The organism is Agrobacterium sp. CNPSo 2736, assembly GCF_004005385.1.
In the GTDB taxonomy this organism is placed as follows: Bacteria; Pseudomonadota; Alphaproteobacteria; order Rhizobiales; family Rhizobiaceae; genus Agrobacterium; species Agrobacterium leguminum.
On record NZ_RZTX01000012.1, the window covers coordinates 1 to 57,671 of the forward strand.

49 protein-coding genes, 1 tRNA gene, 1 pseudogene and 1 other annotated feature are annotated in these 57,671 nt (G+C 60.3%); of the genes and pseudogenes, 14 read left to right on the top strand and 37 right to left on the bottom strand.

Translation table 11 applies throughout. The features are described 5' to 3' along the window. Window positions 1-186 (top strand): annotated as a pseudogene (locus EM858_RS18420) (IS110 family transposase); the annotation flags it as partial. A 194-nt stretch (window positions 187-380) separates the two neighbouring features. Here EM858_RS18420 and EM858_RS18425 read toward each other — a convergent pair. From EM858_RS18425 to EM858_RS18500, 16 genes are all read right to left on the bottom strand, one after another. After that, window positions 381-1,874: an ABC transporter substrate-binding protein gene (locus EM858_RS18425; RefSeq protein ID WP_127757558.1), complete on the bottom strand. Its 1,494-nt coding sequence runs from the start codon at window positions 1,872-1,874 to the stop codon at window positions 381-383. A gap of 230 nt (window positions 1,875-2,104) precedes the next feature. Beyond that, a complete protein-coding gene (locus tag EM858_RS18430; protein ID WP_127757559.1) occupies window positions 2,105-3,115 on the bottom strand; it encodes an ABC transporter ATP-binding protein in 1,011 nt (336 codons plus the stop codon). A 12-nt stretch (window positions 3,116-3,127) separates the two neighbouring features. Further along, window positions 3,128-4,210, bottom strand: a complete 1,083-nt coding sequence (locus EM858_RS18435) for an ABC transporter ATP-binding protein (RefSeq protein ID WP_127757560.1) — start codon at window positions 4,208-4,210, stop codon at window positions 3,128-3,130. A gap of 139 nt (window positions 4,211-4,349) precedes the next feature. Next, window positions 4,350-5,255, bottom strand: coding sequence for an ABC transporter permease (locus EM858_RS18440; RefSeq protein WP_003520821.1), 906 nt, complete (start codon window positions 5,253-5,255; stop codon window positions 4,350-4,352). Continuing rightward, a complete protein-coding gene (locus EM858_RS18445; protein ID WP_020810438.1) occupies window positions 5,245-6,189 on the bottom strand; it encodes an ABC transporter permease in 945 nt (314 codons plus the stop codon). Before EM858_RS18445 ends, EM858_RS18440 begins: the two co-directional genes overlap by 11 nt. A gap of 73 nt (window positions 6,190-6,262) precedes the next feature. Continuing rightward, window positions 6,263-6,751 (bottom strand): Cu(I)-responsive transcriptional regulator, encoded by a 489-nt coding sequence (gene cueR / locus EM858_RS18450; RefSeq protein WP_003520818.1) that lies wholly within the window; start codon window positions 6,749-6,751, stop codon window positions 6,263-6,265. Between the two features lie 11 nt (window positions 6,752-6,762). Further along, window positions 6,763-7,773 carry a 2Fe-2S iron-sulfur cluster-binding protein gene (locus EM858_RS18455; protein WP_127757642.1) on the bottom strand — a complete coding sequence of 337 codons (1,011 nt, stop codon included), beginning with the start codon at window positions 7,771-7,773 and terminating at the stop codon, window positions 6,763-6,765. Between the two features lie 12 nt (window positions 7,774-7,785). After that, a complete protein-coding gene (locus EM858_RS18460; RefSeq protein WP_164865477.1) occupies window positions 7,786-10,290 on the bottom strand; it encodes a heavy metal translocating P-type ATPase in 2,505 nt (834 codons plus the stop codon). Window positions 10,291-10,456: 166 nt separating this feature from the next. Next, a tRNA-Leu gene (locus EM858_RS18465) sits at window positions 10,457-10,542 on the bottom strand. 183 nt (window positions 10,543-10,725) lie between these two features. After that, window positions 10,726-11,454 carry a thermonuclease family protein gene (locus EM858_RS18470; RefSeq protein ID WP_080817233.1) on the bottom strand — a complete coding sequence of 243 codons (729 nt, stop codon included), beginning with the start codon at window positions 11,452-11,454 and terminating at the stop codon, window positions 10,726-10,728. Between the two features lie 163 nt (window positions 11,455-11,617). After that, window positions 11,618-12,151, bottom strand: a complete 534-nt coding sequence (locus EM858_RS18475; RefSeq protein ID WP_003520813.1) for a MerR family transcriptional regulator — start codon at window positions 12,149-12,151, stop codon at window positions 11,618-11,620. Window positions 12,152-12,425: 274 nt separating this feature from the next. Beyond that, window positions 12,426-12,764, bottom strand: coding sequence for an integration host factor subunit alpha (locus tag EM858_RS18480; RefSeq protein WP_003502236.1), 339 nt, complete (start codon window positions 12,762-12,764; stop codon window positions 12,426-12,428). A 244-nt stretch (window positions 12,765-13,008) separates the two neighbouring features. Next, window positions 13,009-13,980: a beta-ketoacyl-ACP synthase III gene (locus EM858_RS18485; protein ID WP_127757562.1), complete on the bottom strand. Its 972-nt coding sequence runs from the start codon at window positions 13,978-13,980 to the stop codon at window positions 13,009-13,011. 4 nt (window positions 13,981-13,984) lie between these two features. Then, window positions 13,985-15,046 carry a phosphate acyltransferase PlsX gene (gene plsX, locus EM858_RS18490; protein ID WP_127757563.1) on the bottom strand — a complete coding sequence of 354 codons (1,062 nt, stop codon included), beginning with the start codon at window positions 15,044-15,046 and terminating at the stop codon, window positions 13,985-13,987. A gap of 102 nt (window positions 15,047-15,148) precedes the next feature. After that, complete coding sequence (locus EM858_RS18495) at window positions 15,149-15,712, bottom strand: DUF177 domain-containing protein (protein WP_080818748.1); 564 nt, start codon at window positions 15,710-15,712, stop codon at window positions 15,149-15,151. An 8-nt stretch (window positions 15,713-15,720) separates the two neighbouring features. After that, entirely contained in the window at window positions 15,721-16,260 is a 540-nt protein-coding gene (locus EM858_RS18500; protein ID WP_127757564.1) for a ubiquinol-cytochrome C chaperone family protein, read from the bottom strand. Window positions 16,261-16,531: 271 nt separating this feature from the next. On the opposite strand from EM858_RS18500, the gene EM858_RS18505 reads away from it, so the two are divergent. Next, window positions 16,532-17,062: an outer membrane protein assembly factor BamE gene (locus EM858_RS18505; RefSeq protein ID WP_003520808.1), complete on the top strand. Its 531-nt coding sequence runs from the start codon at window positions 16,532-16,534 to the stop codon at window positions 17,060-17,062. A gap of 76 nt (window positions 17,063-17,138) precedes the next feature. Here EM858_RS18505 and EM858_RS18510 read toward each other — a convergent pair whose 3' ends face one another. The 12 genes from EM858_RS18510 to EM858_RS18570 all read right to left on the bottom strand — a co-directional run bounded on the left by EM858_RS18510 (window position 17,139) and on the right by EM858_RS18570 (window position 29,484). After that, window positions 17,139-19,277, bottom strand: coding sequence for a sodium-translocating pyrophosphatase (locus EM858_RS18510; RefSeq protein WP_127757565.1), 2,139 nt, complete (start codon window positions 19,275-19,277; stop codon window positions 17,139-17,141). Window positions 19,278-19,495: 218 nt separating this feature from the next. Next, window positions 19,496-20,719 carry an MFS transporter gene (locus EM858_RS18515; RefSeq protein WP_080817238.1) on the bottom strand — a complete coding sequence of 408 codons (1,224 nt, stop codon included), beginning with the start codon at window positions 20,717-20,719 and terminating at the stop codon, window positions 19,496-19,498. A gap of 20 nt (window positions 20,720-20,739) precedes the next feature. Continuing rightward, window positions 20,740-21,237: a transcription antitermination factor NusB gene (nusB, locus tag EM858_RS18520; protein ID WP_004441180.1), complete on the bottom strand. Its 498-nt coding sequence runs from the start codon at window positions 21,235-21,237 to the stop codon at window positions 20,740-20,742. A gap of 4 nt (window positions 21,238-21,241) precedes the next feature. Further along, complete coding sequence (locus EM858_RS18525; protein ID WP_020809943.1) at window positions 21,242-21,688, bottom strand: 6,7-dimethyl-8-ribityllumazine synthase; 447 nt, start codon at window positions 21,686-21,688, stop codon at window positions 21,242-21,244. 164 nt (window positions 21,689-21,852) lie between these two features. Then, window positions 21,853-22,485, bottom strand: a complete 633-nt coding sequence (locus EM858_RS18530; protein WP_127757566.1) for a LysE family translocator — start codon at window positions 22,483-22,485, stop codon at window positions 21,853-21,855. Window positions 22,486-22,769: 284 nt separating this feature from the next. Continuing rightward, on the bottom strand, window positions 22,770-23,381 hold the full coding sequence (locus EM858_RS18535; protein ID WP_127757567.1) for a riboflavin synthase: 612 nt from the start codon (window positions 23,379-23,381) through the stop codon (window positions 22,770-22,772). Further along, window positions 23,381-24,625 (bottom strand): bifunctional diaminohydroxyphosphoribosylaminopyrimidine deaminase/5-amino-6-(5-phosphoribosylamino)uracil reductase RibD, encoded by a 1,245-nt coding sequence (ribD, locus tag EM858_RS18540; RefSeq protein ID WP_127757568.1) that lies wholly within the window; start codon window positions 24,623-24,625, stop codon window positions 23,381-23,383. Before ribD ends, EM858_RS18535 begins: the two co-directional genes overlap by 1 nt. A gap of 2 nt (window positions 24,626-24,627) precedes the next feature. Next, the gene (nrdR, locus tag EM858_RS18545; protein WP_003496675.1) at window positions 24,628-25,107 is read right to left on the bottom strand and encodes a transcriptional regulator NrdR; all 480 of its coding nucleotides are present in this window, start codon (window positions 25,105-25,107) and stop codon (window positions 24,628-24,630) included. Between the two features lie 14 nt (window positions 25,108-25,121). Continuing rightward, entirely contained in the window at window positions 25,122-26,411 is a 1,290-nt protein-coding gene (glyA, locus tag EM858_RS18550; protein WP_127757569.1) for a serine hydroxymethyltransferase, read from the bottom strand. A 193-nt stretch (window positions 26,412-26,604) separates the two neighbouring features. Beyond that, window positions 26,605-27,936, bottom strand: a complete 1,332-nt coding sequence (locus EM858_RS18560; protein ID WP_003520799.1) for a murein L,D-transpeptidase — start codon at window positions 27,934-27,936, stop codon at window positions 26,605-26,607. Window positions 27,937-28,302: 366 nt separating this feature from the next. Then, on the bottom strand, window positions 28,303-28,812 hold the full coding sequence (locus EM858_RS18565; RefSeq protein ID WP_026363448.1) for a MarR family winged helix-turn-helix transcriptional regulator: 510 nt from the start codon (window positions 28,810-28,812) through the stop codon (window positions 28,303-28,305). Window positions 28,813-29,046: 234 nt separating this feature from the next. Then, on the bottom strand, window positions 29,047-29,484 hold the full coding sequence (locus EM858_RS18570) for a DUF6163 family protein (protein ID WP_003496683.1): 438 nt from the start codon (window positions 29,482-29,484) through the stop codon (window positions 29,047-29,049). 174 nt (window positions 29,485-29,658) lie between these two features. Between EM858_RS18570 and hemB the strand changes: the two genes are divergently transcribed. The 3 genes from hemB to EM858_RS18590 all read left to right on the top strand — a co-directional run bounded on the left by hemB (window position 29,659) and on the right by EM858_RS18590 (window position 32,165). Next, complete coding sequence (gene hemB, locus EM858_RS18575) at window positions 29,659-30,672, top strand: porphobilinogen synthase (protein WP_127757571.1); 1,014 nt, start codon at window positions 29,659-29,661, stop codon at window positions 30,670-30,672. Between the two features lie 97 nt (window positions 30,673-30,769). After that, window positions 30,770-31,228 (top strand): RDD family protein, encoded by a 459-nt coding sequence (locus EM858_RS18580; RefSeq protein ID WP_035217820.1) that lies wholly within the window; start codon window positions 30,770-30,772, stop codon window positions 31,226-31,228. Between the two features lie 178 nt (window positions 31,229-31,406). Continuing rightward, entirely contained in the window at window positions 31,407-32,165 is a 759-nt protein-coding gene (locus EM858_RS18590; protein ID WP_127757572.1) for an arginyltransferase, read from the top strand. Between the two features lie 377 nt (window positions 32,166-32,542). Here EM858_RS18590 and parC read toward each other — a convergent pair whose 3' ends face one another. Further along, a complete protein-coding gene (gene parC / locus EM858_RS18600) occupies window positions 32,543-34,795 on the bottom strand; it encodes a DNA topoisomerase IV subunit A (RefSeq protein ID WP_127757573.1) in 2,253 nt (750 codons plus the stop codon). 229 nt (window positions 34,796-35,024) lie between these two features. Here parC and EM858_RS18605 point away from each other — a divergent pair, with 229 nt between their 5' ends. Beyond that, window positions 35,025-36,215 carry a hypothetical protein gene (locus tag EM858_RS18605; RefSeq protein ID WP_127757574.1) on the top strand — a complete coding sequence of 397 codons (1,191 nt, stop codon included), beginning with the start codon at window positions 35,025-35,027 and terminating at the stop codon, window positions 36,213-36,215. A 42-nt stretch (window positions 36,216-36,257) separates the two neighbouring features. On the opposite strand, the gene EM858_RS18610 is transcribed toward EM858_RS18605, so the two are convergent. The 4 genes from EM858_RS18610 to aspS form a co-directional block, all read right to left on the bottom strand. Further along, window positions 36,258-37,739 (bottom strand): SulP family inorganic anion transporter, encoded by a 1,482-nt coding sequence (locus EM858_RS18610; RefSeq protein WP_127757575.1) that lies wholly within the window; start codon window positions 37,737-37,739, stop codon window positions 36,258-36,260. A 74-nt stretch (window positions 37,740-37,813) separates the two neighbouring features. Next, window positions 37,814-37,869: a sequence feature (sul1 is cis-regulatory element that is thought to sense ions involved in sulfur or methionine metabolism; They are found in Alphaproteobacteria), on the bottom strand. A gap of 78 nt (window positions 37,870-37,947) precedes the next feature. Then, window positions 37,948-40,053: a HAMP domain-containing methyl-accepting chemotaxis protein gene (locus tag EM858_RS18615; RefSeq protein ID WP_127757576.1), complete on the bottom strand. Its 2,106-nt coding sequence runs from the start codon at window positions 40,051-40,053 to the stop codon at window positions 37,948-37,950. 315 nt (window positions 40,054-40,368) lie between these two features. After that, window positions 40,369-41,814, bottom strand: coding sequence for a cell envelope integrity protein CreD (gene creD, locus EM858_RS18620; RefSeq protein WP_127757577.1), 1,446 nt, complete (start codon window positions 41,812-41,814; stop codon window positions 40,369-40,371). A gap of 255 nt (window positions 41,815-42,069) precedes the next feature. Then, the gene (gene aspS, locus EM858_RS18625; protein ID WP_127757578.1) at window positions 42,070-43,857 is read right to left on the bottom strand and encodes an aspartate--tRNA ligase; all 1,788 of its coding nucleotides are present in this window, start codon (window positions 43,855-43,857) and stop codon (window positions 42,070-42,072) included. Window positions 43,858-44,048: 191 nt separating this feature from the next. Here aspS and EM858_RS18630 point away from each other — a divergent pair, with 191 nt between their 5' ends. From EM858_RS18630 to EM858_RS18665, 8 genes are all read left to right on the top strand, one after another. After that, window positions 44,049-45,320 (top strand): MFS transporter, encoded by a 1,272-nt coding sequence (locus EM858_RS18630; RefSeq protein ID WP_127757579.1) that lies wholly within the window; start codon window positions 44,049-44,051, stop codon window positions 45,318-45,320. Between the two features lie 82 nt (window positions 45,321-45,402). Beyond that, entirely contained in the window at window positions 45,403-46,563 is a 1,161-nt protein-coding gene (rnd, locus tag EM858_RS18635; RefSeq protein ID WP_065654050.1) for a ribonuclease D, read from the top strand. Window positions 46,564-46,645: 82 nt separating this feature from the next. Beyond that, a complete protein-coding gene (locus EM858_RS18640) occupies window positions 46,646-47,251 on the top strand; it encodes a hypothetical protein (RefSeq protein ID WP_164865478.1) in 606 nt (201 codons plus the stop codon). Window positions 47,252-47,458: 207 nt separating this feature from the next. Next, complete coding sequence (locus EM858_RS18645; protein WP_080817252.1) at window positions 47,459-48,487, top strand: adenylate/guanylate cyclase domain-containing protein; 1,029 nt, start codon at window positions 47,459-47,461, stop codon at window positions 48,485-48,487. A gap of 153 nt (window positions 48,488-48,640) precedes the next feature. After that, entirely contained in the window at window positions 48,641-49,999 is a 1,359-nt protein-coding gene (locus EM858_RS18650) for an esterase-like activity of phytase family protein (protein ID WP_127757580.1), read from the top strand. Window positions 50,000-50,239: 240 nt separating this feature from the next. After that, a complete protein-coding gene (locus tag EM858_RS18655) occupies window positions 50,240-50,587 on the top strand; it encodes a hypothetical protein (RefSeq protein ID WP_065654053.1) in 348 nt (115 codons plus the stop codon). Window positions 50,588-50,760: 173 nt separating this feature from the next. After that, window positions 50,761-51,108, top strand: coding sequence for a hypothetical protein (locus EM858_RS18660; protein ID WP_127757581.1), 348 nt, complete (start codon window positions 50,761-50,763; stop codon window positions 51,106-51,108). Window positions 51,109-51,263: 155 nt separating this feature from the next. After that, window positions 51,264-51,896 (top strand): DapH/DapD/GlmU-related protein, encoded by a 633-nt coding sequence (locus tag EM858_RS18665; protein WP_127757582.1) that lies wholly within the window; start codon window positions 51,264-51,266, stop codon window positions 51,894-51,896. A gap of 46 nt (window positions 51,897-51,942) precedes the next feature. On the opposite strand, the gene ppx is transcribed toward EM858_RS18665, so the two are convergent. From ppx to EM858_RS18685, 4 genes are read right to left on the bottom strand one after another with little or no spacing between them, the layout of a single operon-like run. Beyond that, a complete protein-coding gene (gene ppx, locus EM858_RS18670) occupies window positions 51,943-53,466 on the bottom strand; it encodes an exopolyphosphatase (protein WP_127757583.1) in 1,524 nt (507 codons plus the stop codon). Further along, window positions 53,463-55,709: an RNA degradosome polyphosphate kinase gene (locus EM858_RS18675; protein WP_236776268.1), complete on the bottom strand. Its 2,247-nt coding sequence runs from the start codon at window positions 55,707-55,709 to the stop codon at window positions 53,463-53,465. Before EM858_RS18675 ends, ppx begins: the two co-directional genes overlap by 4 nt. 53 nt (window positions 55,710-55,762) lie before the next feature. Further along, window positions 55,763-56,491, bottom strand: coding sequence for a DnaA regulatory inactivator HdaA (gene hdaA / locus EM858_RS18680; protein ID WP_127757584.1), 729 nt, complete (start codon window positions 56,489-56,491; stop codon window positions 55,763-55,765). A gap of 8 nt (window positions 56,492-56,499) precedes the next feature. Then, window positions 56,500-57,651 (bottom strand): AI-2E family transporter, encoded by a 1,152-nt coding sequence (locus tag EM858_RS18685; protein ID WP_127757585.1) that lies wholly within the window; start codon window positions 57,649-57,651, stop codon window positions 56,500-56,502. Window positions 57,652-57,671: the final 20 nt, after the last annotated feature.

Genomic DNA, 57,671 nt, shown 5'->3' on the forward strand with positions numbered 1-57,671 from the left:
GTGCGCGATGCCCTCTATATGGCGGCGCTGGTGGCCTACCGGCTAAAGTCGCCCTTCGCCCGCATGGTTCAAGCCATGCAGGCCAAAGGCAAACCGTTCAAGGTCATGATCATCGCCATCGCCCGCAAACTGCTCGTCATTGCAAATGCCATTCTCAGGGATAAAACCACATTCGAAGCAGCTTAAAACAACATGCATTAATACAGTTGCCAGCCGACGCGCGTCTGCGCGGCGAGACGACTCTTTTCAGCCCAAGGACTTGGGCTGGCTGGATACCGGCTCGAGGCCGGTATGACGGGGGAGAGGTTCAAGGGCCTCATCACAAAAAAGACCCGGCTCCTGCGAGCCGGGTCCCTCTCAATCAGTACCATCGCACCAACTTACTTTGTCGCCAGATCCTTGGTCATGACAAAATAGTTCAGCGGATGCGGCTTGTAGTTTTCGAGCTTGGCCGAATAGGCATCGAACACGGTTTCGTGGATGAGGAAGACGGAGACGGCTTCGTCATAGATCTTCTTCGCCGCTTCGCCGTAAATGGCGTAACGCTTGGTGGGTTCGCCCGCCGCATAGGCGGATTTGATCAGCTTGTCCGTCTCCGCATTGCAATAATGCGAGATATTGTAGCTGCCGCCGCAGGTGTAGTCGGCATTCAGGAAACCGGCCGGTTCGGCGACATCGGTGGCGTAACCGCGAGACAGCAGCGCCATGTCGAAGTTGCCGGCCAGCATATCGGGCTCGATGGCGCTGTAATCGGCAACGCGGACATCGACCTTGATGCCGATTTCCTGCAACTGCGCCTGGATGATCGCCGCCACGTCCTTGAGTTCGGTCTTTGCGGTATAGGCAAGGAGCGTCACCTTCAGGCTGCCGGGTGCAACGCCCGCCTCTTTCAGCAGATCCTTGGCTTTTTCCACGTCATAGGCGGGTTTGGTTTCCTTTGCAGCCCATGGCTCGCCGGCAGCAAAAGGCATGGTCGCGCCCTTGACGACGCCTTCATAGATACTCTCGGCGATACCACCCGTATCGATGGCGGCCTGGATCGCCTGGCGCACCTTGATATTGTTGAAAGGCGGCTTTGAATTGTTCAGCAGCAACTCGGTGATACGCGGCGACGGGATCGGCGCGACCTTGACGCCATCGGTGGATTCGATGGTCTTGACCGTCCATGGCGGCACGAGCCGCGAAACCTGCGCTTCCCCGGTTCGAACCTGGGTGGCGCGTGTGTCGGCATCGGGTACGAAATTGACACGGCCGCCGGAGAGTTTCGGCATGCCGCCCCAATAGTCGTGATTGGCCGTCAGAACCATATGCTGGCTGGGATCGACTTCGGTGATCTTGAAAGGTCCCGTGCAGGTTCCGACCGGATCGACCTTACCGTCCTTATAGGCGGATGGAGCGAGGATGGAGGTGGCGGGGCTTGCCATCTGCGCCGGCAGCAGCACGGAGGGTTCGATCGTCGTGATCTTCACCACGTCATCGCCGCCAGCTTCGACGGCGGCAATCAGCTTTGGAGAGAAGGCACGGGCGGGCACCGGTGCTTTTAAGAGATTGCTGAGTGCATTGACCGCGGCCTTGGCATCGAGCGGTTCGCCGTTCTGGAACTTGACGCCCTTGCGCAGCTTGAATTCCCACACCTTGGGATCAGACTGCTTCCAGGACTCGGCGAGGCTTGGCTCCAGCTTCATGTCATAACCGACACGCACCAGGCTTTCGAAACAACCCGCACGCGAGCCGAGATAGGCATCGTCGGAAGCCATCTGCCAGCCGGTCTTCACACCGAAATTATCGTCGTAGGTAATCGTGGCGGCCTCTGCCGCATGCGTTCCAAACGAAACCACAATGGCGCATGACGCCAAAAGTGCGTGCTTCATCATAGAAGATTCCCCTTTTATTTTTGATGACAACGCTCACAATTTGTATATTTTCACGAAATTTCACTCAATCATTACAAAGGCAACAAGAACACCCTATGGATATCTCTCGATAATCCATTCGAATATTATTTATTTTACGTTTTGTACTCGGAATTTTATTCCGATATTAATCCGCAAACACACAATTCATCTGTTTTTACGGCAACAGAAAACTGTAACTGCGTTGTCCGTCAGCCCCATTCCCGCCAGCGATGGCAGCGCGCGAAATGCTCGCCGGACACGCCTTCCAGAGCGGGTTCCACCTCGCCGCATATCCCGGTCGCATATTTGCAGCGGGTGTGGAATTTGCAGCCGTTGGGAGGATTGAGAGGGCTCGGCAGATCGCCGTCCAGAAGCATCTCCGGTGCATATAACCCCGTCTCGTCCAGCATCGACGATGCTATGAGAGCCTTGGTATAGGGGTGCTTCGGCGCCCGGAAAAGCTCCTCCCGGTCAGCGATTTCAACGACACGTCCGAGATACATCACCGCGATGCGATCGCAGAGATAACGCACCACGCGCAGATCGTGGGAAATCATCAGAACCGTCAAACCGTGACGGCGCTTCATGTCCATCAGAAGGTTCAGTATCTGCGTGCGCATCGAGGCGTCGAGCGCCGATGTCGGCTCGTCGCAGACAAGGAAGCTCGGATTGAGAAGCAGCGCGCGGCCGATGACGACGCGCTGCAACTGGCCGCCGGAACACTGGCTCGGATACCGATCGTAAAACGAGCCGTCGAGGCCGACCTCTTCCAGCATCCGGAAAACCCGGGCCGTGCGCTCCTCGCGCGTGCCGATGCCATGCTGGGCAAGCGGCGCTTCCATGCTCTGGCCGATACGCATGCGCGGATCGAGTGCGGAATAAGGGTCCTGAAACACCAGTTGCACGACCCGGCGCATACGCCGGAGCGCCTCGCCCTGCATGTGCAGCATATCGTTCTGCCCGATGCTGACCTCGCCTTTCGTTGCGTGGGTCAGCCGCGTAATCAGCCCGGCAACCGTGCTTTTGCCGCATCCGGATTCACCGACGAGACCAAGCACTTCCCCCTCGCCGATCGTCAGGGAAACATCGTCGACGGATTTCACCACCCGGTGACCGAAGCCCGATATGGGATAATATTTGCAAAGGTTCTTCGCGACCACGAAGGGCCGCTTGCTGTTTTCCGCCGATGGCGGGGTCTGTGTCGTCGCTGTCGCTAGCATCGTCGCCCTCCCTCAGCAGACCGTGTGGCTGGCATGATCGTGACCGGTATGATCGTGGTTGGCATGGTCGTGACCGACCGCCCAGCACCGCGCCTTGCGCCCTTCGGGCAAGGCATTCAGATCCGGTTCCGAGGCCATGCAGCGGCCGTTCATGCCAGCCGAATTGGCAAGCGCGCAGCGCGGATGAAACCGGCAGCCACAGGACATGTCATGGGCCTGCGCACTGGAGCCGGGGATCGTCAGCAACTGCCCCTCGCTGTCGGTGGTCAAAAGCGAACAGCTGATGAGCGCCTTGGTATAGGGATGCTGCGGCGCCTTGAGGATCGCCTGGGTCGGCCCCTCCTCCACGATGCGGCCGGCATACATGACCGCGATCCGGTCGGCGAAGGCGGCGACGACCGAAAGATCATGGGTGATGAGCAGCGTGGCAAGCCGGCGCTTGCGGCGTTCGTCATCGAGCAGGCGCAGGATTTGTGCCTGGACGGTGACATCAAGCGCCGTCGTCGGTTCGTCGGCGATCAGAAGCTGCGGATTGCCGGAGAGTGCGGCCGCAATCATCACACGTTGCGCCATGCCGCCGGAAAGCTCATGCGCGAAGCATTGCGCCCGCGCCGACGGATCGGGAATGCCGACATCCGACAGGAGACCGACGACCCGGTTAAGTGCGGCGTGCCGGCTCATTTTACGGTGAATCCAGAGCGGCTCCGCCACCTGCGTCCTCACGCGGCTGGTCGGGTCGAGCATGGCCTGCGGCTGCTGGAACAGCATGCTGATATCGGCGCCGCGCAGCGCATCGAGTTCGGACGATGAAAGAGCGAGAATGTCGCGCCCGGCAAAGGAAATGCGGCCGGAATTGATTTCAGCACCCTGCGGCAAAAGCCGCATCAGCGACAGCGCCGTCATGCTCTTGCCCGACCCGGATTCGCCGACGAGAGCGACGACTTCTCCGGCGTTGACGGAAAGCGTCAGGCCCGAAATAACAAACTTGCGGCCATTTTGCGCCGGCACGGAAACGTACAGGTCCTCTATCTCCAGAAGCGGTGCGCATTCAGGGGACATGGCCGTATTGGCAAGCGTTTGTCCTTCGATATTCATAAGAGTTCCCCTTATTTTTATTGAATCGGAGGCATTGCGTATTCTTCATGCGGCTTCAGACGATATTACTCTCCTTCCGGTTCCGTTGCGTCATCCATGTTTGACAATCGTCAAATCGACCATTGCCCGTTTCCAGGCGTCAATGACCGTTGGTTTTCTTCGTTTCCAGGTTCAGGCCATGGCCGATCCACGTCACGCTCAGCGCCGCCAGGAAAATCGCCAGACCCGGTGCGATGACGAGAACGGGCATCCGCTCCGCGTAAGCCTGCGCATCGGCCAGCATCAGCGCCCAGTCGGCGGCTGGCGGCTGTACGCCGAGGCCCAGAAACGACAATCCGCCCACCGTGATCAACTTGTGGCCAAAGCGCAGGAACGCCACGGCCGCAATGGGCCAGATCGTGTTGGGAATGATGTGCCGGAAGATGATGAAGCGTCGTGTGCAGCCGAGCACCTCTGCCGCGCGGATATATTCGCGGGAATTGATCGACAGCGTCAGTCCCCGCGCCAGGCGCGCAAAAGGTGTCCAGCCAACGATGGTCAGCGACGCGATCAACGTGCCGTATCCCGGACCGAAAATGGCGACGAGGAAAATCGCGATCACCACGTCCGGTATGGCGATGAGCAGGTCCACAATGCGCATCAGCACTTCGTCGAGGATGCCGCGGCTGCGGCCGCTGATGATGCCGATGAAGGTTCCGATCACGACCGACAGAATGACGGTGATGGCGGCAATCGTGACCGTGAAGCGGCCGCCGATCAACAGCCGGCTCAAGACATCGCGCCCGAGATGGTCCGTCCCAAGCCAATAGGCGGCGCTCGGCGCATTCAGCCTGAGCCGAAGGCTCTGCTTTGCCGGATCATAGGGCGAAATCCACGGCGCGATCACCAGCAACAGGATGATGACGAGAAAAATCGCCGATCCCGCATAGAAGGTCCAGTGCCGGCGGCGGATGAAATCCGTGAACCGGGCGAGGTTCGAAGGGCGCTTGGGCGTGGTCATCGGCATGGCGGCGGCAGGCGCGCTCGGGAAGTGGCTAATGGTCATGGTGAGCTCGCATTGCTGGATTGATCAGGACATAAAAGCTGTCGGCCAGGGTATTGATCAGGATGGAGAGCGCCACGATGCAGATGAAACCGCCCTGCAGCATCGGAATATCGCGATTGACCACGGCGTCGTAGAGAAGTCGGCCCATGCCGGGAATGGCGAAGATCACTTCCACGACCACCGATCCGCCAAGCAGGCCGGCAAGCCACAGGGCGAAGAAGGTGACCACCGGCAGCGAACCGTTGCGGATGCCGTGGCGCATGACCGTGCCATGCATGCCGAGACCGCGGCTGCGGGCCGCCGTGATATAGGGCGCGCGCAGGACCTCGGCCATTGCCGCGCGCGTCACCTGGGTGAAATAGGCGAGCGGCCGCAGCGTCAGGGTAAGCGCGGGAAGCACCAGCGAACGCCAGCTATCCCATCCGGCTGACGGCAACCAGCCGAGATAGAGCGCGAAGACCAGCGCCGACATGGGCGCAAACCAGTATTCGGGCGTTGCAACGAAGGTCTGGATCATCAGCGTCGCGAAATTGTCCAGCCGCCCGCCCGGACGCATGGCGGCCAGAGTGCCGAGCGGCAGGGCGACGGCCACCGCGACCGCCAGCGCCGTCAGCGCCAGCGTCACCGACACCCAGAGCGACCGCAAAAGCTCGGCGGCTACCGGCTGGCTGCTGGTGAAGGAAAATCCGAGATCGCCCCGCAGCGCGCCCGACAACCATGCGAAATATTGCACATAGAGCGGGCGGTCCAGTCCGAGGCTGACCCTGAGCGCCTCGACCGCATGCGGATCGAGCGCCGTATCGCGCATGCGCGACATGAGAATGGTGCGGGCCGGATCGCCGCCCGCCATATAGGGCAAAAGAAACGCGATGACGGACACGATCGCCAGCATCAGGCACAGAATAAGGAAGCGCTGTATTATCTGTATCCACATGGCTTGGTCTCCTTCACCACAATTGGCGTCTGCACTGCAATCCACGCCCGTTTCCCAAAAGGAAAACGGCCACTTATTTCACCGGGCGCTGTAGATCCATCACCGGACCGGAGGTGCCCTTCAGCATTCCGGTGCGCTTGGGCACGATGGCCACGGTCGTAAAATCGATATCCTCGGCATGGGCGAGATCATGGATGATCGGGCAATCCGGCTCACCGTTGTCAGGGCAATAGGTAGCGAGGTTTCGCAGCGTATCGGCCATCTCGCGAAGCGTATGCATCTTCGCTTCCAGATCGACGACATGTTCCATGACGATGCGTTTGACATCGCAGGAAGCGCCGCCCGGATCGCGCCAGAGCGTCATCAGCTGCCTGATCTTTTCGATGGAAAAACCGAGATCGCGTCCGCGCCGGATGAAACGCAGCGTTTCCAGATCATTGGCCGTATAGACCCTGTATCCCGACTCCGTGCGGTTTGCCGATTTGATCAGTCCGATTGTCTCGTAATGCCTGATCATCTTCGCAGAAACACCGGATGCGGTGGCGGCTGTGCCAATATTCATCGATCCTGCTCCTATCTTTCCGGGGTGAAAAACACGTCTGCATGAATGTCGGCGGTGCGCATGCCGCGCGCCAGAAGTTGCGGCACCGTCGCCTCGATCATGGCCGGCGGGCCTGCAATATAGGCTTTCCAGCCATCGAGATCGTCGAAATCATCCGCCACGGCCGCGCCGACATAACCGCACCGGATATCGGCATGTTTCTCATGCGAAAGAACCGGAACGAAACTCAGATTGCCGTGCCGCGCGGCAAGATCGCCGAAGCGGTCGAGCATATAGAGATCACGCTCGGCGCGCGCGCCGAAATAGACATGAACCGGTCGTTCGCGGCCCGTTGCGAGCGCCGCCTCGACAACGGCCTTGACGGGAGCGAGCCCCGAACCGCCGGCAATGCCGAGGATCGGCCCGCAATGTTTTTCCCGCAGGAAAGAAGAGCCGAAAGGCCCGACTATCGTGACGGGGTCACCCGCGCTCGCGAGCGAGAAGATGCGGCCGCTCGTCATGCCGCCGGGAACATGCCGGATGTGGAATTCAATCAGTTCCTCATCCACGCTGCTGGCAATGGAATAATCGCGAGGCGAACAGTCGGGATAAAGCAGGCGCACATATTGTCCGGGCTTGAAGGTAAACTGCCTGCGATCGTCGAGCCGGATGCGGATGAGCTTGATATCGTGCGTGGCATCCAGCGCCTCCGCAACCACGCCCTCAAAGCGGCCGGTCGGAATATCGGCGATCTCATCCTCCCCGTCGAGCCAGCTGATCGTCATGTCGCTCAACGGCACGGCCCGGCAGGCGAGCGTCAGGCCTTCGGCTTTCTCCTCTTCGGTCAAGGAGAAGGGCGTATGCTTGAGAAGATCGATTTCGCCGGAAATGAGATGCGACTTGCAGGCGCCGCAGCGGCCCATGCGACAGCCATGCGGATAGGTGACCCCTGCCGCCAGTGCGGCCTGAAGTACGGTCTCACCCTGCGCCGCCATGATGCTGCGTCCGATCTGCGGCAGATAGATTGTGTTGCCAGGCGTCATCATGTCCGCCTCCTATTCGGCCGCTGCGAGCTGCATGCCGGACGATCTGTCCACCAGCGGTGCGCGGAAGCTTTTCAGGCGCAGCGCGTTCGTCAATACGAAGACGCTGGAAAGCGCCATGGCTCCGGCGGCAAGGACAGGCGACAGCAGAACGCCGTTGACAGGATACAATATTCCGGCCGCCACGGGAACGAGAGCGGCATTGTAAGCGAAGGCCCAGAACAGGTTCTGGCCGATATTGCGGATCGTGGCCTTGGAGAGCGCGATGGCGTTGGCCACGCCGCGCAGATCGCCGGACATCAGCACCACATCGGCGCTTTCAATGGCGACATCCGTGCCCGTGCCGATGGCAAGGCCGACATCGGCGGCGGCCAGCGCCGGCGCATCGTTGATGCCATCGCCGACAAAGGCGACACGTCGCCCGCCGGCGGCAAGCCTCTTGACGGCCTCCACCTTGCCGTCGGGCAGGACTTCCGCCACCACTTCATCGATACCGAGCCGACGGGCGATGGCTTCAGCGGTGCGGCGATTGTCACCCGTGATCATCGTGACTTTCAGACCCAGCGCATGCAGGGCCGCAATCGCCTCCGGGGTCGTCTGCTTGACCGGATCGGCAACCGCGATGATCGCGGCCAGCCTGCCATCGACGGCGGCATAAAGCGGCGACTGCCCTTCCCTGCCCAGCCGCTCGGCATCGTCTGCGAACATCGCGACATCGTAACCGAGCTTGGCCATGAACCGGTCCGCACCCGCTTCCACCCTGCGGCCGTCGACCATGGCTGCAACACCAAAACCGGGGGTCGCCTCGAAGCCTTCCGCATCGGCGAGCGTCAGGCCGCCATGTTTCGCAGCCTCGACGATCGCTTCGGCAATCGGATGTTCGGAACGGTTCTCCAGCGAGGCGACGAGGCGCAGCACCTCATCCGCATCGAAGCCCTCTGTCGTGGTAAAATGCACCAGTTTCGGCTTGCCGAGCGTCAGGGTGCCGGTCTTGTCGACGGCGATCACATCGGCATCCCGGAGCGTCTGGAGCGCATCGCCACGGCGGAACAGCACGCCCATTTCGGCGGCGCGGCCGGTGCCGACCATGATCGAGGTCGGCGTGGCAAGGCCCATGGCGCAGGGACAGGCAATGATGAGCACCGCAACCGCATTGACGAGCGCGAAGGTCAAGGCCGGATCAGGCCCGAACGTGAACCAGACGATGAAGGTGGCGAGCGCTGCCAGCATCACCGCCGGCACGAACCAGTTGGTCACCTTGTCCACCAGCGCCTGAATGGGCAGCTTGTCGGCCTGCGCCTCCTCGACCATGCGGATGATCTGGGCGATCAGCGTATCGGCGCCGACCTTGGTGGCGCGGAAGGTGAAAGAACCGTTGCGGTTGACCGTGCCGCCGACGACTTCGGAACCCGCAGCCTTGGTGACCGGCACCGGTTCGCCCGTGATCATCGATTCATCGACATAAGAAGAGCCACTGAGGACCAACCCATCGACCGGCACTTTTTCGCCGGGGCGAACGACGATCACATCGCCGGTGCGCACATCCTGCAACGGCACATCGATGGTTTCGCCATCGCGCAGCACGCGGGCGGACTTGGCCTGCAGGCCGACAAGCCGCTTTATCGCCTCGCTGGTGCGGCCTTTGGCGCGCGCTTCGAGGAACCGTCCGAGGAGGATGAGCGTGACGATGACCGCCGCCGCCTCGTAATAGACATTGGCCGTGCCGCTCGGCAGGATTTTGGGCATGAAGGTTGCGACAACCGAATACCCCCAGGCAGCGGCAGTGCCCAGCACGACAAGCGAATTCATGTCCGGCGCCAACCGCAGAAGTGCGGGTATACCCTTCTTGAAGAAGCGCAGGCCGGGGCCGAACAGAACCAGCGTCGTCAGCGCGAATTGCAGATACCAGCTTTCCTGCATGCCGACCGTTTCCATCACGAAATCATGGATGGCAGGCACCAGATGCGATCCCATTTCCAGCACGAAAACCGGTAGCGTCAGAACAGCGGCAACGGCGAGGCTGATTTTAAGGCTGCGCAGTTCCGCCTCACGCTTATCCTGCTCTCCATCCGTGGCTTTGTCGGCGACAACCTCGTTCGCCTTATAGCCCGCCCGTTTGATGGCATCCGCCAGATTGGCCGCAGAGGCGGCGTTGCCGGCGACGCGGACGGTGGCGCGCTCCGTCGCCAGATTGACGCTTGCACCGGAAACACCGGAAACGGCCTTCAACGCCTTTTCGACACGTCCGACGCAGGAGGCGCAGGTCATGCCCTCAATATCAAGTTCGATGGTTTTCTCTTCGACGCTGTAACCGGCCTGCCGCACAGCCTCGATAACGGCCGGCACATCCGGCGGCCCGGAAAAGGAAATGTCGGCACGTTCCGTTGCCAGATTGACCGAAGCTTTCAGAACCCCCGGCACCCTGGCAATGGCCTTTTCCACGCGGCCGACACAGGAGGCGCATGTCATGCCATCGATCGCAATCTGATGGCTCGCCCGGATCTCCATTTGTGACATGCGTATGACCCCTCTTTTCTTGTGTTAAAAAAAAGATAGGGCTTCCCATCGTGGCAAGGTCAATAGGTTCTTTTTGATGATTTTCAAGTGACGATGCCGTGCACGTGAACGGGCGTTTTACACCGGCTGAGGACGTGGACGCAGACGATAAGTCAGGGGAAGAAAGTGGTGCGGACGGCGGGACTTGAACCCGCAAGACCAATGGTCGGCAGATTTTAAGTCTGCTGCGTCTACCGATTTCGCCACGTCCGCATTGCCGCGCCGCGTACCGTTTCGGTCGGGGCGATGCCTGAGCCTCATCTACACAGGCCGAACCGTTTCGGTCAACGGGGCCTCGGAGCATTTCCAGGAAAAGTGGAACCCGGTTTTCCGCCCGGAAATACGGCAAACAAAGAGCCGGAGCGTTTTCGCGATTCGAAGAAAAGCGAAAGCGCTCTAGCCACACCAGGACTGATTTTTTGCCGATGCCGGATGCGCGAGCCCTTCCCGCACGAGTTGATCGGCGAAGGATACGCCCGAACGCGAAAGCCGTTTGCGTTCCGTGGCTTGGCCGCCCGCAGCACCGGAAGACGCCACATCGAAGGCGCCGGCATTCAGCATGTCGCGAAGCCTGACCTTCGCGACGAAGCCGCGCTGGCGCTCTTCCATGCAGCGCGCCCGGTCGATCTGCGGCACTTCTATGCCGGCAAGCTGCATTTTCACGCCCTTCATCCAGAAGGTGTTGCCATCGGCCACGCAATTGTTGAGGCCGGAACGACCGCAAAAGGCAAAAGTACCGCTTTTTTCACCGAGCGAGATTTTTTCAACCGAAGGACGGGTTTCCGGCAGGATAGCGGCGACCTGGCTCGGCTGCGAGGCGGACGGCATGGCGATCGGGCGCGGCGGCACCGGGCCGTTGCCGGGCAGAGGCGGCGATGCGGGGCGAATGGATGCCACTTTTTCCGGCGTGACGGAATCGCGCTTGGCCGCCGTCGCGACTTTCGGAGAACTCGTGGCCGGAGATGTCGCCTTTGCAAAATGCCGCTGTGGCAAAAGACTGTCGCGATGTTCGTAAGCCTGAATGCCGCCGGCAACGACGCCCAGCATCAACACCCATGGCCAAACGCTGCCGCCACCCGATTTCTTCGCCGTGCGGCGTCGTGCTGTCGATTTTCGATTGCTCACGATCGGACTCCTTTTTACGGAGCCGCATTATCGGCCAAAGGAGTTTCCGAAAGGTTGGCATTGCCGGGCGTTTTCGTTTTTCAGAGAATCGGGAAAACGCCCTAACCCCTTGTTTTCTCGATTTCCCGAAGGGAAAGCACGCAAATGAGCTGTGGATAAACCCTCAGCGAACCTGATCGAGAAGGCGCTTGCATTCGAGGAGATCGAACAGGGCTTCCTGCAAAAGCGCCTGATCGTCCTTGCCGATGCTCGACTTGCCGACCGATATTTCCGCATCGCCGCCGCCACCGCCGAAGCCGAAAAAACGGCCGCTTGGCTTGGCCTTCGGGCGACCGACGACCTCGTCCCCATCGGTATCGACGACACGCGGTTCGGCGACTTCCTTTTCACCGCTCGCCGCCATGATGGCTTCCATGGTTGCCAGATCACCCGAAGCGATGGCCGCCACGAAGCGGTTGCCATTGGCTTTCAGCAGCTTCTGTACGCCCTTGATGGTGTAGCCATGGTCATAAAGAAGGTGGCGAATGCCCTTCAGGAGATCGATATCGTCAGGGCGGTAATAACGGCGGCCCCCGCCCCGTTTCATCGGCTTGATCTGCGGAAAGCGTGTTTCCCAGAAACGCAGCACATGCTGCGGCAGGTTCAGCTCATCCGCCACTTCACTGATCGTCCGAAACGCGTCGGGGCTTTTATCCAAATTTCCACTCCCATCCGAACCGGAGCGCCATGCATCCGGCCGGACACTGAACGAGAACGCTTTTCACCCGCCGGTCAAACACCACGCAAAGTCGGTTACGACCCCGCGCCGACGCCGTTGCGGCGAGATACAAATCACTAAAATTGATTATGATGTGAGTCGACCGGATTTCAACGGCTTGCACGTTTAAATTCAAGTATGTTCACAAGAAGAATGGGGAAAAGGGCTTGCGATACGGCAAAAAAGGCGTGTCGCCTGGACCTTGAGAGAGGGATTATGCCCCGGCCTTCTGGCCCTTCTGCTTGGCCTTGCGGGCCGTATGGGCCTTCAGAATACGCTGCTTCAGCACGTTCGAGGCCTTGAAAGTCATGACGCGACGTGGGGAAATCGGAACTTCCTCACCCGTCTTCGGGTTGCGGCCGATACGCTCGTTCTTTTCCCGGATCTGGAATGTCGCGAAGGACGAAAGCTTGACGACTTCGCCGCGCGTGATCGCGTTGCATATTTCGTCGATGATCGTTTCGACCAGTTCGGCGGATTCGGTGCGGGACAGCCCGACTTTACGAAACACAGATTCTGCAAGATCTGCGCGTGTCACTGTCTTCCCGGCCATTTTTCCCCGCAAACCGTGTCTGAACTCTTCTCTAGGAGCCGCCGAGATTATTTCCCTTGTGGCGACCGGTCAAGGGATTGTTCCAGATTCATTTGAGGCTTTCGGCAATCAGTGCAAGGGCTTAGAGCGACTGATACGGTTTTGACACAGGCTCGGGCCGCTCCCGCGCTTCCGATCGGGGCGTGAGCGCGAAAATCACAACCGATTTCGCGCCATCGCCCCGTCAAACTCGGAAATCACGCCTTTACCAGCGCAGCAGCACCGCGCCCCAGGTGAAGCCGCCGCCCATGGCCTCCAGCATGACCAGATCGCCTTTCTTGATGCGTCCGTCACCGGCGGCAACGGCGAGCGCCAGCGGAATGGAGGCGGCCGAGGTATTGCCGTGCTTATCGACGGTGATCACGACCTTTTCAGGGTCGATGTTCAGCTTCTTTGCCGAACCGTCGATGATGCGCTTGTTGGCCTGGTGCGGCACCAGCCAGTCGAGATCGTCGGACGTCGTGCCCGTCGCCTCGAAGGCCTGTTCGATGACGTCGGTGATCATGCCGACGGCGTGCTTGAACACTTCCCGGCCTTCCATGCGCAGATGGCCGACCGTGCCTGTGGTGGAAGGTCCGCCATCGACATAGAGCTTTTCCTTGTGCGAACCGTCGGAGCGAAGCTGCGCCGTCAGAACGCCGCGATCGGCAGAAGTGCCCTCGCCTTCACCGGCCTCCAGAACCAGTGCGCCGGCGCCGTCGCCGAACAGAACGCAGGTGGTGCGGTCCTTCCAGTCGAGGATGCGCGAGAAGGTTTCGGAACCGATCACCAGAACGCGCTTGGCCATGCCGCCGCGAATATAAAGATCGGCGGTCGATACGGCATAAACGAAACCGGAGCAGACGGCCTGCATGTCGAAGGCGAAACCGTGGGTCATGCCGAGACGGTTCTGGATGTTCACCGCCGTTGCCGGAAAGGTGTTATCCGGGGTCGAGGTGGCCAGAATGATGAGGTCGATATCGTCGGGCGTCAGGCCGGCATTGTCGAGCGCGGCGCGCGCCGCCGCTTCGCCGAGAGACGCGGTGGTTTCACCTTCGCCGGCGATATAGCGCTGCTTGATGCCCGTGCGTTGCACGATCCATTCGTCGGAGGTCTCGACGACCCCTTCGATTTCGCTGTTGGTCATGACACGCTTCGGAAGCGCTGCCCCGAAACCACGGACTATAGAGCGGATCATTCCCTTATTCCTCGTCAGCCACGAGAGCTTCGGGCGCCGGGGGCGGAAGCCGTCTTGCGTGGTAAATTTTCAGATCATTTTCAATCTTGGCCGTCAGGCCGTTGTGAACCATGTCGTAGCCGACATCCACGGCGGAGGCAAAACCGATGGCATCCGTGCCGCCATGGCTCTTGATGACAATGCCGTTCAGGCCGAGAAACACGCCGCCATTGACCTTGCGCGGGTCCATCTTTTCACGAAGCACGTCAAAGGCGCTTTTCGCCAGAACATAACCGATCTTGGCAAAAAAGCTGCGGGAGATCGCTTCGCGCAGCAGCGTGGTGATCTGGCGTGCAGTGCCTTCGGCGGCTTTGAGCGCGATATTGCCGGTGAAACCTTCGGTCACCACCACATCCACCGTGCCCTTGCCGATATCGTCACCTTCGACGAAACCGCGATAATCGATGGTGGCGAGATCGGCCTCGCGAATGAGACGTCCGGCCTCACGCACCTCTTCCTGACCCTTGACCTCCTCGACGCCGACATTGAGCAGGCCGACGGTCGGACGGTCGATATCGAAAAGCGCACGCGCCATGGCGCCGCCCATCAGGGCGAAATCCAGCAGCTGCTGGGAATCGGCGCCGATGGTCGCGCCGATATCGAGCACGATGCTTTCGCCCCTCAGCGTCGGCCAGATGCCGGCGATTGCCGGGCGTTCCACCCGCGCCATGGTGCGCAAACAGAATTTCGCCATGGCCATCAGCGCGCCGGTATTGCCGGCGGAAACGGCGACATCCGCCTCGCCGAGCTTCACGGCCTCGATGGCGCGCCACATGCTGGAGACGTAGCGGCCGCGGCGCAGCGCCTGGCTCGGCTTCTCATCCATGCTGACCGAGACTTCACAATCGTGGAAGACCGACTTTTCCCGAAGTGCGGGATATTGTGCCAGAATGGGGTCGCATTTGCTCTTCTGCCCGTAGAGCAGAAAAGTTACATCGTTGTGCCGTTCGAGCGCCTTGGCGGCACCGGGTATGGCAACATCTGGGCCGAAATCGCCACCCATGACGTCAATCGCAATTCTGATCACTCGTCCCTTATCCTTGACTAACCGCCACTCAAGCGGATTTTGCGCGAAAATACCTTTTCCGGCTTTTGTTACAATAAAATTATTTCAGCCCGGCTGGGCCATTCAGTCTTTTTTCCAATCTTTCAGCACGGCAAAAGGCGACGGACGCTTCTCTTCCTCTGGCTGCCTGTCGGCCGTTTCGGGAAATTCCGCATCCGGTTTGCGCGGATAGGGATCGATCGCGAGCGCTGCAAATTCGGCAACCACGGCGCCGACATCGATGCTGTCGCCGGTGAACTGGTCGGGAATATCCGGGCCGTCGGGGTCGAGCACGATCTCGCCTTCCTCATTGGTCACCATGCGCGCCAGTTTCGAACCTTCCGGAACGAAAATCTGCTCGACGGCCTCGTCGATCTTGCTCGAGATCGGCTCCAGCGTGACGACGCAGGATTGCGTTACCGCGGCATGCACTTCGCCCTTGATCTTCACGCCATCCTTCTTCCAGCGGGAAACCTGCAGCTCCGCCTTCAGATATTCGACGGAAACCACATTCCAGAATTTCGCCAGCGCCTTCAGTTCCTCAGCACTGGCTTCGAGACCAATCCTGACCGGATTGGCGGAAATATGGCCTACCTTTACGGGATAGGAAAAAGGCAGGTCGTCATTTGCAGGGTGTCGCGCGTTCATCGTGAACCTCATCGTCCAGGCAAGGGCAGCGTCAGGCTTCCGGTTGCTATTGTGTCTTCGGACTGGGCGGCAAGTTGCGTGGATGCGTCCATCATCCAGCCTGCCAGCCCCTCCATATCGGGCGCCTTCTCATCTACCTGCGGATATATATTGCGCCGGAGCGCGGCGGCAAGGGCAACGCGGTCGGAAGCATCCAGCGCCGCCGCATAGGATTCGAGCCGCCCATAGAACATGCCGGCGAATTTCTTCATGCGCTTCGGCACGCCCTGATCGCCGATTCCCAGTTCGCGAATGGAATGATCGAGGTCCTGAAAAAAGGCGTCGACGATCTCCTGGGCAATTTCCTGCCCGCTGACATCGGAGGATTTGGTGCGGCGGAAATAGAGAATCATGATGACCGACAGCATCTCGAAGCGGCCCATGACCGTATCGGGAACACCGAGATCGAGATAGAAAGCGGGCGTGCGGGCAGCGGCGGTCAAAGTCGCATATTGCCGGTCGACAATGGCGCGATTGTTGTTTTTCTTCTTGAACAGCCCGAATATCATCGTTTTTTTTCCGAACGGGACGGGTGAATTCGCTTACCGCCCATCGCCCTTGTTGCATGATCGTCAAAGCTGGTTTACCGAAGCATCCACGAATTGCAATGCTGTCGCGGTCACGTTCGTCTTTCGCCTGAAACAGTCGAAGAGAACCGGAGGAGTTCCAAAAGACCGGGAAAGCATTGAATTTGGGGAGTGACCGGGATTTTCCGTCCCCGGATTGACACAATCATGTGCACAGACACTGTGCACCACGCAATGCCGGAAGGTGCCATTCATGATCGCAGTCGGGGAAAAGCAGTTGAGCAAGCAGAAATCCGCAAGTCACGGCAATGTTCTGAGCAAGACCGCCATCGCAATCGTGCTCGCATCCGGCCTGCTTTCCGCCTGCAGCAGCACGACCGATGTGTTCCATAACGGCTACGTCATGGACGAACAGTCGCTGCAGCTGATCCCGGAAGGTTCGAGCCGCGAGCAGGTTCTGCTGACCATGGGCACGCCCTCCACCACCGCGACCTTCGGCAACGAGGTTTTCTATTACATCTCGCAGAAGCGCGTGCGCCGCGCGGCCTTCATGAAGCCGGCGCTGGTCGAGCAGAACATTCTCGCGATCTATTTCAACAAGGACGGCGTGATCGAGCGCAAGGCCAACTATACGCTGCAGGACGGCAAGGTCTTCGACACGATTTCGCGCACCACGCCGACGGGCGGCAAGGACCTCACCTTCCTGCAGCAGCTGCTCTCCGGCGGCACCTCGGGCGCCAATATCGCCAAGAGCATTCTCGGTCAGGGCAACAACACCCCCTGATCGGAAGAAGAAACGGAAAATTCAAAGGCCCGGGGATCGCTCCCCGGGCCTTTTTCATTGTTCGGAACATAAGCCCTCAGTGGGCAAGAACCGCAAGCAGCAGCAGGGCCACGATATTGGTGATCTTGATCGCCGGGTTGACGGCGGGACCGGCGGTATCCTTATAGGGATCGCCGACCGTATCGCCCGTCACCGACGCCTTGTGGGCGTCCGAACCCTTGACGTGGCGCACGCCGTCCTTGTCGATGAAACCATCTTCGAAGCTCTTCTTGGCATTGTCCCATGCGCCGCCACCGGAGGTCATGGAAATCGCCACGAAAAGGCCGTTGATGATGACGCCAAGCAGCGATGCGCCAAGTGCCGCGAAGGCCGACGCCTTGGAGCCGGAAATGGCCAACACGCCGAAATAAACGACAAGCGGCGCCAGGACCGGCAGGAGCGATGGGATGACCATTTCCTTGATCGCCGCCCGTGTCAGCAGGTCCACGGCCTTGCCGTAATCCGGCTTTTCCGTTCCGGCCATGATGCCCGGCTTTTCGCGGAACTGGCGGCGCACTTCCTCGACGATCGAGCTTGCCGCCTTGCCCACCGCCGTCATGGCGATACCCCCGAAGAGATAGGGGATGAGGCCGCCGAAAAGCAGGCCGGCAACTACGTAAGGATTGGCGAGGCTGAAGGAAATCTCGCCCATATCCTTGAAGTAGGGATAGGTATCGCCATTGGCGGCGAAGTAGGAAAGGTCATTGGCATAGGCGGCGAACAGCACCAGTGCGCCGAGACCGGCAGAGCCGATAGCATACCCCTTGGTGACGGCCTTGGTGGTGTTGCCGACGGCGTCCAGGGCATCGGTCGCCTTGCGTACGTCAGGATCGAGACCGGCCATTTCGGCGATACCACCGGCATTGTCCGTGACCGGGCCGAAGGCGTCGAGCGCCACGATCATGCCCGCCAGACCCAGCATGGCGGTAACCGCGATGCCGGTGCCGAACAGCCCGCCGAGCTGGTAGGTGCCGATGATGCCGCCGACGATGACGATGGCCGGCAGCGCCGTCGATTCCAGCGAGACCGCAAGGCCCTGGATGACGTTGGTGCCATGCCCCGTGACCGATGCCTGGGCGATGGAGTTGACCGGGCGCTTGTTGGTGCCGGTATAATATTCGGTGATGACGACAATCAGCGCCGTCACGACGAGGCCGACCAATCCGCAGAAGAAGAGATTGGTGCCGGTGATTTCCATGCCGGCCACCGTGCCCACCGTGCCCCAGCCAACCGTCGCATGAGTGGCGACCGCAAGACCCGCGACCGAGAACACGCCGGTGGCGATGAGACCCTTGTAGAGCGCGCCCATGATGGAATTGTTGGTGCCGAGCTTCACGAAGAAGGTGCCGGCAATCGACGTCAGGATGCAGGCGCCGCAGATCGCCAGCGGGTAGACCATGGCGCTTTCCAGTATCGGCGTTCCGGCAAAGAAGATTGCGGCGAGAACCATGGTCGCGACGACAGAGACGGCATAGGTCTCGAAGAGGTCAGCCGCCATGCCGGCGCAATCGCCGACATTGTCGCCGACATTGTCTGCAATGGTTGCCGGGTTGCGCGGGTCATCCTCTGGAATGCCAGCCTCGACCTTGCCGACGAGATCGCCGCCGACATCCGCACCCTTGGTGAAGATGCCGCCGCCGAGGCGGGCGAAGATGGAGATCAGCGATGCACCGAAGCCGAGCGACACCAGCGCATCGATCACCTCACGCGATCCGGCCGGATGGCCCATCACCGAGGTCAGGATGAAATAATAGATGGAAACGCCGAGCAGCGCGAGACCGGCAACCAGCATGCCGGTGATGGCGCCCGACTTGAAGGCGATGTCGAGACCGGCGGAAAGGCTGTGCGAGGCGGCCTGCGCGGTGCGCAGGTTGGCGCGCACGGAGACATGCATGCCGACGAAGCCGGCGACGCCTGAAAGCACCGCGCCGACGAGGAAGCCGATGGCCGCCATGGATGACAGAAGATACCAGGCCAGAATGGCGACGATCAGTCCGACGATGGCGATGGTGAGATATTGACGGGTGAGATAAGCCTGCGCACCTTCACGGATAAAACCTGCTATTTCACGCATACGCTCGTTGCCCTGATCGGCATCGAGAACGCTCTTGGTGGCCCATACCGCGTAAACCACGGACAGGACACCACATAAAATTACTATGGGTATTACGGTCATGCGCACTTACCTCCCAAAAGGCCGGGTCTCACTCCCTCCCCGGCGTGGCGAAACCTTGTGCAGGGAGATGCGGACGGCCTGTCCCAAATCCCGTCTTGGGCATTTGTTCCCCTCCCAAGGAAAAATGTCCTCGGAGCGGAGATTGCGTTGGCGCGAGGTGCCGCGTCAAGCCCACAAATTTGCCTGAAACTTGAAAGGAGTAGAGTGCGGCGCGCGACTCAGGCTGCTTTTTTGCGGCTTGTCAGGACGAGCGACAGGACAAGCAGAAGGCAAAGCCCGGCAACCGGCCAGATGACGAGGTTCATCACCGACCAGCCCCAGGCCGTAAACACCTTGCCGGAAGAGAAGGATGACAGCGCCACGGTGCCAAACAGCACGATATCGTGGAAACCCTGCACCTTGTCCGCCTCATGCGGGCGGTAGCTGGAGGTGATGATGGCGGTTGCGCCGATGAAGCCGAAATTCCAGCCGAGTCCGAGCAGGATGAGCGCCGCCCAGAAATTCCACAGCTCTATGCCCATATGGGCGACGATGGCGCAGGCCATCAGCACGATGAGGCCGACTGCCACGATTTTTTCCGCACCGAATCGGGAAATCAGCATGCCGGTGAAGAAGCTGGGGCCGAACATGGCGAGAACGTGCCACTGGATGCCGAGCGTGGCGAGTTCGGTGGGGAAACCGCAGCCGACCACCATGGCGAGCGGTGCGCCGGTCATCATGAAGGTCATCAAGGCGTAAGAGCCGATGCCGCAGATCATGCCGGTGACGAAACGCTGCGTGCGGACGATTTCCGACAGCGGCCTTACCGATTCGACATGGGCGGCGGCCGCCTTGGGATCGGGCAGTTTCAGAAACGCCAGAATGGCGATCGAAACGAGGCCGAGCGGAACGAGCGCCAGAAAAGCGCCGGCAAAGGTGACCGGCGCAAGCAGGTCCTTGCCGAAGATGGCGAGTTGCGGCCCGACAATGGCGGAAATGATGCCGCCCGCCAGAATCCAGGAGATCGCCTTCGGCTTGTAAAAGGATGGAGAGGCGTCGGCTGCGGCGAAACGGATTTTTTGCGTAAAGCCGCCGGAAATGCCGATCAGCAGCAGGCCGACGGCAAACAGCCAGAAATCCGAACGGAAGAGCGCCACGGCGGCAATGCCGCCGCCGATGGAGCACATCAGCGCGCCGACCATGAAGCCTGTCTTGCGGCCGAGGAAGCGGGATGCAGCCGCCACGCAGATCGCGCCGAGCGCAACGCCGATATTGAAGCCGGTGAGAGGCGCGGTCGCCAGCGACTTGTCCGCGCCAAGCAGCTGATAGCCAGCAAGCGCGCCGACTGAAAAGCTTAAGGGCGCGGCCGATCCCATGATCGCCTGCGCGATGGTGAGGAGGAAGACGTTGCGCTTCGCCTCGTCCAGTTGAACTTCAAGTCCGGGGACGGAAACCGCGCTCATCTCTTCCTCATCTTTTTATTTCAGCGTTTTGCCTCGCCGCGCACCTGCTTGGCAATGCGGTCAAGCACCGCATTCACCAGCTTGGGCTCGTCATGCTCGAAGAAAGCACGGGCGATTTCAACATATTCCGTGACGATGACCGCGACCGGCACGTCCTTGCGCTCCAGAATCTCGAAAGTGCCTGCACGCAGAATGGCGCGCACGGTGGCATCGAGACGCGACAGCGGCCAGTCCTCCAGAAGGGCGGAGCGCACCAGCGGGTCGATCTTCGTCTGATCTCGGACGACGCCGGAAACGATGGAACGGAACCAGGACGGGTCGGCCTTCAGATAGGTATCGCCGTCGACTTCCTGCCCGAGACGGTGCGCCTCGTATTCGGCTACGACTTCCATGACGCCGGTTCCGCCGACATCCATCTGGTAAAGCGCCTGCACGGCGGCAAGGCGGGCCGCGCCGCGCTGGTTGGCGGGCTTTACCGAAGGCTGGCGCGGTTCGCCGCCATTTTCAACATTCGACATGCGTTCAGCCACCCAGTTTTTTCTTCAGCTCGATCATCGTCAGCGCCGCACGCGCCGCAAAACCGCCCTTGTCCTTGTCGGAACGGCGCACGCGTGCCCATGCCTGCTCGTCATTCTCGACGGTGAGGATGCCGTTGCCGATCGGCAGCGATTCGCTGACGGCAAGATCCATCAGGGCGCGGGAAGATTCGTTGGAGACGATGTCGAAGTGGTAGGTCTCGCCGCGAATGACCATGCCGAGCGCAACGAAACCGTCATATTCCGTGCCGTCATTGTCAGCACCGTCAAGCGCCATGGCGATGGCGGCGGGGATTTCCAGCGCGCCCGGAACGGTGATGACGTCATAGGTGGCGCCGGCTTCATCGAGCGCGAATTTCGCGCCTTCGAGAAGGGCATCCGCCATATCGTCGTAAAAACGTGCTTCCACGATAAGAAGATGGGGTTTGGACATGATATTTTCCTGAAAAGCTCGATGCCGGATCATACCGGCTTTTGCGGCGGTCAAACCACGGCTGGCCGTTTTTGGCAAGTAATTTCATGTGTCAGCGGCGCAAGGGGCCGCGTCTGTAAGGCATTTGGCGAGGTTTTACACCACCCGGCGCGGCTTCGCGACTTTCAGGTTTTCTGGAAGGCGAGATGGACGCCGAGCCCCATCAGCACCGTTCCGGCAACGCGGCGGGCAAGCACCTGCACCGCGCCGGAACGCTTCAAACGCCCGACCATGGCGCCCGCAAGAAGCGCGCCGACAAGATCGGCCGAGGAAAAAATGAAATTGACGGCGATGCCGAGGATCAGCAATTGCAGCCAGACCGGAAAGGCTGCCGCAGGGTCCACGAATTGCGGCAGGAAGGCCAGAAAGAACAGCGCCGTCTTCGGATTGAGCACATCGACGATGATGCTGTCGATAAAGGCGCGGCGCGCCGATTTCGGTTCAATGGTCAGATTGACGGCCTCACCTTCGAGCTTGCTGCGCAGCATCGAGAAGCCGAGCCAGATGAGATACAGCGCACCGCACAGCTTTACCGCCAGATAAAGCCACGGCACGGCCTGAAACAGCACCGAAAGACCTGCGGCAGAGGCAAAGATGTGGAAATAGCAGCCGACATGGATTCCAAGCACCGCCATCAGCCCGGCAAACCGTCCGCGCGCCATGGTCTGCGCCGCCGCATAAAGCATGGCCGGACCGGGGATATAGGCGAACAAGGCGGTGGTTATGAAAAAGGCTGTCAGCAGTTCGAAGGAAGGCATGATGTATTTCCCCTACCCCGTTTGGCCCTAAAGACGTCTTTATAACGTTTGCGCGTCAACCGGAAGCGGGAGTGTCGGACAAGAATTGATCTGTCGCAATGTCGGACGACAATAAAGCCCTTCCGTCATTCCGGCCTTGAGCCGGAATCCGGTCGACGTGCGTCTGCACGGCGGGAAAACTCTTTTCAGCCCAAGGACTTGGGCTGGCTGGATTCCGGCTCAAGGCCGGAATGACGAGACGAAGAGGTGTCAGCGATAATAAACCACCGAGCCAGCACTCCAGTTCATGCCGATGGAAATTCCGCAAGCCTTGCGGCGTAACGCGCCATGGTATCGACTTCGAAATTGACGAAATCGCCCGGCTGGCGTTCGCCCCAGGTGGTGACGGTCAGCGTGTGGCGGATCAGCAGAACGTCGAAATCCGTGCCTTCGACGGCGTTGACGGTCAGCGAGGTGCCGTCGAGCGCCACGGAACCCTTGGGCGCCACGAATTTCGCCAGATGCTCCGGCGCGCGCAGGCGAATGCGCACCGCCTCGCCTTCCGATTCCACCGAAAGGATTTCCGCCCTGCCATCGACATGGCCGGAAACGATGTGGCCGCCAAGCTCATCGCCGATCTTGAGCGCCCGCTCCAGATTGACGTGGGTGCCCTTTTCCCAACCGGCAATCGTCGTCAGGCGCAGCGCCTCTTCCCAGGCCTCGACCTCGTACCAGCGCTCATTGCTGCCATCTTCCGGCAGTCTCGTCACCGTCAGGCAGACGCCGCCATGGGAGATGGACGCGCCCATATCGATGGTCTTGGGATCGTAATTGGTCGCCACCCGCAGACGCACGCCTTCGGCCAGAGCTTCCAGCTCGGAAACGGTTCCGACGTCGGTGACAATTCCGGTAAACATCAAATCGGCCTTTCATAATCGAAGCAGCGATCCCGCCCATAGGCGGTCTCGCTAACCAGAGCATAGTCGCCCGGAATATCGGCACGGTGAAGCGGCGTTTCAATGCCGCCCTCACCGATCACGACCGGGCTTTCGAACAGCATGATACGGTCCACCAGCCCCGCTTCAAGGAATGATTTTGCGGCAAAGGCGCCGCCTTCGACCAGAAGTTCCGACATGCCGCTTTCGGCGAGGATGTGGAGGAGGTTTTCAAGCGTTGGGGCTTCGAGGATCTGGACGCCGGCGTCGGTGAGAAGTTGGCGGCGGCGGTCGCGGCTACCCCCCTCTGCCCTGCCGGGCATCTCCCCCTCAAGGGGGGAGATCGATGGGGCGCTGCCTTGCCCGACCTTGAAGGTTGACGAATGAGAGGTGGAGTCGAAATTTAAGCGAGCGGCCAGCCCCTTGCCGATCTCCCCCCTTGAGGGGGAGATGCCCGGCAGGGCAGAGGGGGGTAACGCCGCAACGATCACCGGCACCTCCCGCACTGTCTTCACCAGCTTCGATGTCAGCGGCAACTCAAACTGCCGATCCAGCACGATCCGCACCGGGGAACGCTGCTCCATGCCGGCAATACGCACCGTCAGTTCCGGATCGTCGGTAATCGCCGTGCCAATTCCCACAAGGATACAATCGCAACGCGCCCGGAGTTCATGCACGGCATGGCGCGCCTCGGGACCGGTAATCGCCACCTGCCCCTCGCCTTTCCTGCCGATCATGCCATCGGCGGAAACGGCAAGCTTCAGAATCACATGCGGGCGTTTTTTCATCTGGCGTGTGAGGTAACCGGCAAGCGCCCTCTTACCCTCATCACGCAGCAGGCCGGTTTCCACGACAATGCCGGCATCGCGTAAAATCGCATAACCACGGCCGGAAACACGCTCGTCCGGATCATCCACCGCCACCACGACGCGGGCGACGCCGTATTCCACCAGGGCATTGGCGCAGGGCGGGGTCTTGCCCCAATGGGAACAGGGTTCGAGCGTCACATAGGCGGTCGCGCCGCGTGCCGCCTCGCCGGCGATTTCCAGCGCCTGACGTTCGGCATGGGGTCGACCGCCGATGGCAGTCACCGCTTCGGCGATGATTTTCCCGTCCTTGACGAGAACACAGCCGACGGAGGGATTGGTAAGCGTCTGACCTTGATGGCGAAGAGAAACCTCGATTGCCCGGGCCATGAATCTTTCGTCATCGGCGCGGGTGGTCACGGCTAGACTCCGGCGTCCGTATCGCGGGCGATCTTGGCGTTGATTTCGGCAATCACGTTCTCGAAATCCTCGGCATGGCTGAAATCGCGATAGACCGAGGCGTAACGCACGAAGGCCACGTCATCGAGGCTCTTCAGCGCCTCGAGAACCTGCAGGCCGATTTCTTCCGAGGGAATTTCCGTCTCGCCGGAACTTTCCAGGCGGCGAACGATGCCGGAGACGGCACGCTCGATCCGGTCGCGATCGACCGGGCGCTTGCGCAGCGCGATCTCGAAGGACCGCACCAGCTTTTCCCGGTCGAAGGGCAGCTTGCGGCCGCTTTTCTTGATGACCATCAGCTCGCGCAGTTGCACGCGCTCATAGGTCGTGAAGCGGCCGCCGCAATCGGGGCAGATGCGCCGCCGGCGGATGGAGGTATTGTCCTCCGCCGGACGCGAGTCCTTGACCTGCGTGTCTTCAGAACCGCAAAAAGGGCAGCGCATCTTCGTCCTTTCTCTTACATGTACGGATACATGGGGAAACGGTCCGTCAGGCCGACGACCTTTTCACGCACCGCAGCCTCGACGGCGGCGTTGCCCTCATCCGAATTGGCAACCTTCAGACCATCGAGAACCTCGACGATCAGCTTGCCGATTTCGCGGAATTCCGCTTCCTTGAAACCGCGCGTCGTGCCGGCCGGCGTGCCGAGACGGACACCGGAGGTGACGAAGGGCTTTTCCGGATCGAAAGGAATGCCGTTCTTGTTGCAGGTGATGTAGGCGCGGCCGAGCGCTGCTTCCGCGCGCTTGCCGGTGGCGTTCTTCTTGCGAAGATCGACCAGCATCAGGTGGTTATCGGTGCCGCCGGAGACGACATCCAGACCGCCTTCGACCAGCGTTTCAGCCAGCGCCTTGGCGTTCTTGACGACCTGTGCGGCATAGTCCTTGAACTCGGGCTTCAGCGCTTCACCGAAGGCAACGGCCTTCGCGGCGATGACATGCATCAGCGGGCCGCCCTGCAGGCCGGGGAATACCGCCGAGTTGAACTTCTTCGCAAGATCCTCGTCATTGGTAAGGATCATGCCGCCGCGCGGGCCGCGCAGCGACTTGTGCGTCGTCGTCGTTGCAACATGGCAATGCGGGAACGGCGACGGATGCTGGCCACCGGCGACGAGACCGGCGATGTGGGCCATGTCAACCATCAGATAGGCGCCGACTTCATCGGCGATCTCGCGGAAGCGCTTCCAGTCCCAGACACGCGAATAGGCGGTGCCGCCGGCGAGAATGAGCTTCGGCTTGTGTTCCTTGGCCTTGCGCTCCACCTCGTTCATGTCGAGCAGGTTGTCGCCTTCACGCACGCCGTAGGAAACGACGTTGAACCACTTGCCGGACATGTTGACCGGCGAACCATGCGTCAGATGGCCTCCCGAGTTCAGATCTAGACCCATGAAGGTATCGCCCGGCTGGAGCAGCGCGAGGAACACGGCCTGATTCATCTGCGAACCGGAGTTCGGCTGGACGTTGGCAAAGTTGACGCCGAACAGCTTCTTGGCGCGTTCGATGGCGAGTTCTTCAGCGATGTCGACGAACTGGCAGCCGCCGTAATAACGCTTGCCCGGATAACCTTCCGCATATTTGTTGGTCATGATCGAACCCTGCGCTTCGAGCACGGCGCGGGAAACGATGTTTTCCGAGGCGATCAGTTCGATCTCGTGGCGCTGGCGACCCAGTTCCTTCTCGATCGCGCCGAAAATTTCCGGATCGACATCGGCAAGCGGACGGGAGAAGAAAGCATCTGTGTTCGACATGGTGAAGGCTCCTGAAACAGTAATGCGATGGCGTCTTAGCGCCCTGCCCCGACAAGAGCAATACGGGCAGCGAGATTTGCCCGTCAAACTGCGACGTTGCGACAAAAAACGACAGAGGTTTTCAGAAAATCGCCAAGAAAAAAGCCGCACCCGAAGGTGCGGCTCATGGTGATTGAATGAAATGGATGCCGGATCAGTTGCGCGGCAACAGATCGTCATCCACCGGGCCGGCGGGCTGTTCCATGCCGCTCGTGGTGTTGAGCGCCAGTTCGGCATTGCCATCCTTTTCATAGATGTCGTCGCGGAACTGCACCACGCCGTCCTTCGCCGACCACGCGGTGATGTAGACGAAATAGACCGGGATTTCCTGCGCCAGCTTGATCGGTGTGTTGACGCGGGTGGCGATGACGCGCTCCATTTCCTGACGCGACCAGCCGGGCGTGTCGCGCAGCAGCCAGCTCGTCAGGTCGCGCACGTTCTGCACGCGCACGCAGCCGGAGGATTCGAAACGCATCAGCTTGTTGAACAGGCCCTGCTGCGGCGTATCGTGCATATATTCGTTGTTCGGATTGTGGAAGTTGATCTTCGTGGACGACATGGCATTGATCTTGCCCGGGTCCTGACGGAACATCAGGTTCGGAGCCTTCGGCGCGAACCAGTCGACCGCGGTCGGCGAAACTTCCTGCCCCTTGCCGTCGATGAGGCGGATGTTGTTCCGCTCCAGATAGGTCGGGTCCTTCTGCATCAGCGGCACGATGTCCTTTTCGACGATCGAGCGCGGCGCGGTCCAGTAAGGGTTGAGGATGACCTCGTAGATCTTGGAGTTGATGACGTGGGTCGGGCGGCTGGCGCGGCCGACGACAGCCGTGTTGCGCAGCACGACGCGTTCATTTTCAACGGCTTCGATGGCTGCGGCCGGGATATTCACCATCAGGTGACGCTGGCCGAGATCGCCCGACATGGACTGGATGCGAACGAGGTTGGTCTGCAGCTGCGCCAGACGAATCTGCGCGGAAACATTGAGCGCCTTCGTGGTGTATTCGCCGCTGACGCCATCTGCCGGAAGGCCATGACGGGCCTGGAAACGCTTCAGCGCGCCATCGACGTAACTATCGAAGGCGCTGGAAATGCCGGCTTCGCGCGGCAGGTCGCCGGACACCATCAGTCGCTGGCGCAGCGCCTGTACGGAAGGATCGGAGACGCCGATCTGGAGACGCTGCTGGGACGCGGGCACTTCCGGCCAGCCGCCATTCTGCACGATCTGCTGATATTGCATGATCGCCTGCTGCATGTAGACCGGCGCTTCGCGTCCGAGAACCGGATTGTTGGAAACGACGCCCACGGCCGAACGCGACGTATTGGCGTCGAACTGGTCATCCCAGTTGCCGCGGCGCGAAGAGCCCATGAGATCGTTGAGCGCGTTCTGCGCAAAGGCCGGCGCGGCAAGCGCGGCAGCGCCAACGGAAACGGCCGAACGCAGAAGCGCGCGGCGCGATACGGAATCGGAAACGGATTTCTTTGTCATTCTACCTACCAGCCACTCTCTTCGGCATTCTCAACAATGCCTAAATCAATATGATTAACAAACACATACAACGTGTCTGCCGGCTGGTAATACTCAACACCCATCCATTGGGCGCCATTGTCTGGCAGAACGGTCGGGACTTGCCGCGACAGCAGGAGAAACAGCCGGCTCCTTCACCCTTGCCGGTCCCATATCAATATGGCCGATTCGTGTCACGGGCCTCACCTCACGAAGCTTTGTTCGCCTGAGAAACAGGGCGAAGGCTCGAAGAAGGGCTGGGCTTGACAGGCAAAAACGCCCGGCGCGGAATCCGCAAGCCGGGAGCAAAAACATGCCCCCGGCTTAAACAGTGAAACCGTCGCGCTATTACAGGCGGTAAGCGATCGAGTCGTTCCAGAAGCGATCGAGGCGCTGCAGCAGCTTGTTCATTTCGGAGAACTCGCCGGTGCCGATGCCGCCGACCTTTTCGATCGAGCCGACGTGGCGTTCATAAAGGCGGGCAACCGTTTCGGCGATTTCCTGGCCCTTTTCCGTCAGGCTGATGCGGACCGAGCGGCGGTCGACACGCGAGCGCTGGTGGTTGATGAGACCGAGATCGACCAGCTTCTTGACGTTATAAGAGACGTTCGAGCCGAGGTAATAACCACGCGAACGAAGCTCGCCGGCCGTCAGTTCGGAATTGCCGATGTTGAACAGCAGCAGGGCCTGAACTGCGTTGACGTCATCGCGACCCTGACGGTCGAACTCATCCTTGATGACATCGAGGAGGCGGCGGTGGAGACGTTCCACCAGGTGCAGCGACTCCATGTAGAGCGAGCGGATGGTATCTTCATGTGCATCGGCAACAACGGCCTGGGGCTTAACTTTGCTATTGATCATGACTGCCTCACTGTTTTGTTTGGCGGTGTGTTTGTTTGTCTCCCGCCTTGAGTGAGAACCTAATCAATGCGCATAAAATTCTACTTAAAAGCTACGATTAACAAATGGTTACCTGCATTTTCCCCGGGGGGCCCAACTTGTGGCGAAGCGGGAATGGCCCAAGGCCATCTATTACAAATCAATGACTTAGCCATGAAATGCGGCCCAAAACCAGGCCGAATTGCTTTATTCTTATGGTAAATCAATTCTTGCGCGTTCTTCATTCTGGCGCTGATCCAGCCAGAAAGCGACCAGGAATAGTATATAAATGGTTGCCACAAGGCCGTGCATGACGGGCACCAGCGTGTTGGCGCCGAAGATATGCGGCCACACCTTATACATGGCGATCTGCGCACCTGCGCCCATGACCCACATGACCGCGCCCCAGGAGGCCCCGAGCCAGAGGCCGAGTGCCGCGACAGGGAAAATAACGGCCAGCGCGCTGCCGGCCACGCGCCAGGGCAGGTTCAGCATATCGAAACGCCCATGGCCCCCAAGCGAATAGCCCGTCAGCATCGCCCAATATTGCAGGCCGAACCAGAAACAGGAAACCGCGACCAGCCTCATGAAGACCAGAAAGAGGATTTCCGTTAGCGGGCGTTTCGGCAGAGGTTGAGAATCAGGTTCCATGGCCGGAAGATACGGTCTCGACGAACGGGCGACCAGCCCATATTGAATCCCGCCGCCTGCCTTGTCAAAGCATCATCGTCATCGCAGGACGCCAATGAGGGAAGATTGTCGCATTCGCATGGGCCAAGCTTCATGCTATGCAGCTTTCCAAATTTGATCGAAGGACATTCTTACATGCAGGACAAAACGCATCTGGTCGACGAGATCACCGGCCATCGCCGCATGCGGCGCAATCGCAAGGCGGATTGGACGCGCCGTCTGGTGCAGGAAAGCCGCCTCACCGTCGACGATCTCATCTGGCCGGTCTTCATCGTGCCGGGCAGCAATATTCTCGATCCCATTCCGGCGATGCCGGGCGTCAACCGGATGAGCGTCGACAAACTGGTCGAAGCCGCGAAAGAGGCCGCCGATCTCGGCATTCCGGCAATCGCGACCTTCCCGAACATCGAAATGGAGTTGCGCGACGAGACCGGTTCCAACGCGCTCGAGGCGAATAATCTCATTAATCAGGCAACCATCGCCGTCAAGAAAGCCGTTCCAAATATCGGCATGATCACCGATGTCGCGCTCGATCCCTTCACCAGCCACGGCCATGACGGCATTCTGCGCGGCGACGAGATCGTCAATGACGAGACTGTGGAACAGATTATCAAGGCCGCGATCCTTCAGGCGGAAGCGGGATCGGACATTATTTCTCCATCGGAAATGATGGATGGCCGTATCGGCGCCATCCGTCGCGGTCTCGATGCCGCCGGGCACCAGAATGTCGGCATCATGTCCTATGCGACGAAATTCTCTTCCGGCTATTACGGTCCCTATCGCGAGGCCATCTCCACGGCCGGCCTGCTGAAGGGCGACAAGAACAGCTATTACATCAGCCCTGCCAACGGCATGGAAGCGATCCGCGATGCCGCCCTCGACGTGGAAGAAGGTGCGGATATGCTGATGGTCAAGCCCGGCCTGCCCTATCTCGACATCTGCTGGCGGCTGAAGGAGAATTTCGGCCTGCCGACCTTCGCCTATCAGGTGTCTGGCGAATATACCCAGATCAAGGCTGCCGCCATGAATGGCTGGATCGATGGTGAGCGAGTGATGATGGAAACGCTTCTCTGTTTCAAGCGCGCGGGCTGCGATGGCGTTCTGACCTATTTCGCCATCGATGCCGCACGCAAACTCGCAAAGGGCTGACGCCCGCACTTATTGTATTCGGTCGTTTTCTTCCCATATTGTCTGCTGACACGGCACTCATGCCGCGCTGTCATACCCTCTCAGGAGAAAACGACCGATGAGCCTCGACCAGAACCCCACTTATGCCGCACCGGATGACTGGCGCGCCTATAGCGGCGTCCTGAGCCGGCGGGTCTTCGCATTCCTGATCGATTATGCGATCGTTCTCCTGCTGTGTATCCCGGCCGCGGTCATCGTTTTCTTTCTTGGCGTGATTACCCTCGGCCTTGGCTTCTTCCTCTATCCGGCGCTGTTCGTCATCGTTGCGGTGCTTTATTTCGGCATGACGCTCGGCGGCCCTTCGCAGGCGACCCCCGGCATGCGGGCGATGGGGATCGCCATGGCGCGTATGGACGGGCGACGAATCGATTTCCTGCTGTCGACCGTTCACATCGTGCTTTTCTGGGTCATCAACTCGGTTTTGACGCCGCTGATCCTGCTTGCAGGCCTGTTTACCGAGCGTTCGCGCCTCGTTCACGACTTCCTGCTCGGCACCGTCATCGTCAGAACGCGCTGATATTGCGGAAAGCCACGCAAACGTGGCTTTCAAACCCCGCAAATGCCGCATCTCGCAGTTGACGTTTTCCGGCATTTTGCCATTCTGTGACATTATGCATGTCGCTTGAAGCGCCGCCGCCAACCCCGTGAAATCGCGGCGCGCTTTCATAACAGACGCAGGAGGCGATCACGGTTCGATGAACACGCAGGCGACGCCCTCTCCCCAATTCTATCTTACGGCGCCGGCCACCTGCCCCTATCTGCCGAACCAGATGGAGCGGAAGGTCTTCACCCATCTGGTCGGCCCGCGCGCTTCGGAAATGAACGATCTTCTGACCCAGGGCGGCTTCAGGCGCTCGCAGAACATCGCCTATCGCCCGGCCTGCGAAAACTGCCGCGCCTGCGTCTCCGTGCGCATCCTGACCGAACAGTTCCAGCCGACGAAATCGATGCGGCGCGTTCTTGCCGCCAACAGGGATGTCGTCGCCACCGTTCACGCCGCCGAGCCCTCCACCGAACAATTCGCCCTGTTTCGCCGCTATCTCGACCACCGCCACCAGTCTGGCGGCATGTCCGACATGTCGGCGCTGGATTATGCGATCATGGTGGAAGACACGCATGTGAACACCCGCATCATCGAATATCGCGTGCGCGAGCCCGGCTCCGGCATCGATTCCAGCAAGCGTGGCGAACTTCTGGCCGTGGCGCTCAGCGACGTGATGAGCGACGGCCTCTCGATGGTCTATTCCTTCTTCAATCCCGATCTGGAAAAACGCTCGCTCGGCACCTTCATGATCATCGACCACATCAGCCGCACCCGCGCGCTTGGCCTGCCGCATGTCTATCTCGGCTACTGGGTCGATGGTTCGGAAAAGATGGGTTACAAGACCCGCTACCATCCGCAGGAACATCTGACACCGCGCGGGTGGGAAGTTTATACGCCGGAAGAAAAGTAACGGTTGGTCCAACCGTCAAAATCGCATGCTAAACTCCAATCAAACTTGGAGTATTTCAGATGAAATCAACCATTTGCGAGATCGGTGAAGAGGCAGGCGTTGTAATCCCGAAGGATATGCTTGAACGGCTTGGCTGGAAGATTGGCGACGTTCTCAGCTTAGGAACTGACGGCACCGTACTTGAATTGCGAACTGCTGAGAGCCCGAACGAAGAAGCAACAGGTGACTTTGATCGTCAGCTGGAACATGCACGGCAAGCGATGCGCAAGTACCACTGCTTTAAAAGCGCTCGCGAAGTCATAAGCACTCGATGGTTTGATTGCCCAACACATGAGATTGAAAACGTCCCGGGACAGCCCCGGGACGACATTCAAATATCAGCCGCCAAATTTCCCGCTACGCGGAAAGCCCTTCGGCACGGTGCGGCCCGCCGTTGCGCGGTCGGCAAGCCATTCGCGCAGTTCTTCACCCACCTTGTTGAAGAGACGCCCGGCCGTGTCGGACCATGACAAGCCTTCGGCAAGCGCGAAACATTTGACGTCGACGACGCCGCCATCCTTGTAGCGCTGCAGGCGCACGCCCTTGCCGCGCGACATTTCCGGCACCTGCGAAAGCGGGAAGGCCAGGAGCTTGCGGTTTTCGCCGACGACAGCGACATGGTCGCCCGTGACCGGCACGGCGAGCTTGGCTTCATCCGGCATCGAGACATTCATGATCTGCTTGCCCTTGCGGGTATTCGCGACCATTTCGCTCTCGGGTACGATGAAACCGTTGCCGGCCGTGGAGACGAGCAGCAGCTTGCGCGACGGATCGTGTACGAAGGCGGTCAGGATGTCCTGATCGTTCTCCATGTCGACCATGATGCGGATCGGCTCGCCATGGCCGCGCCCGCCCGGCAGCTTGTCGGCGCCAAGCGTATAGGCCTTGCCGCCTGTCGTCAGCAGCAGCAGCTTGTCGGTCGTCTGCGCCGGGAAAGCGAGTTTCGGTCCGTCGCCTTCCTTGAAGGTGAGCGACGAGGTGTCGGACATGTGCCCCTTCAACGCCCTGATCCAGCCCTTCTGCGAGATGACGATGGTGACCGGTTCCTTTTCGATCATCGCCTGCTGGATGGCCTCGATATCGGCATCCGGCGCATCCGCGAATTGCGTGCGGCGGCGGCCGATTTCGGTTGCCTTGGCATATTTCTTTTTGACCTCGCCGATTTCCCAGGCGACGGTTTGCCACTGCTTCTCATCGGAAGCGAGCAGCGCCTCGATCTCGGCCTTCTCATTGCTGAGGTCGTCGAACTCCTTGCGGATTTCGAACTCCTCAAGCTTGCGCAGGTTGCGCAGCCGCATGTTGAGGATGGCTTCGGCCTGATTGTCGGTGAGCGACCACTTGGCCATCATCACCTGTTTCGGCTCATCCTCTTCGCGGATGATGCGGATGACCTCATCGAGATTGAGATAGGCGACGAGCAGGCCGCCCAGAATTTCCAGCCTGCGGTCGATGGCGGCCAGACGATGGCGGGAACGGCGGACCAGCACATCCTTGCGGTGCGCCAGCCATTCGCTCAGCACCTCGTTCAGCGCCATCACCTTCGGCACCTTGCCGAGCGACAACACGTTCATGTTGAGCGGCAGGCGGCTTTCGAGGTCGGACAGGCGGAACAGCGATTCCATCAGCAGCGTCGCATCGACGGTGCGGCTCTTCGGCACCAGCACGATGCGCACGTCTTCGGCCGATTCATCGCGAATATCCTCGAGAAGCGGCAGCTTGCGGGCAATCAGCAACTCGGCGATCTTCTCGATCAGGCGCGATTTCTGCACCTGGAAAGGAATTTCGGTGATGACGATCTGGTAACCGCCGCGGCCGAGATCTTCCGTTTCCCATTTGGCGCGCACGCGGAAACCGCCACGACCGGTCTTGTAGGCATCGAGAATATTCTCGCGGCTTTCGACAATCACGCCGCCGGTCGGAAGGTCGGGGCCGGGAATGAATTCCACCAGCTTTTCCACCGTCGCATCGGGGTGCTTGATGAGGTAAAGCGCCGCATCGCAAAGTTCGTGGGCATTGTGGGGCGGGATCGATGTCGCCATGCCGACGGCAATGCCGGAGGCGCCATTGGCGAGCAGGTTCGGGAAAGCGCCCGGCAGGACGACCGGTTCCTCGTCTTCCTCGTTATAGGTGGCGCGGAAATCCACCGCATCCTCGCCGATGCCCTCGAGCAGCAACGCCGCAACCTCGGTCATGCGCGCTTCGGTGTAACGATAGGCGGCAGCGCCGTCGCCGTCGATGTTGCCGAAATTGCCCTGCCCGTCGACAATCGGATAACGCTGCGAGAAATCCTGCGCGAGACGCACCAGCGCGTCATAGACGGACTGGTCGCCATGCGGGTGGAATTTACCGATCACGTCACCGACGATACGGGCGCATTTCTTGAAAGCCGAGTTGGGGCGGATGCCCATTTCGCTCATGGCGTGAATGATGCGGCGGTGAACCGGCTTCAGGCCGTCGCGCACATCCGGCAGCGCACGATGCATGATCGTGGACAAGGCGTAAGCGAGGTAGCGCTCTTCAAGCGCCGCCTTCAAATCGACCGGATGAATGTTATCGTCTCCGCCGGACGGAGGTACAAGATTTTTTCCCATGGTGCTTGACTAGCGGAAATGCCGATTCCCGGCAAGAAATTCGGGGGTCGCACCTGTGGATGAAAGCAACCCTTTCATGCGATTTTTTGTTAACCGCGTTGCAAATGCCGCAATGCCGCCGTCATGGGAATCGATCTAAATCCTATAGACCTTTGAATAATCGCGAATATAAGTATCAGCATTCGAATTCGAACACGGTGCACAGCCGTACGTTGAGGGAAGAAACATCATGAGACTGAAATCCACCCGGCAGGTTCTTTTCGCGAGCGCCGCGCTTCTTACGCTTTCCGCGCCGGCTTTCGCGCTGGATGGCGGGGATGTGCTGAAGAAGATCAATGCGGCTTATGCCGCACAGGGCGGCGAGATCGCTGCCGGTTCCGTCGCCGTCAACGGCTCGACAGTGACCCTGAACAGCGTGACCTTCAACGCAGTCGCCGATCCGGCCAAGAAGATCCCGGTCGGTAATGTGACGCTCGAAGGCGTCGAGGAAAACAACGGCGGCTACAAGATCAAGAACGCCCGCTTCGACAATATCGATTACAAACAGGAAAACGTGGAGATCAAGGCAAGCGACATCTACATGTCCGGCCTCGTCATTCCCGCAGACTCCACCACCGGCACCGTCGATGCGCTGATGTTCTACGACGAAGCACATAGCGGCCCGGTTTCCGTTTCCATCGACGGCAAGCCGGCTTTCTCGCTCGAAGAAAGCACCGCAACCATGTCCGTCAGCGACGACAAGGCCTCGATCGGCTTCGAACTCGACGCATCCGGTTTCAAGGCCGATCTCAGCGAAGTGACCGATCCGGGCACGAAGGACGCGATCGAAAAGCTGAAGCTGCAGGCGCTTTCCGGCGACATGACCATGAGCGGCAGCTGGGAAGTGGCCTCCGGTACTATCGATGTTGAAGAATATGCCATCGACCTCGATGATGTCGGCCGCCTGAACATGTCGTTCGGTTTCTCCGGCTACACGCTCGACTTCATCAAGTCGATGCAGGAGACGGTGAAGGCGCAGGCCGCCAATCCGAACAAGGAACAGGCGGATCAGGCGGCAAGCCTTGCCATGCTCGGCCTGATGCAGCAGCTCTCCTTCATCAACGCCGAGATCAGCTTCGAAGACGCCAGCATCACCAAGCGCGCCATCGACTATGCGGCAAGCCAGCAGGGCATGACGGGCGATCAGCTTGCCCAGACCATCAAGGGCATGGCCCCGATCATGATGGCCTCGCTCAACGTGCCGGAACTGCAGAACATGGTGTCGGCGGCCGTCAACGCCTATATCGACAATCCGAAGAACTTCTCGATCACGGCGGAGCCGGAAAAGCCGGTTCCGTTCCCGATGATCATGGGCGCTGCGATGGGCGCGCCGAACACCCTGCCGAAAATGCTCGGTGTGACGGTGACGGCAAACGAATAAAACTAAAAAAGCCCCGGTCATGCCGGGGCTTTTCTTTTGCGCTCAGTGCAGCGGCGCGGCAGCACCATCCTGTTTATCGTGCAGGGCGAAGCGGTCGATCATGTGGGCGCTCGCCTCGTTGACGCCGATCACCTCGACCCGCTTGCCGGCCTTGCGGAATTTCAGGACCACCTTGTCCAGAGCGCCGACCGCGGAAATATCCCACAGATGCGCCTGCGTGACATCGATTGTCACCGCCTCAACCTCCTCGGCGAAATCGAAGGCGGCGATGAAGCTTTCCGTCGAGGCGAAGAAAATCTGGCCATCGACGCGATAAATCCGCTCCCGGCCATCGGCTGAAAGCTCCGGCCGGACATGGAAGAGTTTCGACACCTTGCCTGCAAAAAACACACCGGAGAGAAGGACGCCGGCCAGCACGCCCTTTGCAAGATCGTGGGTGGCAAGCACCGTGCCGACCGTCACCAGCATGACGATGCTGGAGGATGGCGGGTTTCGGCGCAGATCGAGAATGGAGCGCCACGAGAAGGTGCCGATGGAGACCATGATCATCACCGCCACCAGCGCGGCCATGGGAATGATGCGCACAAGATCATCCAGCACCAGAATGAGGAACAGCAGGAACGCGCCCGCGACGAAGGTGGACAAGCGGCCCCGCCCCCCGGAGCTGACATTGATGACGGACTGGCCGATCATGGCGCAGCCGCCCATGCCGCCAATGAGGGCAGAGGCGATGTTGCTCGTCCCCTGCCCGATGCATTCCCGGCTCTTGTTACTTCCCGTATCCGTCATGTCGTCGACGATCTGCGCCGTCAACAGCGATTCCAAAAGACCGACGGCGGCGAGCGCGACGGAATAGGGAAAGATGATCTGCAGCGTCTCGAAGGTCAGCGGCACCTGCGGCAGGGCGAATATCGGCAGTGTTGAGGGCAATTCACCGAGATCGCCGACCGTTCGGATATCCATGCCGGAGAAGACGGCGACACAGGTGAGAACGATGATGGCGACCAGCGGCGACGGAACGATTTTGGTGACCAGCGGGAAGAGATAGATGATCGCAAGACCGGCCGCGATCATGACGTAGGTCTCGACCGGCACGCCGATCAGTTCGGGCAATTGCGCCATGAAGATCAGGATCGCCAGCGCATTGACGAAGCCGGTCATGACCGAGCGCGAGACGAAGCGCATCACCCGGCCGAGTTTCACAAGGCCCGCCAGAATTTGCAGCACGCCCATGAGAATGGTGGCGGCGAATAGATATTGCAGCCCGTGTTCCTTGACGAGCGTAACCATCAGGACGGCGGTGGCGGCGGTTGCCGCCGAGATCATGCCGGGTCTGCCGCCGGTGAAGGCGGAAACGCAGGCGATGGCGAAGGAGGCAAACAATCCCACCTTCGGATCGACGCCGGCGATGACGGAAAAGCCGATGGCTTCGGGAATGAGGGCGAGCGCCACGACGATGCCGGAAAGGAGATCGCCGCGAATATTGGAAAACCACTCACGTCTGTAAGTCTGAAATCTGTTCATTTGATTTTTTCGCAAAGAATGACGCACCGGCCGGAGCCAGGTCCGGTAGATTGAAATGAAATGTCGGTGCTTTGCGTTGTCTGGCGGATCGGCGGCCAGAAGAGCCACCCGGAATTTCACCGGGTCCGTGGTGAGTAACTCACCTATAAACAGCAAAAAAGCGGGCCGCAAGTTGCGCGCCCGCTTTCGATGTCTGCGATCGTATGCCTCAGGCCGCTTCGCGCCCGCCATATTCCAGCATTTCCGCATCACCCAGACGGAATTGATGGACCAGTTGCTTGAGACGCGCCGTCTCGCCCGCCAGCATGGCGCTGGCGGCATTGTTTTCCTCGACCATGGCGGCGTTCTGCTGCGTGCCCTGATCGAGATGATTGACCGCGGTGTTGATCTCGGAGAGCCCCAGCGACTGCTCGTTCGTCGCGGCGGCGATGGCTTCGATATGGTCGTTGATCGTCTTCACCGAGCCGCCGATGCGCGACAGGGCCGCGCCGGTTTCCCGCACGAAGCGCGCGCCGTCCTTCACCTCTGTACCGGAGGCATGGATAAGCAGCTTGATTTCGGCGGCGGCCTTCGCGGAGCGCTGCGCCAGCTCCCTGACCTCCTGCGCAACGACGGCGAAACCGCGCCCCGCCTGGCCTGCGCGCGCCGCCTCCACGCCGGCATTGAGCGCAAGAAGGTTGGTCTGGAAGGCAATCTCGTCGATGACGCCGATGATATTGCCGATCCGGCCTGACGATTGCTCGATCTTTTCCATTGCCATGATCGTATCGACAACGAGGTCGGCCGTGCGGTTGGCGTCCTCGTCGGCCGAATGGGCGACCGCACGGGCTTCCACCGCACGCTCCGCCGATATGCGGATATTCGCCGTCAGCTCATCCAGCGCGGCGGCGGTTTCCTCCAGCGAGGCGGCCTGCTGCTCGGTGCGGCGGGCGAGATCGGCGGCACTCTGGCTGATTTCCTGACTGCCGCCATCGATGGCCACGCTCGACTGCACGACGCCGGACATGGCGGCATCGAGCTGGCGGATCGTCCGGTTGAGATCGTGACGCAGGGGTTCGAAATCCGGGGCGAAAGGCTCGTTCAGTTCGAAAGAGAGATCGCCGTCTGCAAGGCGGCGAAGTGCGGCCGCAAGGCCGGTCGTCGCCTGCATCAGCCTTGCCTGCGCTTCGGTTTCCGCCTCGCGCTGGAATCGCGCCTTTTCGGCTTCGGCCTGCTGCCGGGCTGCGAGCGCCTGCGTCTCCAGTTCGATTTTTGCGATGGCCGCCTGCCGGAAGATTTCCAGTGCATGGGCCATGGCGCCGAATTCGTCCCGGCGGTGCAGACCGGGAACGGCGAATTCCGTTTCGCCCTCGGCCAGACGGCGCATCGCTCCGGTAATCGCGGTCGCTGGGCGGGTTATCGAACGGCCGATGAAATAGACCCCGGCAAAAAGGCTCGCGACGGTGAGCGCGATAAGGGCGACGACAATCGAAACCGTTCTATCCGCCGCAGCGCTGTTCTCGAGAGCGCTTGCCTCCCGCTCCTGCCGGTAAATGGTGGAAATCTCTGCGACGACGGGCAGCAGCGCATTATAGGCGGAGGCGACGGTTTCGCGCGCCTTCTCCTCCTCCAGCACGGCCTGAGCATAAAAGCGGAAGGAGGCGGTATATATTTCCAGTGCATCCATGATGCGCTGACGCTCCGCGCCCGGCCGATATTCCAGCTTCACCAGCGCCTTGAAGGTCTCTACCTCGGCGGCATGTTTTGCGACATAGGCCCCATCCCGCCGCAGGATGAAATCCTTTTCGTGCCGGCGCATCATCAGCATGCTGGCGCGGATTTCGGCATTGGCGACGACGTCGATGAGTTTTTCGATGGAATGCACGCCATTGCGCATGGCGCCCTCAAGGCCCTCGGCAGGCGTGAGACCCAGTTCCGCGTTCTTGGCGACCAGCGCCTTCATGCGATCGCCATAGGCAACGACACCCTGCGCGAGCGCCTCGAGTTTCGCACGCGTCTGCGGTGCGGCACCGCTGTCAAGGGAAGCGACGGATTGCTCGACCTTCCCCATCGTCTGGTCGAACTGCGCGACGGAATTCATATCTCTCGACAGCAGGAAATCCTTCTGGTTCAGGCGGCTTTCATACAGGGCATCCACCAGTGTGGTCAACACGCCGTCCCTCTGGATCAATGCATCTTCAGCGACGCGATAACGCGCCTCCATCTGTCTTTGCCAGAGCAGCATGCCCGCGATGACGGCGATACCGCACAGCGCGGCCAGCGCCAGCATGGACACGCGATGCGCTATTTTGAACGTCGAGACCAGCGAAAACATTCAACCCTCGTTTGTGAAATTTCATGAGGGCGATGAATGATCGACAAGACTTAAGAAGTCCTCTACCGGATTTGTCAGTTCGATTAAGTTTTTATGACAATCCACAGATCAAATGGAAGAGGCTTACGGCACCTGCAAGCAACAGGGCCTGCACGAGCAAGATGTCTGCAATAGAAAAGAACGGATAAGAGACGGGAAAGCGGTGCTTTCCCGTCTCACCCCATTTCCCCCCCGTTCTTCACGCCGGATGCCGAGCCGGATAAGGAAAAGCCGGCGTTTTGGCCGTCCGGACGGTCCCTTCGGCGCGAACGGAAACTATGCCGTATTGTCCGAGCTATTGCCTGCGCGTGAGGATCCGGTGCCCGACCAGTCCACCTGCCTGGTGGCGTACATTGTTGCTGCAATGGCAATGAAGGAAATCACCGCACCGGCCAGCAGCGCATATTCATCTTCATTCAAAACCAGATACATGACGCCATAGGCGACCGCCAGAACCGTAAACAGCGCTACGCCACTTCTGCGACTATTGGTTGCGCTTCCGAGATAGGAGGCGATCAGCGCCGCCGTCGACATCGATGCCGCGGCATAGGCGATCGTAAAGCCCGTATGCTCGGAGAGTGCAAGCAGCAGAACATAGAATATGACCAGGGCCAGCCCCGTCAGCACGTATTGTATCCAGTGCACGACATTGCCGCCCTTGAGTTCGACGATGAAGACGGCGAGGAAAACCAGCGAGATAAAACCGATCGAATATTTCAGCGTCCGCGCAATGATCTGGTAGAACTTGACGGGTTCGACGAGATTGATCGTCATCAGGCTGCCCGACAGCGGCAGGCGCGTACCCTCCACCACGCGATCTATGCCCCTTGCTAGATAGGGAATTGTCCAGCTCGCCTTGAAATCCGTGGCGGTGACAGTCTTTTGCTCGGGCAGGAACAGGCCTTCGAAGCCCGGATGCGGCCAATCGGCGTTTGCTGCAAAACTCGTCGTCTGGCCCGCCGGCGCAACGGCGAAACTGCCCGAGCCATTCAGGGAAAAGGCGATGTCGAAGGCGAAGCCCGTTTCGATGAGGTTTTTCTCAATAGGCCTGTGCACACCGGCGTCGGACCGGATCGATATCTCCGGACCCGCGCGGTTGGTCATGACCGAAATATCACGCATGCCGGGGTCAAAAGGCAGAACCGGGCCGCCATCGATTTTGACGCCGGCGCTGGAGCGGATGCCGGTAATATCCTGTATGCTGAGGACGAGAATGGCGTTGTCCAGTCGCGGCGTGCCGGAAAAGCGCGCGAGGTCCTGCAGGATGCCGGAACCGAAGCGGCCTTTCAGCGCGATGTTGCCGTTATAGACCGGCAGGCTGTAGATCGACAGTTGCTTCTCCTCCGTCTTCAGGTCGGCCGTGACATCAAGCGTTTCCGGCATGACCAGCACCCACTCGGTGATGCGGTCGACGATGCTGCGACCGTCCACCTCCCGGCGGCGCTCCACATCGAAGGGCACGGCAAGATAGGGACCGTTCACCACCTGATCGCCGCCCCAGCCATTCGCGATCCGTCCGGAAACCTCTTCCGCCCGCGAGGCACGCTCTTCCGTCAGCCCCCAGACCAGTAGGAGCGGCACGAGCAGAACCATCGATATGAAGCCGATCATCAGGAACTTTGCGCCCGGCGAGCGCAGACTGACAGAGAAATTGCCGCGCGGATGGGCTGGAGGAACCTGCCCGCCCGCCGGGGCAGTATCTTTTCCCGTTTCATGTGCCATTCTGAAATCCTTCTAAATATGATCGCACCGGAACCGAAAGCGAAGTTCGGCCGGCGCTGTCCCAAGTTAAAACCCCTGATAGTCTTGCGTCCCCCAAGTGAACGCGGGACCTATACTGGGATCGGATTTCGGCTGATTATGTGCGGAATTCGGTTCGACTCGCGGTAAAATTGTGGCTTTGCCGCGTTCGTTGTAAAAAACGCAAAGGGCCGGCGTTGCCGCCAGCCCTTTGCTCGAAACCTGAATGGTTCCAGATCAGTCCTTCTTCGACGGAACGACGCGCAGCGCCAGCTCACGAAGCTGGGTCGGCGTTGCCGGCGAAGGCGCGTTCATCAGGAGGTCCTGCGCCTGCTGGTTCATCGGGAACAGCGTGATTTCGCGCAGGTTCTTCGCGCCAACCAGCAGCATGACGACGCGGTCGATGCCGAATGCGCAACCGCCATGCGGAGGCGCGCCGTACTGGAAGGCGCGGTAGAGACCGCCGAAGCGCTCTTCCACGTCCGTTTGGCTGAGGCCCACCTTTTCGAACGCCTTGACCATCAGCTCAGGCGACTGGTTACGGATCGAGCCGGAGGCGATTTCGAAGCCGTTGCAGACCGCGTCATACTGGAACGCCTTGATGGAGAGCGGATCCTGCCCTTCCAGCGCTTCCAGGCCGCCCTGCGGCATGGAGAAGGGGTTGTGGGCGAAGTCGATCTTCTTTTCTTCCTCGTTATATTCGAAGAAGGGGAAATCGACGATCCAGCACATTTCGAAACGGTCGCGGTCGATCAGGTTCAGTTCGTCGGCAGCGCGGGTGCGCGCCTCGCCGGCAAACTTGTAGAACTTGGCGGGATCGCCGGCGACGAAGAAGCAGGCGTCGCCCGCCTCGAGGCCGAGCTGCGTGCGCAGCGCCTCGGTGCGTTCCTCGCCGATGTTCTTGGCGAGCGGACCGGAACCGCCGACCTTGCCGTCCTCTTCCTTCCAGAAGATGTAGCCGAGGCCGGGCTGGCCCTGAGACTGTGCCCATGCGTTCATGCGGTCGCAGAAAGCGCGCGAACCGCCGGTCTTGGCCGGGATGGCCCAGACCTGAACCTTGGGGTTGGAGGCGATCATGTTCGCGAAGACCTTGAAGCCCGAACCGTCGAAATGCTCGGTCACGGCCTGCATGACGATCGGGTTGCGCAGGTCCGGCTTGTCGGAACCATATTTGCGGATCGCCTCGTCATAGGGAATGCGCGGCCACTCTTTGGTGACAGGCTTGCCTTCGGCAAACTTTTCGAACACGGCCGTCATCATCGGCTCCATCGTGGTCCAGACATCTTCCTGGGTCACGAAGCTCATTTCGACGTCGAGCTGGTAGAATTCGCCCGGCAGACGGTCGGCGCGCGGGTCTTCATCGCGGAAGCACGGCGCGATCTGGAAATAACGGTCGAAACCGGCCACCATCAGAAGCTGCTTGTACTGCTGCGGCGCCTGCGGCAGCGCGAAGAACTTGCCTTCATGGATGCGCGACGGCACGAGGAAGTCGCGCGCGCCTTCCGGCGAGGAAGCGGTGAGGATCGGCGTCGTATATTCGGCAAAGCCGGCATCGGCCATGCCGGCGCGCATGGCGGAGATGATCTGCGTGCGCTTGACGATGTTCTTGTGCAGCGTTTCGCGGCGAAGATCGAGGAAGCGGTACTTCAGGCGAACGTCTTCAGGATAGTCGGGCTCGCCGAAGACCGGCAGCGGCAGTTCCTTGGCAACGCCGAGAACCTCGATTTCCTGCGCATAAAGTTCGATCTCGCCGGTCGCCATGCCCTTGTTGACGGTGTCTTCCGAACGCGCCTTGACGAGGCCGTCGATGCGGATGACCCATTCGCCGCGAACCGTCTCGGCAACCTTGAAGGCCGGGCTATCAGGATCGGCGACGACCTGGGTGATGCCGTAATGGTCGCGAAGGTCGATGAAGAGAACGCCGCCATGATCTCGCACGCGATGAACCCAACCGGAAAGGCGAACGGTTTCGCCGACGTCGGACTTGCGGAGAGCGGCACAGGTGTGGCTGCGGTAACGATGCATTTTTTTATCCTGGAACGTGTCGTGGGCCTGATGGAGGCCAGATGGGCGGCACTGTCGAAATTTGCCGGAAAAGCGCATGGCCAGCCTGATTTGTCAAGGCAAAGCACAACAATGTCGCCTTCAGCCTGTCCTTTCCCCTGCCTTCGCTTTAGATAGGGCTAATCCAGCCCGCCAAACCGAGTCGGCCCGCAATGAGCCAGATCAGACCTCTTATCCCGCTTCTCGTCACCGCCGGTATCCTGATCGGCGGCAACGGCCTGCAGGGAACCTATATAGCGCTACGCGGTCTCTCCGAAGGGTTTTCCGCCAGCACCATCGGCCTCATCAGCGCCGCCTACAGCTTCGGTTTCGCGCTTGGCTGCATTTCGGTGACGCGGCTCCTGCGCAGGATCGGCCATATCCGCACCTTCGCCACCATGGCGGCCGTCGCGTCCGCCGCAGCGATCGCCATGCCGCTCCTCATCCATCCCCTGTTCTGGATGCTGATGCGCTTCGTCACCGGCATTGCCGTCGCCTGTCTTTTCGCGGCCATCGAAAGCTGGATCAACGCGCAGGTGACCAACTCCAATCGGGCGCGCACGCTCTCCATCTATCGTTTCGTCGATCTCGGCTCCGTCACGCTTGCGCAATATATCATTCCTGTCGCGGGCATCGACGGACCCGTGGTGTTTTCGCTGATCGCCATGGCGCTGACGCTGTCGCTGGTGCCGATCTCGCTTGCCGACAAATCCAACCCCTCGCCGCCGAAACAGATACCCTTCAATCTCTTCGCGGTGTGGCGCATCTCGCCGCTTGCCGTCGTCGGCTGCGTGGCCGTCGGTCTCAGCATGGCGGCGTTTCGCAATATCGGCCCGATCTATGCCGAACAGATCGGCCTTTCCGTCACCGCCATCGCCACCTTCATGAGCGCCGGCATCATCGGCGGCGTGGTGCTGCAATATCCGCTCGGCGTTTATTCCGACCGCTATGACCGGCGCATCGTCATTCTCGCCACAACGGCCGGCTCGGTCGTCGTCGGCCTGTTCCTCGCCTTCTTCGCCGGAACCGATGAATGGAGCAACATCATCGGCGTCTTCATCTTCGGCGCCTTCGCCCTGCCGCTCTATTCGCTGAGTTCCGCCCATGGCAACGACCATGCCAGGGAAGGCGAACACGCGATGATGTCGGCCGGACTGCTGTTCTTCTGGTCGGTGGGCGCAACCGTCGGTCCGCTGCTCGCCTCCGTGCTGATCGACCAGTTCGGCCCGAAGGCGCTGTTCAGCTATACGGCCGCGATCCAGATGGTTTTCATCGCCTATACCATCTACCGGCTGCAGGTGCGCGAAGCTGTGCCCGTGGAGGAGCGGAACTGGCGGTTCAGCTCGCTTTTGCGCACGTCCGCCTATTTCCAGAAGCTCGCCGCGGCTCCGCCGCCCAAAAAGGATGAACCGGAGCCCCATCCGCCCGAGAAAAACGATCCTTGAGCCTTCAAAAGCGGGCTTTGTATTGACATGCGCCCGGCAAAGGGAAAGTAAGACGGATAATTTTCACGATTGGCCAATAACAATGATTGAAACGACTGCCGCCCTCGCCGAAGCCTGCACGGAACTGGCGAAATCGGAATTCATCACCATCGACACCGAATTTCTGCGGGAAACGACCTTCTGGCCGGAACTCTGCCTCGTGCAGATGGCAAGCCCGACGCTCGAAGTGCTGGTCGATCCGCTGGCGAAGGGTCTCGACCTGACCCCTCTTTTCGAACTGATGGCCAATCCTGCTGTCGTGAAGGTTTTCCACGCGGCGCGACAGGATATCGAGATCATCTACCATCTCGGCGGGCTTATTCCACACCCGATCTTCGACACGCAGGTCGCCGCCATGGTCTGTGGTTTCGGCGATTCGATCTCCTACGACCAGCTGGTGCAGAAGATCAAAAACGTCCAGATCGACAAATCCTCGCGTTTCACCGACTGGAGCCGCCGTCCGCTGACCGAAAAGCAGCTGGATTACGCGCTGGCCGACGTGACCCACCTGCGCGATGTCTATCTCTCGCTGAAAGCCCAGCTCGAGCGCGAAGGCCGCTCGCTGTGGCTGACCGAAGAGATGGATATTCTCGAGTCTCGCGACACCTATGACATGCATCCCGACGATGCCTGGCTCAGGCTGAAATCGCGCCTGCGCAAGCCGACGGAACTTGCGATCCTCAAATTCATCGCCGCCTGGCGCGAGCGCGAGGCACGCTCCCGCAACGTGCCGCGCTCGCGCGTCCTGAAGGACGATGCGATCTTCGAAATCGCCCAGCAGCAGCCGAAGGACGCCGAGGCGCTGTCGCGGCTTCGCACCATTCCCAAGGGCTGGGAGCGCTCCGCCTCCGGCACCGCCATCGTCGAAACGGTGAATGCGGCGCTGGCGCTGCCGAAAGAGGAAATGCCGAAGGCGCCGCGTCACAGCCACGCACCGGAAGGCTCCGGCGCTGCCGTGGAACTTTTGAAAGTTCTGCTGAAGCTGACGGCGGACAAGCACGGCGTCGCCGCCAAGGTCATCGCCAACAGCGACGATCTCGACAAGATCGCCGCCGAGGGCGAAAAGGCGACCGTGGCGGCGCTGACCGGCTGGCGGCGGGAACTCTTCGGCGATGTGGCCCTGAAGCTCATCAATGGCGAAGTCGCGCTGCGCTTTGCCGGCAAGAAGGTCGAGGCGGTGGAGGTTGCGGCAGGCGAGCCGTAACGGCCCGCCGCTTTCCACCCCAATTTTGCCCGCATCGCGTCCCATCTCTTTGCCGGTGGTCGTGCGATTTAAGGGTCTTGCCATGAAACCTGCCCGCATTCCGCTGCTCGCTGCCCTTCTGGCGGCGGCAGGTGTTCTCCCCTCCCTTCCCGCCGGAGCCGCCGAGAACAGGGTCGATCTCCAGGGCGAATGGACGACCGACTGCCTGAAGATCGGCAAGAACGACAGGCACGGCGTCGTCACCCGCATCACCGTTCGCGACAATCGCATGCATGCGGTGTCGCAGCTCTATGCCCAAAACGGCTGCCAGCAGCCGACGCTGCAGGTGCGGTATGAAGGCACGCTGGATGGCGGCCTGAAAGATCAAGACAGCCTGCTCTTTGCCCATACCGTCACCGCGATCACCATGACGCCGAATGACGGCGACGTCGTCGACCGCTATAATCGCGACCCGAAAGGCATGGGCTGCGGCCTGAGCGGCTGGAAGGAGAACATTCCCTTCGACGTTGACGGCCGCACCTGCGCCGCCATCACCTTCGCCCGCAAGGGAGAAACCCTGTTCGACCGGGCCTGGATCGACGGCAACCGGCTGCGTTTTGCCGCCTTCCCCGTCAAATGGTCGAACCGCTCGCCGGACGACCGGCCGCAATCCCCGCTTGAAACCGTCTATTACAGAACATCCTATTAGACGTAGAACGGCGGCAAAGCCGATTTTGCGGCAACGGCGCAACAGCCTTACCAATCCTTCATGCAACCTTACCGATTGGTCACTTTTTGCGGCGCTTTTTCCACATTAATGTCGCATATGACCTGAACAGAAGCTTCGCCCGAAGGGAGCGGCCTGCCCTTTTTTGCCGAGACCAAAGCCTTCCCTTCCCGAGACCCAAGAACCGACATGAGAAAATTGCTGCCCATTCTGGATTACGTGGTGCTCTTCGTTGCCGTGGCCGGCAGCGGCGTGGCCTACGCCTTTCTGGAATATGGCGGCGGCGCATTGATCGGCGCGACCTATGCGCTGTTTGCCTGCGCACCCATCCTCGCCTTCGAGCGCGGTTACATCATGCCCGGCCTGTCGCGGCAGGTGAGCGCCTTGCCGACGCCGGCCTATATCGCCGTCGGCCTCATCATCTATGCCATTCTCGTCTTTTGCGGCTTCGGGCTCGGCGGCACGATCCTGTGGTTGAGCGGGATATTTCCCGGCACCTGGAAACGCGCCGTCCATGCCGAGGTGCAGACGCTGATCTTCACCCTGATTGTCTGCGGCATCATCGTCTTCATCATGCGGGTGCGCGAGCTTCTCGGCCGCGATATCTTCATCGACCTCATCCTGGGGCGTTATCGCCGGCCGGTCAGCGAAGACCGCGTCTTCATCTTCATCGATCTCGTCGGTTCCACCTCCTTCGCCGAAACCCATGGCGACCTGAAGGCCCAGGAATTTCTCGGCGAAATCTTCGCAAGCTATGCCGCACCTGTCAGGAAACACGGCGGTGTCATCGACGACTATATCGGCGACGCCGCCATCATCACCTGGCCCTATCACATGGCGATCCGGCGGGCGGCCTGCGTGCGCTGCGTCTTCGATATTCAGGCGACCATTGAAAACACCCGCGACATGTGGCTTTCCCGCTTCGGAGAGGTGCCGCGCCTGCGCTTCGCCATCCATGGCGGGCCGGTCATCACCGCGGAAATCGGCGTCGATCACCACAAGATCACCTATTTCGGCGATACGGTGAACACGACCTCGCGGCTCGAATCGCTGAGCAAGATGCTCGGCCATCCGGTGCTGATTTCCGCCGATCTCGCCCATCAGCTGGTGCTTCCGAAGGGCGTGCGCAGCGAATATCTGGGCGAACATGCCGTCAAAGGCCGTGGCCAGACGCTGGGCGTCTGCACGCTCAGCCAATATCAGGCGCCCGCCGAATAGGGGCCACCGGCGCAAAAAAGCCGTGCGGCCCATCTGCGGACGATGGCCGTCATCAAAATTCATCAAAGCTTCAAACGGCAATCACCTGCCTGTCATGCGACGACCCTATCGCGTCAATCCTGTCTTCAACAGGTATTGAGAGGGGTCTCCATCATGAAGCACATTCTTTTCGCACCTTTCGCGGTTCTCGCGCTCGCCGCCGCGGCGCACGCGGCGGAAAAGGAATTTCCGGCAAAGCTGGTCTCGCATGCCATTCTGCCCGCCAACACCATGATCGCCGCGCCTGCCGATGCGCCGGAGCACCTCAAGACCTCCGCCAAATTCACCACGGCCGACCGCAAGCGCGCCGAGGGCCTCGGCACCGTGCCCGGCAAGGACGGCGTGCGCCTGACCGGCCTTTCCATGCCGTTCAACGGCCAGCCGATGCAGGGCTTTTCCGGTATCAGGGCCATGCCGGACGGCAGCTTCTGGAGCCTTTCCGACAACGGTTTCGGTTCCAAGCTCAATTCCAGCGACGCCATGCTGATGCTTCGCCATCTGAAGTTCGATTGGGACGCCGGCAAGGTCAACGCGCTTGAAACCGTGTTCCTCTCCGATCCCGACATGAAGGCGCCCTTCCCCATCGTTCTGGAAGGCTCGAGCAAGCGTTACCTGACGGGCGCGGATTTCGACGTCGAATCTATTCAGCCGGTCGCTGACGGTTTCTGGGTCGGCGAGGAATTCGGCCCCTACATTCTGAAATTCACCCGCGACGGCAAGCTGACCGACGTGATTTCGACCAAGGCCGGCGACATCGAGGTGAAGTCTCCCGACCATCCGGCTCTTGCCCTGCCCGGCAACCCGACACAGAAAATGCCGGCTTTCAACCTGAAGCGTTCAGGCGGTTATGAGGGCATGGCGCTCTCCAAGGACGGCTCGAAGCTCTACGGCCTGCTGGAAGGCCCGCTCTACATGGCCGACGGCCAGGTGGAAAAAACCGAAGACGGCGCGACCGCGCTGCGCATCATCGAACTCGACACCGCCAAGAAGGCATGGACCGGCCGCAGCTGGCTTTATCCGCTGGCGGAAGGCGGCGAGGCAATCGGTGACTTCAACATGCTGGACGACACCACCGCCCTCGTCATCGAGCGCGACAATGGCGCCGGCACGGCCGACAAGGCCTGCGCCGACCCCAAGGCTCCGGCTGCGGACTGCTTCGCCCGCCCTGCCAAGCTGAAGCGCATCTACAAGATCGAATTCAACGACACCAATGTCGGCAAGGCCGCCCGCAAGATCGGCTATATCGACCTGATGAAGATTTCCGACCCGGATAACAAGAAGCGTCAGGGCGGCGGCAACGGCTATTACGACATGCCTTTCGTCACCATCGAGAATGTCGACCGCGTCGATGCCACCCATATCGTCGTCGGCAACGACAACAACCTGCCCTTCTCGGCCGGCCGTGCGCTGGACAAGGCTGACGACAACGAATTCGTCCTGCTCGACGTCAAGGACCTGCTCGAGGCGAAGTAAGACCAAGGCTGCTGTCACTTGCTTTGACGGCCGCGAATGATCCGGACGGAGCGCCCGGCAGACACAAATGTCTGCATGGCGCTCCGTTCCGATTTTCCAGAGCTGGAGCAATTTCGGTGAACGCCGGTTCACCTCCATTGCTCTAACTCTTTGTTTTTACGCATTTCCGGACGCAAAGCCGAGCGCACTTTCGCTGGAAATGCTTTAACCGAAACATGCTTGCGGAAAAGAAGACGTTTCATGCAGGACCATGCAGAAAGACTTTATTACGCCCTGAAGAAAAGCTGGTCGGGCGAGACGAGCGGCCTCTGGTCGCGCGAAAATCCCGCCAAGGGGCAAGGCAGCGTCACCGCGCTGGTGGTGCAGGATATTTTCGGCGGCGAGCTTGCCAAAACCGCTGTCAGCGGTGCCGATCATTTTTACAATATCGTCGAAGGCACCCGCTGGGATTTCACCTTCAGCCAGTTCGATATTCCGGTCGGCTATCAGGACAGGCTTGCCAGCCGCACGGAAGCCATGGCGACGATAACGCCGCTGCAATATGCCTATCTCAGCGCCTGCATCCGCAAGGCGCTCGGGCACGGCTGAGCCGTTTGCAAAGCAGTGCCAGCCGATTGCCGTTTCGATCCGCGCATCACGGCACGGCGGTCAGCCAGGGTGTTGCGTTTCAAGACCAAGATGTCAATCTTTCCCGCAAAGCGGACACAATCCTTGCGATAATATCGCCTGTGGAATGGTTGCACCGACAGGAGAGATATTCGATGAGGGAGAGTTGCCCGGTTCTGACACCGGCGGAACGGCAGGTACAGTCCATATTGGAGCGCACGGAAGCAGCGATGATGACCACCATTCACGCAGCGCTCGAGCGTGCCAGCAAAGAGGTCACTGAGGCATTCCGGGCCGTCGATTCAGACATGCAGCCACCGCCCCACGACTATTTTGCCGCTGTCGCCCATCAGCAGCTCTTCCTGATGTTATGCGGGGCCGACCCGAAAACCTTCGAGGGCGGAGACCCCAAAATCGCCGGCCACATCATTCGGAACGCGCAAAACATATCCGACCACTACTGGAAGAAAACGCCTGCCGCGGCGGATGTCCCCGGCAAGTGATACATTCCGCGTGAAGACAGGATTTTGCGTCACGCGGCATCGCGCGCGATCTGCGTTTTAGAAAGGATGCCAGGCCCGGCCGGACTCCTTTGGTCATTCCACGTCACAGCACCTTCATCATCGCCGGTTAAGCAGGCGCAAATCCGGAGGCAGGAATGGATTCGACCGCACAGATCAAGCGCCCGAAAATTGCAGAGACCGTCATCCATGCGACGGCGAGCATAAGAGATTCCAATATCGGCGAATGCTGTGAAATTCTGGCTGACACCTCCCTGCACAATGCCGAACTCGGCAATTACTCCTATCTTGGACCCCGTTGCATGGTGGGCGATGCAACGATCGGAAAATTCTGCGCCATCGCCGCAGAGGTCAGGATAGGCGCTCCGAACCATCCGATGGACCGGCCATCCATGCACCGTTTCAGCTATTGCCCTGAATATTATTCTGCGGATGCCGTGCGCGATGACGCCTTTTTCGACCGGCGCAGGGAGGACCGCGCCGTCATCGGTCACGATGTCTGGATCGGTCACGGGGTTATCGTCTTGCCGGGTGTCACGGTTGGAGACGGGGCAGTGCTCGCCGCCGGCGCGGTCGTCACCAAAGATGTGCCGCCCTATACCATCGTCGGCGGCGTTCCCGCGAAGATCATTCGGGAACGATTTTCGCGATCCATCGCGGAAAAGCTTACTTCAATCGCATGGTGGGACTGGCCATTCGAAACGATCATGGCGCGGCTCTCCGACTTTCAGTCGAGCGACATAGAAGCCTTTTGCGAGCGCTGGTCATAGTGGAGGCCAAGAGCGTTCCTGTCGCGAAACAGAAACGCGCCGTTCGTTACTCGAACACGAACGCCAGCCGCTTGCCCGTCAGCTTCGCCAGTTGCTGCAAACGCCCGTCCAGCCGCTCGCCGGCGAAGTCGCAATAATCGTGCGGCACGACGAATTCCAGATCGAGATCGGGATTACCGGATTTGCGGAATTTGAGGTGATCGACGACGCCCGGCATCGAAGCCGAGAAGAGATAGACGACGCGCAGCAGGCCGCCGAGCAATTTACCAAGCTCCTGCAACCGGTCGCCCGCCATGGCGGCGAGCGGCTGCGTGGTGCCGTTGTCGTTCAGACCTTCGAAGCGATAATAATTGGCAAGCGCAATATAGGCGCGGCCGGGATGGGTGATCGCCACGAAGGAAGAATGGGCGATGATGTTGAGCGCCTGCAATCCGCGATAGTCGGGATGGGCGCGCCAGCTGATATCGGCGAGAAGGCAGGCCGCCTGCCGGTAACGGCTCTCCTCTTCGGTCTCGTCAACGCCGAAGACCGGGAAGGTGCGGCCGCTCCAGTCCGCCAGTTCGCGCGCATGTTCCGGCGAGCGGGCGCGCAGAATGGCAAGCTCATCGGCCGCAACCAGCAGCGGATCGGAATCCCGCTCTTCTTCCGTCAACAGGGAATAAAGATAACCTTCGCGCACGCCCTGCGCCGAGAAGGCGATCCTGGCCGGCTTCATCATTTTCAGAACTTCGCGCATGGCGATGGCGCCGAAGGGCAGAAGCGAGCGGCGGTTCTTGGAGACCGCCTGCCAGGCCGGATCCTTGCTATCCCGGGAGACGATGACCTCCTCGAGAAAATTCAGCATTTCCTCCAGCGGCAATTCGTAGCCCTGCATCATATGCAGCGGATAGCCCGATATTTCCATATGCAGCTTGGCGATGTTTCGCCAGGTGCCGCCCACCGCGTAAAAGGTGCGCCCCTCACCCGCCGCCAGAAGCCTGGCGAAGGATTTGACGTGTTTTCTGGCAATCGTCGCCGCTTTTTCCAGCGAGCCGTCCGACTGCTCCGACAGCCGCAGGCCGCCGAGCGGCAGGGTTATGCCCTCGCCGCAGCTCTTGCCCTTGATGTCGATGAGTTCGAGCGAACCGCCGCCCAGGTCACCGGCGATGCCGTCTGGATCATGGAAACCGCTGATCACGCCATAGGCGGAATAAAGCGCTTCCTTTTCGCCTGACAGCACCTCGATCTCGCAGCCGAGAATGGCTTCAGCCTCGCGGATGAAATCCGGGCCGTTTTCCGCCTCACGCGCCGCGGCCGTCGCCAGCACATAGAGCTTCTGCGCCTGCGCCTGCTCGGAAAGGACATGAAAACGCCGAAGCGCCATCAGCGCCCGGCTGACGCCTTCCTCATGCATGCGGCCCGTCAGCGCCAGTCCCTTGCCAAGGCCGCACAGGACCTTTTCATTGAACAGCACCGCAGGCGCGCGGGAAAGACCTTCATATACGACGAGACGAACGGAGTTCGAACCAATATCTATGACGGAAACGGGGGCAAGGCCGGTCAGCCGCCCCTGTGCTTCTGATCGAGTCATTCAGCCTGTTTCTTGCGGGACGAAATCAACCCGGCAATCAATTTGGGCGCACTGGATTTCAAGGCTTCACCACGTCCGGAAAGGCTGGGATTGGTCATGAAATAGTGCTGCGCGTTGAACGGTTCTTCGCCTTTACGCACCTCGATGCGCCTCGACGTTCCGTCCGCAAGTATCTCGTAGCTCTGCTGGTTGTCAATGAGATTGCCCAGCATAATCTGTGAAAGAACCTGCTCATGCACGGTGGGATTGGTGAGCGGAACCAGCGTTTCCACACGCCGATCAAGGTTGCGCGGCATCATGTCGGCCGAGCCGATATAGACCAGCGCCTTGTCCGACGGCAGGCCGAAACCATTGCCGAAGCAGAAGATGCGGCTGTGTTCGAGGAAGCGGCCGACGATGGATTTGACGCGGATATTATCGGACAGGCCGGGCACCTGCGGGCGCAGGCAGCAGATGCCGCGCACGACAAGATCGACCTCCACGCCAGCGGCGCTGGCGCGGTAGAGCGTATCGATGATTTCAGGATCGACCAGCGAATTCATCTTCATCCAGATCGCCGCCGGCGCGCCGCGCTTGGCATGTTCGATCTCTTCGTTGATGTGCTTCACGATGCGGGCGCGCAGCGTATAGGGCGAAACGGCCAGCTTCATGCCCTCTTCCGGCTCGCCGTAACCCGTGATGAAGTTGAAGATATTCGCCATGTCATGGGCGATCTTCGGATTGCAGGTGAAGAAGGACAGGTCGGTATAGATCTTGGCGGTGATCGGGTGATAGTTGCCGGTGCCGAGGTGGCAATAGGTTCTGAGCTTGCCGTCCTCGCGGCGCACAACCATCGACATCTTCGCGTGGGTCTTGAGTTCGATGAAGCCGAAGACGACCTGCACGCCGGCGCGCTCCAGGTCGCGCGCCCAGCGAATATTCGCCTCTTCGTCGAAGCGCGCCTTCAGCTCGACCAGCGCGGTGACGGATTTGCCGGCTTCGGCCGCGTCGATCAGCGCACGAACGATCGGGCTGTCATTGGAGGTGCGGTAGAGCGTCTGCTTGATGGCGAGCACATCGGGATCGCGCGCGGCCTGCAGCAGGAACTGCACGACCACGTCGAAGCTCTCATAGGGATGGTGAACCACCATGTCCTTTTCGCGGATGGCGGCGAGGCAATCGCCGGCATGTTCGCGCACACGCTCGGGGAAACGGGCGTTATAGGGTTCGAATTTCAGATCGTCGCGCGGCGCGCGGACGATTTCCGAGATGGTGTTGAGCGCGAGAAGACCGGGCAGAACGGCGACGCGGTTATCCGGCACGCCAAGCTCATGCACCACGAACTGCCTGAGCGACTGCGGCATTTCACTGTCGGTCTCGATGCGGATGACGGAACCGCGGCGGCGGCGCTTCAGCGCGCTCTCGAAGAAACGGACCAGATCTTCCGCCTCTTCCTCCACCTCGATATCGCTGTCGCGGATGATGCGGAACGTACCGGAACCGCGCACGGTATAACCGGGATAGAGCCGGTGGATGAACAGGCCGACCACATCTTCAAGCGTGATGTAGCGGATGGCGTTCTTTTCGTCCGGAAGCCGCACGAAACGGTCGAGCGCAGGCGGCAGGCGCAACAGCGCCGTCATCGGCTCGCGGCCGTTGACGCTGTCGAGCTGCAGGCCCATGGAAAAGCCGAGATTGGGAATGAAGGGGAACGGGTGCGCCGGGTCGATGGAGAGCGGCGTCAGAACGGGGAACATGCGTTCCTCGAACTCCGTTTCCAGCCAGGTGCGGTCCGCATCTGAAAGTGCGGCGGGCCGCACGATGAAGATTTCTTCCTTGGCAAGGTACTGCTGCAGGACGGCGAGCGAGGCCTGCTGCTCCATCTGCAGATTGTCGATTTCCTTCAGAATATCTTCAAGCTGTTCGGCCGGCGTCTTGCCGTCCGGCGTCCTGACGGTGATCTTCTGGCGCACCTGCCCTTCAAGGCCGGCGACGCGGACCATGAAAAATTCATCGAGGTTGGCGGCCGAGATGGAGAGGAAGCGCAGCCGCTCCAAGAGCGGATGATCCGTGTTCAGCGTTTCTTCGAGAACGCGGCGGTTGAACTGGAGCCAGGAGAATTCGCGGTTGATGAAACGCGCCGGGCTGTCCCAAAGGCTCTCGCCCTCAGTCACGGGCTGAACCTTGTTGAAGTCTTCCTGCGCGATAGCGTCCATTCCCTGTTCCATCCCCTGACCGATTTCCGTCCCGTGATCCTGCTGCATCGCGCGATCGTCCTTCTTGCCCGTATAACAGTTTGACGACGGAACTGTGACAGTCAATCGACGTCCAGTCCGCTGCCCGCCGCTGCGTTGTCCATCGCGTTGAGGACCTCCGCCACCAGCGGCCGTGTAATTCTCGTTCCACGCGCAAGCGCCAGCCGGTCGATCCGGTCCACGATCGTCTGCGCCGTATCGAGCGAACGCTCCATTCTATTGACGATGTAACCTATGAGTTTGTCATCCATGTAAAGCTGCCGGTCGGCGAAGAGTTTCACCAGCACCTGCGCCAAAAGCCCCTCGTCCGGCTCTCCGGTTTCCACCACCGTTACGGCTTTGAGGCGCGAGCGCAGATCGGGCAGCGTCACCGGCCACGCGGCCGGCCATTGCCGGCTCGTCATCAAAAGCGTGGTGCCGTGCTGGCGCACGCTGTTGATGACATGGAAAAGTTCGGTCTCGTCAAAACCGCGCCGGTCGGCGTCCTCGAAAAGAACAGGCCCCGTTTCGGCCGTACGCGCGGCATCCGAGCCCGTCTCGGGGTGAATGTCGCGCGCGTCGCTGATATTTTTCCAGATATTGGCGAGATGCGATTTTCCCGAACCCGGCGGCCCGGCCAGCACGACGACGGGCGAGCGCCAGTTCGGCCATTCATCGATGAGGCTGACGGCAGCCGCAAGCGAGGCGGAGACGAGGAGATCATCCCTGCCGGAAGCGGACTGGTGCGAGAATGCGAGCGGCAGCTGCTCGGCCTTCGACCGGGCGTTGTCGGTTTTGATTTGGTCAGTCATCGTCAGCTCTAAGAGTCAACCTTGCCGGAGGACGTTTCCCCTTCTTCCAGGGTAGGGTTTGTGTCCCAGGGAAGGTTGGCGGCATGCCCGTGGTAAAGATCGCTTTCAAGATACCGCGACAGGGCGAAGCGGACAAGCACGCCGACCGCAGCGGCAGCCGGCACCGCGACGAGAAGCCCGACGAAACCGAAAAGCGCACCGAAGGCGAAAAGGGCGAACATGAGCCAGACCGGATGCAGGCCGACGCTTTTGCCGACAAGCTTCGGCTGCAGGATGTTGCCTTCGATGAACTGGCCGGAGAAGAACACCACAAGCGTCAGGAACACATAGATGTAATCCGGCCAGAACTGCACGATGGCGACGCCAACGGCGAGGATGAGGCCGACCATGGAGCCGATATAGGGAATGAAGCTGATGAGGCCTGAGAAAAGCCCGATCAGCAGGCCGAAGTTCAAACCCACGAGCGACAGGCCGACGGCGTAATAAACGCCGAGAATGATGCAGAGCGACCCCTGCCCGCGCACGAAACCGGCAATGGTCTTATCCATGTCGCGGGCGATCTGGCGGACGGTATGGACATAATCGCGCGGTATCCAGCTATCGACCTTGTCGATCATCCGATCCCAGTCGAGCAGCAGATAGAAGGCAACCACGGGCGTGACGACCAGAAGCGACATGACATCGACCAGCGATTTGCCGGAATTCCATATCTGCGTCAAAAGCGTGCCGATGAAACCCGCGCCTTCGGTCAAAAGCTTCGAAAAATTCTCCTTCACGGCGTCGATCTGGCTGCTCACCCAATCCGGCAGGAGATTGGTGTCGGCGCCGGCAATCAGCTGCTGTAGCGACGAGATATATTGCGGGATGCGCGTGATGAATTCCGAGGCCTGGGCGGCGATCAGCGGAATGATGATGATGAGCGACAGCGCAAAGATCAGCACGAAGGAGACGAGGATGACGACGGTGGCCATCAACCGGCTGAGGCCACGCCGTTCCAGCCAGTCGGCGACCGGGTCGAGAAAATAGGCAAGCGCCATGCCCGCCACGAAAGGCAGGAGAATGGAGCTGAAGACCATCAGGAAAAGGACAAAGACGGCAAGCACGCCAATCCAGAAAAACACCTGCCGGCGCAGGCTCGTACCGCTTACATGGGGTTGCATCCGTTCATCCTTTATCGCCG

What these genes read in the sequence shown, in the direction of transcription:
- EM858_RS18425 (WP_127757558.1), bottom strand. Translation starts at nt 1,874, where the DNA reads ATGATGAAGCACGCACTTTTGGCGTCATGCGCCATTGTGGTTTCGTTT.
- EM858_RS18430 (WP_127757559.1), bottom strand. Translation starts at nt 3,115, where the DNA reads ATGCTAGCGACAGCGACGACACAGACCCCGCCATCGGCGGAAAACAGC.
- EM858_RS18435 (WP_127757560.1), bottom strand. Translation starts at nt 4,210, where the DNA reads ATGAATATCGAAGGACAAACGCTTGCCAATACGGCCATGTCCCCTGAA.
- EM858_RS18440 (WP_003520821.1), bottom strand. Translation starts at nt 5,255, where the DNA reads ATGACCATTAGCCACTTCCCGAGCGCGCCTGCCGCCGCCATGCCGATG.
- EM858_RS18445 (WP_020810438.1), bottom strand. Translation starts at nt 6,189, where the DNA reads ATGTGGATACAGATAATACAGCGCTTCCTTATTCTGTGCCTGATGCTG.
- cueR (WP_003520818.1), bottom strand. Translation starts at nt 6,751, where the DNA reads ATGAATATTGGCACAGCCGCCACCGCATCCGGTGTTTCTGCGAAGATG.
- EM858_RS18455 (WP_127757642.1), bottom strand. Translation starts at nt 7,773, where the DNA reads ATGACGCCTGGCAACACAATCTATCTGCCGCAGATCGGACGCAGCATC.
- EM858_RS18460 (WP_164865477.1), bottom strand. Translation starts at nt 10,290, where the DNA reads ATGTCACAAATGGAGATCCGGGCGAGCCATCAGATTGCGATCGATGGC.
- EM858_RS18480 (WP_003502236.1), bottom strand. Translation starts at nt 12,764, where the DNA reads ATGGCCGGGAAGACAGTGACACGCGCAGATCTTGCAGAATCTGTGTTT.
- EM858_RS18485 (WP_127757562.1), bottom strand. Translation starts at nt 13,980, where the DNA reads ATGATCCGCTCTATAGTCCGTGGTTTCGGGGCAGCGCTTCCGAAGCGT.
- EM858_RS18495 (WP_080818748.1), bottom strand. Translation starts at nt 15,712, where the DNA reads ATGAACGCGCGACACCCTGCAAATGACGACCTGCCTTTTTCCTATCCC.
- EM858_RS18500 (WP_127757564.1), bottom strand. Translation starts at nt 16,260, where the DNA reads ATGATATTCGGGCTGTTCAAGAAGAAAAACAACAATCGCGCCATTGTC.
- EM858_RS18505 (WP_003520808.1), top strand. Translation starts at nt 16,532, where the DNA reads ATGATCGCAGTCGGGGAAAAGCAGTTGAGCAAGCAGAAATCCGCAAGT.
- EM858_RS18510 (WP_127757565.1), bottom strand. Translation starts at nt 19,277, where the DNA reads ATGACCGTAATACCCATAGTAATTTTATGTGGTGTCCTGTCCGTGGTT.
- EM858_RS18515 (WP_080817238.1), bottom strand. Translation starts at nt 20,719, where the DNA reads ATGAGCGCGGTTTCCGTCCCCGGACTTGAAGTTCAACTGGACGAGGCG.
- nusB (WP_004441180.1), bottom strand. Translation starts at nt 21,237, where the DNA reads ATGTCGAATGTTGAAAATGGCGGCGAACCGCGCCAGCCTTCGGTAAAG.
- EM858_RS18525 (WP_020809943.1), bottom strand. Translation starts at nt 21,688, where the DNA reads ATGTCCAAACCCCATCTTCTTATCGTGGAAGCACGTTTTTACGACGAT.
- EM858_RS18530 (WP_127757566.1), bottom strand. Translation starts at nt 22,485, where the DNA reads ATGCCTTCCTTCGAACTGCTGACAGCCTTTTTCATAACCACCGCCTTG.
- EM858_RS18535 (WP_127757567.1), bottom strand. Translation starts at nt 23,381, where the DNA reads ATGTTTACCGGAATTGTCACCGACGTCGGAACCGTTTCCGAGCTGGAA.
- nrdR (WP_003496675.1), bottom strand. Translation starts at nt 25,107, where the DNA reads ATGCGCTGCCCTTTTTGCGGTTCTGAAGACACGCAGGTCAAGGACTCG.
- glyA (WP_127757569.1), bottom strand. Translation starts at nt 26,411, where the DNA reads ATGTCGAACACAGATGCTTTCTTCTCCCGTCCGCTTGCCGATGTCGAT.
- EM858_RS18560 (WP_003520799.1), bottom strand. Translation starts at nt 27,936, where the DNA reads ATGACAAAGAAATCCGTTTCCGATTCCGTATCGCGCCGCGCGCTTCTG.
- EM858_RS18570 (WP_003496683.1), bottom strand. Translation starts at nt 29,484, where the DNA reads ATGGAACCTGATTCTCAACCTCTGCCGAAACGCCCGCTAACGGAAATC.
- hemB (WP_127757571.1), top strand. Translation starts at nt 29,659, where the DNA reads ATGCAGGACAAAACGCATCTGGTCGACGAGATCACCGGCCATCGCCGC.
- EM858_RS18580 (WP_035217820.1), top strand. Translation starts at nt 30,770, where the DNA reads ATGAGCCTCGACCAGAACCCCACTTATGCCGCACCGGATGACTGGCGC.
- EM858_RS18590 (WP_127757572.1), top strand. Translation starts at nt 31,407, where the DNA reads ATGAACACGCAGGCGACGCCCTCTCCCCAATTCTATCTTACGGCGCCG.
- parC (WP_127757573.1), bottom strand. Translation starts at nt 34,795, where the DNA reads ATGGGAAAAAATCTTGTACCTCCGTCCGGCGGAGACGATAACATTCAT.
- EM858_RS18605 (WP_127757574.1), top strand. Translation starts at nt 35,025, where the DNA reads ATGAGACTGAAATCCACCCGGCAGGTTCTTTTCGCGAGCGCCGCGCTT.
- EM858_RS18610 (WP_127757575.1), bottom strand. Translation starts at nt 37,739, where the DNA reads ATGAACAGATTTCAGACTTACAGACGTGAGTGGTTTTCCAATATTCGC.
- EM858_RS18615 (WP_127757576.1), bottom strand. Translation starts at nt 40,053, where the DNA reads ATGTTTTCGCTGGTCTCGACGTTCAAAATAGCGCATCGCGTGTCCATG.
- creD (WP_127757577.1), bottom strand. Translation starts at nt 41,814, where the DNA reads ATGGCACATGAAACGGGAAAAGATACTGCCCCGGCGGGCGGGCAGGTT.
- aspS (WP_127757578.1), bottom strand. Translation starts at nt 43,857, where the DNA reads ATGCATCGTTACCGCAGCCACACCTGTGCCGCTCTCCGCAAGTCCGAC.
- EM858_RS18630 (WP_127757579.1), top strand. Translation starts at nt 44,049, where the DNA reads ATGAGCCAGATCAGACCTCTTATCCCGCTTCTCGTCACCGCCGGTATC.
- rnd (WP_065654050.1), top strand. Translation starts at nt 45,403, where the DNA reads ATGATTGAAACGACTGCCGCCCTCGCCGAAGCCTGCACGGAACTGGCG.
- EM858_RS18640 (WP_164865478.1), top strand. Translation starts at nt 46,646, where the DNA reads ATGAAACCTGCCCGCATTCCGCTGCTCGCTGCCCTTCTGGCGGCGGCA.
- EM858_RS18645 (WP_080817252.1), top strand. Translation starts at nt 47,459, where the DNA reads ATGAGAAAATTGCTGCCCATTCTGGATTACGTGGTGCTCTTCGTTGCC.
- EM858_RS18650 (WP_127757580.1), top strand. Translation starts at nt 48,641, where the DNA reads ATGAAGCACATTCTTTTCGCACCTTTCGCGGTTCTCGCGCTCGCCGCC.
- EM858_RS18655 (WP_065654053.1), top strand. Translation starts at nt 50,240, where the DNA reads ATGCAGGACCATGCAGAAAGACTTTATTACGCCCTGAAGAAAAGCTGG.
- EM858_RS18660 (WP_127757581.1), top strand. Translation starts at nt 50,761, where the DNA reads ATGAGGGAGAGTTGCCCGGTTCTGACACCGGCGGAACGGCAGGTACAG.
- EM858_RS18665 (WP_127757582.1), top strand. Translation starts at nt 51,264, where the DNA reads ATGGATTCGACCGCACAGATCAAGCGCCCGAAAATTGCAGAGACCGTC.
- ppx (WP_127757583.1), bottom strand. Translation starts at nt 53,466, where the DNA reads ATGACTCGATCAGAAGCACAGGGGCGGCTGACCGGCCTTGCCCCCGTT.
- EM858_RS18675 (WP_236776268.1), bottom strand. Translation starts at nt 55,709, where the DNA reads ATGCAGCAGGATCACGGGACGGAAATCGGTCAGGGGATGGAACAGGGA.
- hdaA (WP_127757584.1), bottom strand. Translation starts at nt 56,491, where the DNA reads ATGACTGACCAAATCAAAACCGACAACGCCCGGTCGAAGGCCGAGCAG.
- EM858_RS18685 (WP_127757585.1), bottom strand. Translation starts at nt 57,651, where the DNA reads ATGCAACCCCATGTAAGCGGTACGAGCCTGCGCCGGCAGGTGTTTTTC.